Origin of the sequence: Actinoplanes flavus, from assembly GCF_017592555.1 — a bacterium.
Classification (GTDB): Bacteria; Actinomycetota; Actinomycetes; order Mycobacteriales; family Micromonosporaceae; genus Actinoplanes; species Actinoplanes flavus.
Window position 1 is genome coordinate 1 of the sequence record NZ_JAGFNS010000011.1, and the last position, 57671, is coordinate 57671.

At 70.5% G+C, this 57671-nt stretch carries 49 protein-coding genes and 2 pseudogenes (1 of these 51 running past the window's edge); 19 read left to right on the top strand and 32 right to left on the bottom strand.

Going from position 1 to position 57671, the window contains the following annotated elements; all coding sequences use genetic code 11:
- The 9 genes and pseudogenes from J5X75_RS17765 to J5X75_RS17805 all read right to left on the bottom strand — a co-directional run.
- Positions 1 to 198, bottom strand: a pseudogene (locus tag J5X75_RS17765) (hypothetical protein); the annotation flags it as partial.
- Between the two features lie 75 nt (positions 199 to 273).
- Positions 274 to 1425, bottom strand: coding sequence for an N-acetylmuramoyl-L-alanine amidase (locus J5X75_RS17770; protein ID WP_208468528.1), 1152 nt, complete (start codon positions 1423 to 1425; stop codon positions 274 to 276).
- 86 nt (positions 1426 to 1511) lie between these two features.
- Positions 1512 to 1835, bottom strand: coding sequence for a thioredoxin (trxA, locus tag J5X75_RS17775; RefSeq protein ID WP_183226537.1), 324 nt, complete (start codon positions 1833 to 1835; stop codon positions 1512 to 1514).
- Between the two features lie 16 nt (positions 1836 to 1851).
- On the bottom strand, positions 1852 to 2811 hold the full coding sequence (gene trxB / locus J5X75_RS17780; protein WP_208468529.1) for a thioredoxin-disulfide reductase: 960 nt from the start codon (positions 2809 to 2811) through the stop codon (positions 1852 to 1854).
- A gap of 127 nt (positions 2812 to 2938) precedes the next feature.
- Positions 2939 to 3781 (bottom strand): RsmA family anti-sigma factor, encoded by an 843-nt coding sequence (locus J5X75_RS17785; protein WP_208468530.1) that lies wholly within the window; start codon positions 3779 to 3781, stop codon positions 2939 to 2941.
- Positions 3778 to 4437 (bottom strand): RNA polymerase sigma factor SigM, encoded by a 660-nt coding sequence (gene sigM / locus J5X75_RS17790; protein ID WP_307798133.1) that lies wholly within the window; start codon positions 4435 to 4437, stop codon positions 3778 to 3780. Before sigM ends, J5X75_RS17785 begins: the two co-directional genes overlap by 4 nt.
- Positions 4438 to 4474: 37 nt before the next feature.
- The gene (locus tag J5X75_RS17795) at positions 4475 to 6031 is read right to left on the bottom strand and encodes a protein kinase family protein (protein WP_307798134.1); all 1557 of its coding nucleotides are present in this window, start codon (positions 6029 to 6031) and stop codon (positions 4475 to 4477) included.
- 229 nt (positions 6032 to 6260) lie between these two features.
- Positions 6261 to 7997: a murein biosynthesis integral membrane protein MurJ gene (gene murJ, locus J5X75_RS17800; RefSeq protein WP_307798135.1), complete on the bottom strand. Its 1737-nt coding sequence runs from the start codon at positions 7995 to 7997 to the stop codon at positions 6261 to 6263.
- Positions 7998 to 8046: 49 nt separating this feature from the next.
- Positions 8047 to 8940: a hypothetical protein gene (locus J5X75_RS17805; protein ID WP_208468533.1), complete on the bottom strand. Its 894-nt coding sequence runs from the start codon at positions 8938 to 8940 to the stop codon at positions 8047 to 8049.
- Between the two features lie 57 nt (positions 8941 to 8997).
- On the opposite strand from J5X75_RS17805, the gene J5X75_RS17810 reads away from it, so the two are divergent.
- Positions 8998 to 10428, top strand: a complete 1431-nt coding sequence (locus tag J5X75_RS17810) for a CCA tRNA nucleotidyltransferase (RefSeq protein WP_208468534.1) — start codon at positions 8998 to 9000, stop codon at positions 10426 to 10428.
- 9 nt (positions 10429 to 10437) lie between these two features.
- Here the strand turns inward: J5X75_RS17810 and J5X75_RS17815 are convergent, their stop codons facing one another.
- Both J5X75_RS17815 and J5X75_RS17820 read right to left on the bottom strand, forming a co-directional pair.
- A complete protein-coding gene (locus tag J5X75_RS17815) occupies positions 10438 to 11520 on the bottom strand; it encodes a WD40 repeat domain-containing protein (RefSeq protein WP_208468535.1) in 1083 nt (360 codons plus the stop codon).
- The gene (locus J5X75_RS17820; RefSeq protein ID WP_208468536.1) at positions 11517 to 12029 is read right to left on the bottom strand and encodes a SigE family RNA polymerase sigma factor; all 513 of its coding nucleotides are present in this window, start codon (positions 12027 to 12029) and stop codon (positions 11517 to 11519) included. Before J5X75_RS17820 ends, J5X75_RS17815 begins: the two co-directional genes overlap by 4 nt.
- A 141-nt stretch (positions 12030 to 12170) precedes the next feature.
- On the opposite strand from J5X75_RS17820, the gene J5X75_RS17825 reads away from it, so the two are divergent.
- Together J5X75_RS17825 and J5X75_RS17830 are read left to right on the top strand one after the other, a co-directional pair.
- Complete coding sequence (locus tag J5X75_RS17825) at positions 12171 to 12908, top strand: hypothetical protein (RefSeq protein ID WP_208468537.1); 738 nt, start codon at positions 12171 to 12173, stop codon at positions 12906 to 12908.
- A 30-nt stretch (positions 12909 to 12938) separates the two neighbouring features.
- Complete coding sequence (locus J5X75_RS17830; RefSeq protein ID WP_208468538.1) at positions 12939 to 13394, top strand: methylated-DNA--[protein]-cysteine S-methyltransferase; 456 nt, start codon at positions 12939 to 12941, stop codon at positions 13392 to 13394.
- A gap of 90 nt (positions 13395 to 13484) precedes the next feature.
- On the opposite strand, the gene J5X75_RS17835 is transcribed toward J5X75_RS17830, so the two are convergent.
- Together J5X75_RS17835 and J5X75_RS17840 are read right to left on the bottom strand one after the other, a co-directional pair.
- A complete protein-coding gene (locus tag J5X75_RS17835) occupies positions 13485 to 14564 on the bottom strand; it encodes an inositol-3-phosphate synthase (protein ID WP_208468539.1) in 1080 nt (359 codons plus the stop codon).
- Between the two features lie 23 nt (positions 14565 to 14587).
- A complete protein-coding gene (locus J5X75_RS17840; RefSeq protein WP_183226527.1) occupies positions 14588 to 15214 on the bottom strand; it encodes a PadR family transcriptional regulator in 627 nt (208 codons plus the stop codon).
- Between the two features lie 159 nt (positions 15215 to 15373).
- On the opposite strand from J5X75_RS17840, the gene J5X75_RS17845 reads away from it, so the two are divergent.
- The 3 genes from J5X75_RS17845 (at position 15374) to J5X75_RS17855 (ending at position 20306) form a co-directional block, all read left to right on the top strand.
- Positions 15374 to 15841, top strand: a complete 468-nt coding sequence (locus J5X75_RS17845) for a DUF5318 domain-containing protein (RefSeq protein ID WP_208468540.1) — start codon at positions 15374 to 15376, stop codon at positions 15839 to 15841.
- Between the two features lie 343 nt (positions 15842 to 16184).
- Positions 16185 to 18659 (top strand): transglycosylase domain-containing protein, encoded by a 2475-nt coding sequence (locus tag J5X75_RS17850; RefSeq protein ID WP_307798136.1) that lies wholly within the window; start codon positions 16185 to 16187, stop codon positions 18657 to 18659.
- Between the two features lie 132 nt (positions 18660 to 18791).
- Positions 18792 to 20306, top strand: a complete 1515-nt coding sequence (locus tag J5X75_RS17855) for a glycosyltransferase family 87 protein (RefSeq protein WP_208468542.1) — start codon at positions 18792 to 18794, stop codon at positions 20304 to 20306.
- Here the strand turns inward: J5X75_RS17855 and J5X75_RS46405 are convergent.
- Entirely contained in the window at positions 20294 to 23017 is a 2724-nt protein-coding gene (locus J5X75_RS46405; protein ID WP_372450897.1) for a hypothetical protein, read from the bottom strand. The genes J5X75_RS17855 and J5X75_RS46405 overlap by 13 nt on opposite strands.
- A gap of 21 nt (positions 23018 to 23038) precedes the next feature.
- Positions 23039 to 23815: a deoxyribonuclease IV gene (locus J5X75_RS17865; protein WP_208468543.1), complete on the bottom strand. Its 777-nt coding sequence runs from the start codon at positions 23813 to 23815 to the stop codon at positions 23039 to 23041.
- 127 nt (positions 23816 to 23942) lie between these two features.
- On the opposite strand from J5X75_RS17865, the gene J5X75_RS17870 reads away from it, so the two are divergent.
- From J5X75_RS17870 to rplI, 5 genes are all read left to right on the top strand, one after another.
- Positions 23943 to 24968, top strand: coding sequence for a hypothetical protein (locus J5X75_RS17870; protein WP_208468544.1), 1026 nt, complete (start codon positions 23943 to 23945; stop codon positions 24966 to 24968).
- 294 nt (positions 24969 to 25262) lie between these two features.
- Positions 25263 to 25553, top strand: coding sequence for a 30S ribosomal protein S6 (gene rpsF / locus J5X75_RS17875; RefSeq protein ID WP_183226522.1), 291 nt, complete (start codon positions 25263 to 25265; stop codon positions 25551 to 25553).
- A gap of 65 nt (positions 25554 to 25618) precedes the next feature.
- A complete protein-coding gene (locus J5X75_RS17880; protein ID WP_208468545.1) occupies positions 25619 to 26176 on the top strand; it encodes a single-stranded DNA-binding protein in 558 nt (185 codons plus the stop codon).
- A 40-nt stretch (positions 26177 to 26216) separates the two neighbouring features.
- Positions 26217 to 26456 carry a 30S ribosomal protein S18 gene (gene rpsR, locus J5X75_RS17885; RefSeq protein ID WP_007073789.1) on the top strand — a complete coding sequence of 80 codons (240 nt, stop codon included), beginning with the start codon at positions 26217 to 26219 and terminating at the stop codon, positions 26454 to 26456.
- 14 nt (positions 26457 to 26470) lie between these two features.
- Positions 26471 to 26920: a 50S ribosomal protein L9 gene (gene rplI / locus J5X75_RS17890; RefSeq protein WP_043529634.1), complete on the top strand. Its 450-nt coding sequence runs from the start codon at positions 26471 to 26473 to the stop codon at positions 26918 to 26920.
- A gap of 71 nt (positions 26921 to 26991) precedes the next feature.
- On the opposite strand, the gene J5X75_RS17895 is transcribed toward rplI, so the two are convergent.
- Positions 26992 to 30474 carry a hypothetical protein gene (locus J5X75_RS17895; RefSeq protein ID WP_208468546.1) on the bottom strand — a complete coding sequence of 1161 codons (3483 nt, stop codon included), beginning with the start codon at positions 30472 to 30474 and terminating at the stop codon, positions 26992 to 26994.
- A 524-nt stretch (positions 30475 to 30998) separates the two neighbouring features.
- On the opposite strand from J5X75_RS17895, the gene dnaB reads away from it, so the two are divergent.
- Entirely contained in the window at positions 30999 to 32444 is a 1446-nt protein-coding gene (gene dnaB, locus J5X75_RS17900) for a replicative DNA helicase (protein ID WP_208468547.1), read from the top strand.
- A gap of 117 nt (positions 32445 to 32561) precedes the next feature.
- Here the strand turns inward: dnaB and J5X75_RS17905 are convergent, their stop codons facing one another.
- The 5 genes from J5X75_RS17905 to J5X75_RS17925 all read right to left on the bottom strand — a co-directional run bounded on the left by J5X75_RS17905 (position 32562) and on the right by J5X75_RS17925 (position 38861).
- The gene (locus J5X75_RS17905) at positions 32562 to 32891 is read right to left on the bottom strand and encodes a YbaB/EbfC family nucleoid-associated protein (RefSeq protein ID WP_307798137.1); all 330 of its coding nucleotides are present in this window, start codon (positions 32889 to 32891) and stop codon (positions 32562 to 32564) included.
- Positions 32892 to 33151: 260 nt separating this feature from the next.
- Positions 33152 to 33886 (bottom strand): nucleotidyltransferase domain-containing protein, encoded by a 735-nt coding sequence (locus J5X75_RS17910; RefSeq protein WP_208468548.1) that lies wholly within the window; start codon positions 33884 to 33886, stop codon positions 33152 to 33154.
- A gap of 894 nt (positions 33887 to 34780) precedes the next feature.
- The gene (locus J5X75_RS17915; RefSeq protein ID WP_204296542.1) at positions 34781 to 35149 is read right to left on the bottom strand and encodes a TFIIB-type zinc ribbon-containing protein; all 369 of its coding nucleotides are present in this window, start codon (positions 35147 to 35149) and stop codon (positions 34781 to 34783) included.
- Positions 35150 to 35172: 23 nt separating this feature from the next.
- Positions 35173 to 36369 (bottom strand): glycosyltransferase 87 family protein, encoded by a 1197-nt coding sequence (locus J5X75_RS17920; RefSeq protein WP_208468549.1) that lies wholly within the window; start codon positions 36367 to 36369, stop codon positions 35173 to 35175.
- Positions 36366 to 38861: a putative bifunctional diguanylate cyclase/phosphodiesterase gene (locus tag J5X75_RS17925; protein ID WP_208468550.1), complete on the bottom strand. Its 2496-nt coding sequence runs from the start codon at positions 38859 to 38861 to the stop codon at positions 36366 to 36368. The genes J5X75_RS17920 and J5X75_RS17925 overlap by 4 nt, the downstream gene beginning before the upstream one ends.
- A 373-nt stretch (positions 38862 to 39234) precedes the next feature.
- Between J5X75_RS17925 and moaC the strand changes: the two genes are divergently transcribed.
- From moaC to J5X75_RS17945, 4 genes are read left to right on the top strand one after another with little or no spacing between them, the layout of a single operon-like run.
- Positions 39235 to 39726, top strand: coding sequence for a cyclic pyranopterin monophosphate synthase MoaC (moaC, locus tag J5X75_RS17930; protein WP_183226515.1), 492 nt, complete (start codon positions 39235 to 39237; stop codon positions 39724 to 39726).
- On the top strand, positions 39699 to 40196 hold the full coding sequence (locus J5X75_RS17935) for a MogA/MoaB family molybdenum cofactor biosynthesis protein (RefSeq protein ID WP_208468551.1): 498 nt from the start codon (positions 39699 to 39701) through the stop codon (positions 40194 to 40196). Before moaC ends, J5X75_RS17935 begins: the two co-directional genes overlap by 28 nt.
- A gap of 16 nt (positions 40197 to 40212) precedes the next feature.
- Complete coding sequence (locus J5X75_RS17940; RefSeq protein ID WP_208468552.1) at positions 40213 to 41433, top strand: molybdopterin molybdotransferase MoeA; 1221 nt, start codon at positions 40213 to 40215, stop codon at positions 41431 to 41433.
- Positions 41434 to 41471: 38 nt separating this feature from the next.
- Complete coding sequence (locus J5X75_RS17945) at positions 41472 to 41882, top strand: molybdenum cofactor biosynthesis protein MoaE (protein WP_372450906.1); 411 nt, start codon at positions 41472 to 41474, stop codon at positions 41880 to 41882.
- A gap of 203 nt (positions 41883 to 42085) precedes the next feature.
- Here the strand turns inward: J5X75_RS17945 and J5X75_RS17950 are convergent, their stop codons facing one another.
- From J5X75_RS17950 to J5X75_RS17965, 4 genes are all read right to left on the bottom strand, one after another.
- On the bottom strand, positions 42086 to 43396 hold the full coding sequence (locus tag J5X75_RS17950) for a glycosyltransferase 87 family protein (RefSeq protein ID WP_238488408.1): 1311 nt from the start codon (positions 43394 to 43396) through the stop codon (positions 42086 to 42088).
- A gap of 219 nt (positions 43397 to 43615) precedes the next feature.
- Positions 43616 to 44125, bottom strand: a complete 510-nt coding sequence (locus tag J5X75_RS17955; protein ID WP_208468555.1) for a DoxX family protein — start codon at positions 44123 to 44125, stop codon at positions 43616 to 43618.
- 28 nt (positions 44126 to 44153) lie between these two features.
- Positions 44154 to 45359, bottom strand: coding sequence for an ATP-binding protein (locus tag J5X75_RS17960; RefSeq protein ID WP_188120440.1), 1206 nt, complete (start codon positions 45357 to 45359; stop codon positions 44154 to 44156).
- Between the two features lie 80 nt (positions 45360 to 45439).
- The gene (locus J5X75_RS17965; protein ID WP_208468556.1) at positions 45440 to 46045 is read right to left on the bottom strand and encodes an LppU/SCO3897 family protein; all 606 of its coding nucleotides are present in this window, start codon (positions 46043 to 46045) and stop codon (positions 45440 to 45442) included.
- Positions 46046 to 46121: 76 nt separating this feature from the next.
- Here J5X75_RS17965 and J5X75_RS17970 point away from each other — a divergent pair, with 76 nt between their 5' ends.
- Positions 46122 to 46805, top strand: coding sequence for an A24 family peptidase (locus tag J5X75_RS17970; protein WP_238488410.1), 684 nt, complete (start codon positions 46122 to 46124; stop codon positions 46803 to 46805).
- Here the strand turns inward: J5X75_RS17970 and J5X75_RS17975 are convergent.
- From J5X75_RS17975 to J5X75_RS18000, 6 genes and pseudogenes are all read right to left on the bottom strand, one after another.
- On the bottom strand, positions 46792 to 49905 hold the full coding sequence (locus J5X75_RS17975; RefSeq protein WP_372450898.1) for a UvrD-helicase domain-containing protein: 3114 nt from the start codon (positions 49903 to 49905) through the stop codon (positions 46792 to 46794). The genes J5X75_RS17970 and J5X75_RS17975 overlap by 14 nt on opposite strands.
- Before the next feature lie 74 nt (positions 49906 to 49979).
- Positions 49980 to 50852 (bottom strand): annotated as a pseudogene (locus tag J5X75_RS17980) (metallophosphoesterase); the annotation flags it as partial.
- Positions 50853 to 51898: 1046 nt separating this feature from the next.
- Complete coding sequence (locus J5X75_RS17985; protein ID WP_372450899.1) at positions 51899 to 52489, bottom strand: DUF6939 family protein; 591 nt, start codon at positions 52487 to 52489, stop codon at positions 51899 to 51901.
- A gap of 582 nt (positions 52490 to 53071) precedes the next feature.
- A complete protein-coding gene (locus J5X75_RS17990; protein ID WP_208468559.1) occupies positions 53072 to 53314 on the bottom strand; it encodes a MoaD/ThiS family protein in 243 nt (80 codons plus the stop codon).
- Between the two features lie 4 nt (positions 53315 to 53318).
- Positions 53319 to 54326 carry a GTP 3',8-cyclase MoaA gene (gene moaA, locus J5X75_RS17995; protein ID WP_372450900.1) on the bottom strand — a complete coding sequence of 336 codons (1008 nt, stop codon included), beginning with the start codon at positions 54324 to 54326 and terminating at the stop codon, positions 53319 to 53321.
- A 155-nt stretch (positions 54327 to 54481) separates the two neighbouring features.
- Positions 54482 to 55351: a fructosamine kinase family protein gene (locus tag J5X75_RS18000; protein ID WP_208468561.1), complete on the bottom strand. Its 870-nt coding sequence runs from the start codon at positions 55349 to 55351 to the stop codon at positions 54482 to 54484.
- 56 nt (positions 55352 to 55407) lie between these two features.
- Between J5X75_RS18000 and J5X75_RS18005 the strand changes: the two genes are divergently transcribed.
- Positions 55408 to 55911 carry a GNAT family N-acetyltransferase gene (locus J5X75_RS18005; protein ID WP_183226503.1) on the top strand — a complete coding sequence of 168 codons (504 nt, stop codon included), beginning with the start codon at positions 55408 to 55410 and terminating at the stop codon, positions 55909 to 55911.
- Between the two features lie 90 nt (positions 55912 to 56001).
- A complete protein-coding gene (locus J5X75_RS18010) occupies positions 56002 to 56961 on the top strand; it encodes a DUF4192 domain-containing protein (protein ID WP_208468562.1) in 960 nt (319 codons plus the stop codon).
- Between the two features lie 9 nt (positions 56962 to 56970).
- Here the strand turns inward: J5X75_RS18010 and fdhD are convergent, their stop codons facing one another.
- Positions 56971 to 57671, bottom strand: the 3' portion of a protein-coding gene (fdhD, locus tag J5X75_RS18015) for a formate dehydrogenase accessory sulfurtransferase FdhD (RefSeq protein ID WP_208468563.1). It continues 127 nt past the right edge of the window; only the last 701 of its 828 coding nucleotides appear in the window; the start codon falls outside the window, past its right edge; it ends in the stop codon at positions 56971 to 56973.

The following is a 57671-nucleotide window of genomic DNA, read 5'->3' on the forward strand; positions in this document are numbered from 1 at the left end:
CACCGTCGCGACCAATGACGGCGGCACGGACCGGCGTCCTACCAGCGCGAACAGGTCGCTGAACAAATCATCGGGGAACAGTCTGTCCCGGTGCTGATCGAGGAACACATAGATCGAGTTCGGGGGGAGAGCCGCCCCGCAGAACCGCCTGACCGGATCCGCGGAGTCCGACTCCTGCAACGCCCTACCCAACGTCATCCCAGCAAACTAACCAAAATCGAAACAAAGCTATATTCATCGCACGGGTGACAGGCGCCGTTTAACACCAGTCACCTAGCTCTTGTCGGCCAGGGCGAGACGAAGCTGGCGTACGTCGATCGACCCGGTCGGCACGTCCCGTTCGACCGGGAAGTACATCCGCTGGACCGCGGCGAGCAGCGCCTCGACGATCTGCTCCCGGAACATCGGGTCGATCAGCCGTTCCCGGTCCTTCGGTGAGGTCAGGTAACCGAGGTCGACCCGGACCGTCGGCATCCGGGTGAGGCGCAGCAGGTCCCAGGTCTTCGCGTGGGTCCGGCAGTCGTGCATCCCGGTGCGCACCACGATCTCCCGCTGCACCAGGGCCGCGAGCCGCTCGCCGACGGTCGAGCTGAGCCCGTTTCCGGTGCCGTAGTGGTAGGTCGCCACACCTTCGGCCGCGTCGGACGGGTGCCCGTCCAGATGCAGTGAGATCAGCAGGTCGGCGCCGAGGCTGTTGGCCAGGGCGGCCCGTTCGGCGCCGCTCATCGGGGCGGCCGGCGACGGACCGCGGGTCAGGTGCACGCGCATGCCGGCCGCGGAGAGCCGGCCCTCCAGGCGGGAGGCCAGGTCGAACACCAGGTCGGCCTCGTTCCACCGGAGCGGTCCGTCCGGCACCAGGACGCCGGTGTCGTCACCGCCGCCGTGGCCCGGGTCGATGACGATGGTCTTACCGACCAGGTTGGGGCCGGACTGCCGGAACGCCTCGGCCTCGCGCAGCCACTGCGGGCGGCCGCCGACCACCTTGCGGCCCAGCCGGCGCAGCGCCTTCATGGTCTGCGGGCCGCACGAGCCGTCCGGGACGAGGCCGACCTCACGCTGGAACTGGGCTACCGCGCGGGCTGTCCGGGCGCCGTAGACGGCGTCGGGGCGACCGGTGTCGTATCCCATTTCGAGCAGCCGCTCCTGGAGCGCCCGCACGTCCTCGCCGACGAGCGCGTCGGGCACCGAGTGGAACAGGGTGCGGGAGCCGAGCCGCCAGCGGGCCGCGTCGAGGGCGCCCCACGTCTCGTCGCCGACCATGCCGTCCACGCCGAGGCCACGGTTCTGCTGGAAGGCGCGGACCGCGGTCTCCAGCGCCTCGTCGAAGACGTCGGGTTCAGCCTCGTCGAGCAATTCCAGGCCGACCAGGATCGACCGAATCTCGGAAACAGCTGGGCCGGTGTCTCCGCGTCGGATGGACCGCACTCACGACTCCCTAGGACGAGAAAGGACGACCCTCCGGAGAGTACGCCCCGCGGCCCGGACGGGCGCGGGGCGTTGTGCTCGAAACGTCAGAGAGCCGACTCGATGAAATTGACCAGGAAGCTCTTGGGCTTGGCGCCGGCCACCGAGTTGATCCGCTCGCCGTCCTTGAAGATGGTCAGCGTCGGCACCGACATGACCTGGTACGCCATGGCGGTCTGCGGATTCTCGTCGATGTTCACCTTGACGATCTCCACCTTGTCGCCCATCTCGGCAGCGATCTCGGCGAGCAGCGGGTCGACCTTCTTGCAGGGCACGCACCACTCGGCCCAGAAGTCCACAAGCACCGGCTTGTCGGAACGCAGCACATCATCGGCGAAGGTGGCGTCGGTGACCACCTTGGTTGCTCCCACGAGGACCTCCCGGGTCTTACAGCTCTACGAATGAAGCGATGAAGCGCTCGGCGTCGAGCGCCGCGGCACAGCCGGTGCCGGAGGCGGTGATGGCCTGCCGGTAGGTGTGGTCGACCAGGTCACCGGCGGCGAACACGCCCGGGACGTTGGTCCGGGTGCTGGGCGACTGCACCTTCACGTAGCCCTCGTCGTCCAGCTCGATCTGGCCCTTGAAGAGCTCGCTGCGCGGGTCGTGGCCGATCGCCACGAAGACACCGGTGACGTCGAGGACCTTGGTCTCGCCGGACTGCACGTTCTTCAGGCGCACGCCGGTGACCTTGCCGTCCTCGCCGAGGATCTCCTCGACCACCGAGTTCCACTCGATCTTGATCTTCGGGTTGTCCAGCGCACGCTTCTGCATGACCTTGCTGGCCCGGAACGTGTCACGGCGGTGCACGATGGTCACCGTCTCGGCGAACCGGGTGAGGAAGGTGGCCTCCTCCATGGCGGAGTCGCCGCCGCCGACCACCACGATGTCGTGGCCGCGGAAGAAGAAGCCGTCACAGGTGGCACACGAGGAGACGCCGTGGCCGAGCAGCTCCTGCTCGCCGGGGACGCCGATCGGCCGCCACGCGGAGCCGGTCGCCAGGATCACGGCGCGGGCGAAGAACTGCTGGTCACCGACCCAGACGGTCTTGAGGCCCTCGGTGCCGGCCTCGGTCGGCTTGTCGGTCAGCTCGACCCGGGTGACGTCGTCGGTCAGGAACTCGGCGCCGAACTTCTCCGCCTGGGCGCGCATGTTGTCCATCAGCGCCGGGCCCATGATCCCGTCCCGGTGACCCGGGAAGTTCTCCACCTCGGTGGTGGTCATCAGGGCGCCGCCGGAGTTCACACCCTCGATCACCAGGGGGTTCAGGTTGGCTCGGGCCGCGTACAACGCCGCGGTGTAGCCCGACGGTCCGGAACCGATGATGATCAGATTGCGGACCTCGTCCACTGCCGACTCCTCAGTCTGTTTTCGTCGCACGCGTTTCAGTCGGCGACACTGCACGCTAAAACGTCATGCTAGGCATTCGCCATTCCCCGGCCGGGCCCGTGTCGGACCTCACGCGAGGGGGGTTCGGTCAGCGTACCGGGAGTTGCTCGACCGTGTCCGCGCCAGCACCGGGTGCGCCACACTCCGGACCGACCGCCCACACCCAGACGCCGTTGGCCGCGCTGAACCGGACGATCATCGCCGGATCGCCGTCGAACCTGGCGTAGTCCACCAGGTCCACCGAGATCTGGCCACCGCCGTTGTTCCGGGTGATCGCATCAAGGCAGCTGATCAGCCCGGACGGGTCGATCAGCCGGGCGAGCGGGCTGACACCGGTGTCCTGCGCGGCCGTCGCCTCGGAGGTCTCCGACAGGACGCCGACCTGGGACCGTTTCGCGCTCGCCGCCGCCAGCGTGCCGCTGGTGTAGTCGGTGTCGCTGAAGACGACGTTGTCGGCCGGGATGCGGGCCATCGCCGGGGCGTCGGCGGCTCCGCCCGCGGCGCTCTCCGCGCTGCCGTCGGACATGCTCGTCCCGGAGAGCTGGCTCACGCCGAATCCGGCGAACGCGAGCAGGGCGGCCGCCACTCCGACCGGCGCGGCCCACCGTCGTGCCCGCGCACGCCGCACCCCTTCAAAATCAACGACCTTGGCGGGTACGGCGTCCGCAGCGCCCGACGTCTCCTCCGGAACCCGGAACATCGCGTCCAGCCGCGCCGCCAGATCGTCGGGCATCGGCTCGGGCTCGAACTCCCGCAGCGCCGCCTCGACCGCGATCATGCCGGGCTCCAGCATCTCGAAAGCCCTGCGCCAGGCCGGGTCCGCGGACACCAGGCCGGCCACGCGCTCCTGGTCCGGGGTGCCGTCCAGGGCGCCACCGACATAGTCGGCGAGAAGGTCGAGGTCGACCCCGTCGAACTCGGCGCCCGTCACCGTGGTTCCCTCCGTTCCGGTCCGGTCGGCAGCGGTCTCGCCGCCTCCGACCTGGATGGGACGGTTCCGCCGTCGTTCCGGTTCCCCCGGAGGTACCCCAGGGTCACCGCCATCCTGGCCCGGCCGCGGGCGCACCGGCTCTTCACCGTGCCCTCCGCCACGCCGAGCATCGCGGCCGCCTCGGCCACGCCGTACCCCTGGACGTCGACCAGCACGATCGCGGCCCGCTGCTCGGCCGGCAGGGCGGCCAGCGCCTCCCGCACCACGAGAACCGTGTCCTGATCGGGCGTGGGTGCGGCCGGCTCCGGAGCGGACGGGCGGTCGTCGTCACGGTTGCCCTCCGGCAGCGGCACGGTCGGGTGTGCCTGCCGCCGGCGGATCCGGTCGAGGCAGGCGTTCACCACGATCCGGTGTAGCCAGGTCGTGACGGCCGCCTCGCCGCGGAACCGGGCCGCGTTGCGATGCGCGTTGAGCAGGGCGTCCTGCACCGCGTCGGCGGCCTCCTCGCGGTCGCCGACGGTCCGCAGGGCCACCGCCCAGAGCCGGTCCCGATGGCGGCGGACCAGCTCGGCGAACGCCTCCCGGTCGCCGGCCACGTGGGCACGGATCAGCTCGGCGTCGCTCGGCGTCGCGTCGGATCCGTCCCGGAAAGTCACGTCAGCAATCTAGTGCAGCGGGACACGCCGTGAGGTCTCAGTATCCGTACAGCTCGATCTCGTTGACGTTGACCTGGTAGCCCGGGGTCTCCTCGTTACGCGGCAGCTCGCTCAGGAAGACCATGACGTACTGGTACTTCTGGGTCGGGTCGGCGACGGAGAGCACATGCTTGGTGCCGGTGCTCTTGGCCGGGCCGCCCTCGGCGTCGCTGAGCGACTTGAACTGCTCGAGCACCTTCTTGTCGCCGTTGGAGCTGTCACCGAAGTCGCTGGTGCCGACCCGCAGGTCCATCACCACACCCGGCGCCGAGGTGGTGACCTGCACCTCGGACAGCGACCGCGCCTCGCCCAGGTTGATCAGCAGACCCATGCCCTTCTTGGTGTTACCGAACTTGGGCTGCGAATACCAGGCCAGCTTCCACGCCGTCTCCTGGTTGCCGTCGACGGTCAGCTTGGCCTCGTCGGCGTCGTCACGGTCACCGGGCGGCGGGTCGACGATGCGCACCATGTCGGCGGTCAGCTTGATCGGCTTCGGATCGGGCGCCTGGGTCTGCGTCGCGTCGGGGGTGTCGTCCTGCCCCGCGGCGCCGTCGGCCGTCGTCGACTGACCGCTGTCGGCGTTGGAGCTGGTGTCGTTGATCGCGTTGATGCCGAAGATCAGGCCGATGATCGCGATGACCACCAGGGCGCCGACCCCGAGCAGGATCTTCGGCGCGCTGCGGACCGGCTCGCTGGAACCCGAGGAGCCGCCCTGCACGAACCGCAGGGGACCGACGTCCTCGAACTCGTCCTCCTCGGAGGCGGCGTCCAGGCGGCCCAGCTCCGCGGTGAGCGCGTCGGACGCCGGGGCGGCGACGCGACGGTCCAGCAGGTCCATGGTCAGATCGTCGAGGTACGCCGGGACACCGGCCCGGATCTGACGCGGAGCCGCCGGATTGCCGGAGCTGTCGCGATTCGCGTCCGGCAGGCCGGAGCGGCCCACCTCGGTGTGCGGCCAGTGACCGGTGAGAGCGAAGTAGAGGATGCCGCCGACCGCACGGACGTCCGACTCGGTGCTGTCGGCCGCGTCGGCCCGCGCGTCGGCCAGCACGACCCGGCCGTCGTCGGCGATCAGGGTGCTGCCGGGATGCACGTTGCCGTGCACCATGCCGGTGGCATGCACCGCGGTGAGCGCGTCGGCCACCGAGTGCGCGATGGCGATCGCCCGGGCCGGATCCAGCGGGCCCTCGGCGCCGATCAGATCGCGCAGCGACTCGCCGTCCACCCACTCCCGGACCACGTAGGCCCGCTCCTGCTCGTCGATCGCGTCGTAGACGCCGACCAGGTTGGGGTGGATCACCCGGCTCGCCGCGACGGCGGCCTGGAGCATCTCGGTGGCGGAGTCGCCGCCCGGATGCCGGAGAACGACCGCGACCGCCCGGCGCAGGATGACGTCGATGCCCCGCCAGACCTGCCGGCCCGCACTGTCGTTGTTGACGTGCTGTTCCAGCTGGTAGCGCTCGGCCAGGATCTCACCGACGGCGGGGGCACCGAAGGTCATGACCGGCCCGGCTCCGTCGGCCGCGGTCTCGTGGCCTTCGCCGACCTGGGTCACCAGTCCTCCCTCGGTGGTGCATTCCTCGGTGTGCTTCTCGGGGTGCTGCAGTCTCGGGCACTGAACGACACGAGGCTCCGGCGCACATGCCGACACCGACCATACCCGTACTCGGCCATGGTCTGGCAGGTCGTCCCCCCGGCGCGGCATCGGCGCCGGGCTACACGAATCGGCCGATTCAGTGTCTGATCAGTCGCGAATCACCTGTTCAGGACGTTTATCTCCGGAATCAGCGACCGATCTTCCGGCGGACCATCCCGACCACCTGGCTCACCTCGTGAACACGCAGCAGCAGAGCCGTGCCCAGGTAGGTGATCATGATGACCGCACCGCCGACGGCGATCTGCACGATCGCCTCGACCCGGCCGTCCGGCTCACCCGAGCCGGGCAGCAGCTGCACCACGAGCAGCGCCAGCCCGGCCGCCACACCGGCGGCCACCGCGACCTTGAGCAGGGCTACGAGCACCGAGCCCAGGTTCAGCCGACCGATCCGGCGCCGCAGGACGGCCAGCGAGATCAGGGCGGACAGCAGGTAGGAGATGCCGTTGGCGGCGGTCATCCCGGCCGCGGTCAGGGACGCGTCGAGAATCGCCGCGAGCACGAAATACCCGGTGATCCGGGCCGCGACCACCGGCAGGTTGATCAGCGCGGCGGTCTTGTTGCCCTGCAGCGCGTAGAAGACGTTGGTGCAGAGGAAGCTGATCGACAGCGGCAGCACGGCGAACGCCGCGACGGTCAGGACCGTGCCCATGTCCAGCGCATCCGCGTTGGTGATGCGCCCGCCCTGAAAGAGGAAGACGGCGATCGGCCCGCTCAGCACGGCGTAGGCCACCACGATCGGGGCCAGGGCCGCGGACACCAGCCTGATGCCGCGGCTCAGGTCGTCGACGACCTCGTTGAGCCGGCCCTCGGCGGCGGCCGCGCTCATTTTCGGCAGCAGGGCGGTGATCACCGAGACGCCGATGATCCCGTGCGCCATCATCATCAGCAGGAAGACGTTGTTGAACGCCAGGGCGCCGGGGTTGTCCTCGCCGCCGGCGCTGTTCAGGGCCCGGACCAGCGCGAAGACCGCGATCTGGTTGGCGGCGACGTAGCAGAGCATCCAGCCGGCCAGGTGGCCGATCTCGCGCAGCCCGAGCTCGCGCGGCGCCCAGCGCCACTTCCAGCGGAAACCGACCTTGCGCAGGGCCGGCAGCAGGCCGACCGCCTGCACGACCATGCCGAGCAGGGTGCCGGCTCCGATCAGAACCAGCTCGGCCGTGCTGATGTTCTCCGCGGTCAGTTCCTTGTCCGTCCCGAAGGCCAGCAGGAACACCCCACACACCGCGATCACCACGATGTTGTTGAGGATCGGTGCCCACATCGGGGCCGCGAAATGACCGCGTACGTTCAGTACGGCGCCGATCAGCGCCGACAGGCCGGTGAAGAAGATGATCGGCAGGATCAGGTAGGAGAAGTTCGTGACCAGCTCACGGAAGGCCTGGTCGGTGTTGTCGCCGCTCGTCTGGATCGCTGTGATCAGTGGCGCCGCGAGCACCACCAGGACGGTTGCGATCCCGAGCATGACCACCGCGAAGGACAGCAGCCGCTGGGTGAACTCCTGGCCGCCGTCCGGTTCGGCCTTGCGCCGCCGCACCAGCAGCGGGATCAGCACGCTGGAGAGGATGCCGCCGAGCAGCAGCTCGTAGATCTGACCGGGCAGGAACTGGGCACCGGTGTAGGCGTTACCGACCGCCTGGCCGAGAACCATGCCGATCAGCGCGTTGCGGACGAACCCGATCACCCGGCTCACCAGGCTGCCGATCGCCATGATCGCGCTCTGACCGGCGGTGCTTCCACCCGCGGGCGCGGACTGCCGCTGCGGCTCCGAAGCCGGGGCGTCCACCGAGACCACGGTGACGCCCTCCTGCGCCGACGGTCGTCCGTCCGGTGTCGCATGCGTGCTGCGGTACAGGCCGCCGTTCACCCGAGCCTCCCGAGCCCTACCGATGATGGAGCCACCATAAAGGCAGACATCACACGTGGTGACGGAGGAGGGTGCCGGGCTCGGCCCCGGCCAGCGTCTCCACCATCCAGCACGCCTCCAGCGGAACGAGAGGCTCACTGAGCGCATCGAGCACGGTCGGGTGGTCGCAGCCCGCCCCGGTCAGCGCCGCCAGCAGGGCCGGCACCGCCGCCAGGTCACCCGAGCCGACGATCCGCCCGGCCAGCGAGCGCGTCGCGGCGTACCCATCCTGATGCGGCATCTCGGTCAGCAGAGCGCTCGCGTGGCGTACCAGATCGGAAAGGTCCTCGTGCGGGAAGCGATGCCCGGCACGGACCTGGAGCCGCGCCTGAGCCGGGGTGCTCAGGGACGCGATCGCGGCCTCGTCCAGAAGCTGCGGCGACGGAACCGGGCGCGCCGGCCACCAGCGCTCGCTCGTGAACAGCGGCAGCGGGGCCTGCTCCGGACCGCTCGTCAGGGCCGCCAGCTGCTCGTCGAAGGGGATCTCCCGGTGCAGCGACCGGTACGCGGCCTCGCGCACCGCCGCGATCTCCGCCGGATCGTCGTCGGCGGCGGCCGGCGCGAACGGCGACAGCAACGCCACCACCAGGCCGGGATGCGGCAGCAGCGGGTCGGACAGGGCGATCACCCGGGCGAAGCGTTCCAGCTCCCACCAGCGCAGAGCCGCCGGGTACGGCCCCGAGGCGGCCGCCCAGCCCAGTTGCACCGGCTCGCTGGCCGACGGCCGGCGCAGGCCGAGGGCGCGGTCGCCGGAGGGCAGCTCGATGTCGAGCACCAGCGCATAGCCGCCCACCACCGGAAGCGAGAGGTGCACCTCGGCGGGCAGGCCCTCGGTGTCGAACGGCTCACCCGTCCAGAAAGCGGGGGTCTCGGCCAGGCGTCGCAGCGCCTCGGAAACGGGCATCCTGTCATCCTGCCCGGCGACACTCCGCACTGCCACGACGGATACCCTGGTACCCCCATGTCTGTTCTGAATTCCGCCCAGCAGAAAGCGGTAGCCGAGCTGCTCCGCGTGTCCCCCGTCGCCGACGAGCTCGGCCGGCGGTTCGCCGCCGCAGGTCACGAGCTGCATCTGGTCGGCGGTTCGGTCCGCGACGCGCTGCTCGGCAGCCTCGGCGACGACCTCGACTTCTGCACCGACGCCCATCCGGAGCAGACCCTCACCCTGGTGAACGGGTGGGCCGACGCGATCTGGGAGACCGGGCGCGAGTTCGGCACGATCGGCATCCAGAAGAACGGCCTGCGGATCGAGATCACCACGTTCCGGGCCGAGGCCTATGACGGGGTGACGCGCAATCCGGTGGTGTCCTACGGGACGTCGCTGCTGGACGACCTGTCCCGGCGTGACTTCACGATCAACGCGATGGCCGTCTCGGTGCCGGGGCACGAGTTCACCGACCCGTTCGGCGGGCTGCGGGACCTCGCGGCGAAGGTGATCCGGACGCCGGCGGCGCCGCAGGTCTCCTTCGGCGACGATCCACTGCGGATGCTGCGGGCGGCGCGGTTCGCGGCGAAGCTGCGGTTCACCGTGGACCCGGCGGTGGTGACCGCCATGTCGGACATGTCCGCTGATCTCGACCGCATCACCGCGGAGCGGATCCGGGACGAGTTCACCAAGCTGATGTCCGGCGCCGACCCGATCGCCGGCCTGCGGCTGCTCGTCGACACCGGGCTGGCCGACCGCTTCCTGCCCGAGATCTCCGGCCTGAAACTGGAGATCGACGAGCACGCCCAGCACAAGGACGTCTACGAGCACACGCTGATCGTGGTGAGCAACGCGATGCGGCTCGAGGGCGACGAGGGCCCGGACTTCGTGCTCCGGATGGCCGCCCTCATGCACGACATCGGCAAGCCCGCCACCAAGGCGGTCGGGCGGGACGGCCGGGTCAGCTTCCACCACCACGAGGTGGTCGGCGCGCGGCTCACCAAACAGCGGATGAAAGCCCTGAAATACCCCAAGGACGTGACCGGCGAGGTGGTCGGCCTGGTCGCCCTCCACCTTCGTTTCTACGGGTACGGGCGGGGCGAGTGGACCGATTCGGCCGTCCGGCGGTACGTGACCGACGCCGGCCCGCTGCTGTCCCGGCTGCACAAGCTGACCCGTTCCGACGTCACCACCCGCAACCGGCGCAAGGCCGCCCAGCTGGCCGCGGACTACGACGCCCTGGAGGAGCGGATCGACCGGATCGCCGCCGAGGAGGACCTCGCCAAGGTCCGCCCCGACCTGGACGGCAACGCGATCATGGAGCTGCTCGGGGTGCCGCCGGGCCCGATCGTCGGCCAGGCGTGGCGCTTCCTGAAAGAGCTCCGTCTCGACCGGGGGCCGCTCGACCGGGACGAAGCCGAGGCGGAGCTCTTCAAGTGGGCCCGGGAGCAGGGCCACATCTCCTGACCTTCCGGGTTACGGAACGCCGATGCTCAGGTTCCGGCCGGCGAAGTCGGCGGGGAGCTTCCGGCTTTCGAGCCGGTTGCCCCTGATGTCGTAGAGAGCCGCCTTGTTGTCGTCGACGGAGAGCAGCCGGCCGTCCGGCAGGAAACGCGGTCCCCGGCCGCGCACCGTGGCGACGGTCGCTCCGGTGCGAACGTCGACCACCCGCACCGGGTTGCCCCAGTACTGCGAGTCCAGGACGAGCGCGTACCGGCCGTCCGGGGACCAGCCGTTCGGGACCCCGGTGATCGGAAGGACTCGCAGCTCGATGCCGGTCTCCGCGGAGTAGACGACCACGTCTTCGACGTCGCTGTCGAGCTCGCGCGGCTGGTCCATGCGGGGTAGCGCGATCTCCTGGCCGTTCGGCAGCCAGGTGTAGAAGCAGGTACTCGAGCAGGACGACATGCCCGCATGGGCCGGATGTTCGGTCAGCTCGGCGGTCGTGGCGTCCCAGATCGCATAGCCGCCGGCCCGGGTCGTGATCAGCAGGCGTGTGCCGTCCGGGGACCATTCCGGATCGAGCAGATAGCCACCTGTGAAGATCTTCTTTCCGCTCGCCACCGAGGTCAGGCTCTCGTGGTCGTCCGAGACGACGGCGTGCGGGCCGACCGGAGCGCCATAGACGGTGAAGTGCTGACCGGGCACCACCCGATACCGGCCGGTGGTCCGGTCCAGCACCACGTCGCCGTCCTTCAGCGTCTTCCCGTAGGGCTTGTCGCCGCCCACATCCTTGTGGCTGAGCGCCGTGACGATGGCGCCGCCCGGCAGCCGATAGGGCTGCTCCGACCAGTGACCGGTCCGTGGCGGCTGGGACACCGTCGCCGAGGGCGCGGGCGTCGGCGTCGCCGGAAGGGCCGTGCGTTCCGGCCGGATCAGCACGAACGGCACGGCCGCGACAACGGCCAGCGCGAGCGTGGCCGCGCCGATCGTGACCCGGCGACGACGGCGCAGGCGACGGCCACGGGCGCGGGCCACCGCGACCAGATCGTGCGGCGCGGGCGCGTTGCCGGCCAGATCCCGGACGGTCTCTCCCACGATGTCCTCCAGCCTCGTCATCGGGCCCCTCCCATCGACAGCGGCTGGTCGCCGACCAGGCCCCGTAGTCTGCTCAGCGCCCGCGACGCCTGACTGGCCACCGTGCCCGGGCGGCAGCCCAGCACTTCGGCGGTCTCCTCCAGCGAGCGGTCCTCGAGGTAGCGCATCACCAGGACGGCCCGCTGCCGGGCGGGCAGCGACAGCAGCGCCTCGCGGACCATGACCTGATCGGTGACGTCCTGGTCGTGGCGGGAATCGGCGGCCCGGTCCGGCACGTCGGCGACGGTCACCTCGTTACGGCGTGCGGGACGCCGCCAGGCGGACACCCGGTCGTTGTAAATGATCTTTCGTACGTACGCCTCGGCGTCGCCGTGGATGCGCGGCCATCGGGCGTACGCCTTGGCCAGCGCGCCCTGGACCAGGTCCTGGGCGGCGTGCTGATCACCGGTCATCGCGTGCGCGATCCGGAGCAGCGCCTGCCCCCGCGCCGCGACGAACGCGGTGAACTCGTCTTCCAGTGACTGCTTCACCGGTCACCTCCACCGGGACAGACGCCGGGAGCATCGGATTCTTTGCATGTCCTGTGAAAACGAGGTTGCGTCGATACGGTAGCGTCCTGAACCGCAGTGATCATCCCCCTGAACGGCCCCTCCAACCCCCAGGGACAAACCATGACCTCCGTACGCTCCCGCGTCTTCGCCGCCCTGCTGGCCGTCGTCCCCGCCGCGGGTCTGGTGGCCGTCGCGTCGCCCGCGCAGGCCGCCACCCTCGACATCACCGTCAAGTCGGTCTCGATCAGCAAGAGCGTCTTCGTGCTGGGCTCCGGCGCCGGCTGCCAGAAGTTCACCATCACCGCCGTCACCAGCGCGCCGATCCCGACCGCCGGCTACGAGATCGCCGGTGTGGGCGCCGACATCCAGGCCCCGAGCGGCAAGACCGTCAACGGTGGCCAGTTCGCTCAGGTCGGCTCGACGGCCACCTACAAGGGCACGTTCAAGATGTGCGGCAAGGACGCGGCCGGCCGCTACACCGTCGACGTCTACGGCGCCCAGATGAAGGCGGGCAGCGAGCCCGAGCTCACCAACGTCGTGAGCAAGAAGATCTACCTGAAGCGGCCCTCCAAGCTGACCCTGAACGCCGCGCCCGAGCCGGTCGTCAAGGGCAGGAAGCTGACCGCCAAGGGCACCCTCAAGGTCAACGGCAAGGTGCTCGCCGGCGCCCAGGTCAAGGTCTACTTCAAGCCGGCCGGCGCGACCACCTTCACCTACAAGGGCACCGCCACCACCAACGGTAAGGGCGTCTACAGCAAGAAGTTCACCGCCACCAAGAGCGGTGTGTGGCAGGCCGTCTACTCCGGTAGCGCCGCCCGCAACGCCGCGACGGCCGTCGACGGCGTCAAGGTCAAGTAGCCTGTCGTACCCCCGGGGCAGACTGGGGGCATGTTCGTCATCGAGACGCCGATCGGGCCGCTCGGGGTGACCGTCGACGGCCCGGCCGTGGTGGGTGTGCGTTTCGCCGCCCGGCCGGGGCCGTCCACGGAGCATCCGGCGGTCGAGCAGCTGCGGGACTATTTCTCCGGCGCGCTGACCGACTTCACCGTGCCGTTCGAGCTGCGCGGTGGGTCGGAGTTCGAGCGGGCCGTCTGGGGGGAGATCGCGAAGATCCCCTACGGCGAGATGATCACCTACGGGGCGATCGCCACGGCGCTGGGTGATCCGGGTGCGGCCCGCGCGGTCGGCACGGCCTGCAACCACAATCCGATCCCGGTGATCGTCCCCTGCCACCGGGTGGTCGGAGCCGGCGGCAAGATGGTCGGCTTCGGCGGCGGCCTCGACCGCAAACGGATCCTGCTCGAGATCGAGGCCCGGGTCGCGCTGCAGAAGGCCTGGAGCTGACGCCGTACCGAATCCGGGTGTGCGAAAGGCCGGCCCACGACGTGGGCCGGCCTTTGCCGCTCAGCTTGCGCTTCGCTCGGGTGACGCGCGTCAGCGCTCGATGTCGCCCTTGATGAAGGCCTCGACGGCCGCGTGGGCGTCGTGGTCGCTGTACTGCACCGGCGGGGACTTCATGAAGTAGGAGGACGCCGAGAGGATCGGGCCACCGATGCCACGGTCCTTGGCGATCTTCGCCGCGCGGACCGCGTCGATGATCACGCCGGCCGAGTTCGGCGAGTCCCACACCTCGAGCTTGAGCTCGGCGTTCAGCGGGGTGTCACCGAAGGAGCGGCCCTCCAGGCGGATGTAGGCCCACTTCCGGTCGTCGAGCCACGGCACGTGGTCGGACGGGCCGATGTGCACGTCGCTCTTGACCATCTCGTGCGGGATCTGGGAGGTCACCGACTGGGTCTTCGAGATCTTCTTCGAGACCAGGCGGTTGCGCTCCAGCATGTTCATGAAGTCCATGTTGCCGCCGAAGTTGAGCTGGTACGTGCGCAGCAGCTCGACACCGCGGTCCTCGAACAGCTTCGCCAGCGCGCGGTGCACGATGGTGGCGCCGACCTGGCTCTTGATGTCGTCACCGACGATCGGCAGGCCCGCGTCCTCGAACTTCTTCGCCCAGACCGGGTCGGAGGCGATGAAGACCGGCAGAGCGTTCACGAAGGCGCAACCGGCGTCGATCGCGGCCTGCGCGTAGAACTTGTCGGCCTCCTCGGAGCCCACCGGCAGGTAGGAGACGACGACGTCGACCTCGGCGTCCCGCAGAGCCTGCGCGACGTCGACCGGCTCGGCCGAGGACTCCTCGATGATCTCGCGGTAGTAGGTGCCGAGACCGTCGAAGGTCGGACCACGCTGAACGGTCACGCCGCTCGGCGGCACGTCGGTCAGCTTGATGGTGTTGTTCTCACTGGCGACGATCGCCTCGCTGAGGTCCATGCCGACCTTCTTGGCGTCCACATCGAACGCCGCGACGAACTTCACGTCCGATACGTGATAGTCGCCGAAGGTCACGTGCATGAGACCCGGGACGCGGTCGTTGGGGTCGGCGTTCTTGTAGTACTCCACGCCCTGCACGAGGGACGAGGCGCAGTTACCCACACCGACGATGGCGACGCGGACGGAACCCATCGCGTTTGCCTCCTTGTTGTTCATCACGGCCGGTCCGGTTGCGGACTCGGTGTTTCCGGGGGATCGGGGTTCAGAGCGCCGGCGAGACCGGCACGATTTCGAAAAGCGGGGGTACGGCCGGAGCGCTCGTTGGTGATCAGCTCCTCCAGCCAGCGGACCTCGCGCTCGCACGCGTCCAGGCCGTGCCGCTGCAACTCGAGCGTGTACGCGTCGAGGCGGTCGGCGGCGCGGGCGAGCACCTCGCGCAGCCCCTCGCGGCGCTCCTCGATGCGGCGCCGGCGGCCCTCCAGGATGCGCAACCGGGTGGCGCGATCGGTCCGGGAGAAGAAGGTGAAGTGGACCCCGAAACCCGCGTCGTCGTACGTCTCCGGGCCGGCCTGGGTGAGGAGATCGGCGAAATGCTCCTTGCCCTCGGCCGTGATCTTGTAGACAACCCGCCCCCGCTTGCTGGTCATCGGGGGGATGATGTCGTTGTTGGCCTCCGCCTCACCGATCCAGCCGGCAAGCTTCAGCCGCTTCAAGGTGGGGTAAAGAGTGCCGTAACTGATCGCGGCGCGGAGCGTGCCGAGTTTGGTGGCGAGTTCCTTGCGGAGCTCGTACCCATGCATCGGCGCCTCCTGCAGGAGGCCGAGGATCGCCATTTCCAGCATTGGCCCCTCCCCACAAGTGCGTCCCGATGTATCGGCCCGATACATCGTCACCGTAGATCGGGACGGGCGACGGCGCAACTCGGGCATCCTGTGCAGTCGCCGTGCCACGCTGCGTGATGACGTTCGCCGGAAAAGCGCCGACCGCGTACTCTCTTCGCCATGCGCACGCAGCGGCAGGTTGTCGACTACTCGCTACAGAAGCGGGCGGTCCTGCGTGACGTTCGGAGCGGCCGTGTCGGCACGCTCGAAGTCTGCGACGCGTCTCCTTACTTGAGAAACGCGGCTACGTACCATGGTGAGCCCATCGACGAGCGTTGCCCGATCTGCCGCCGGGAAAACCTGACGCTCGTGCACTACGTCTATGGCGACGAGCTCAAGCAGTCCGCCGGGCAGGCCCGCAAACTGGCTGAACTGCCCGTCCTCGCGATGACGCTGCGTGAGTTTCAGGTCTTCGTCGTGGAGGTGTGCCGCGCCTGTGCGTGGAATCACCTGGTGGAACGGTTCGTCCTCGGTCGCGACGGGCTCGCCGTCGAGGAGACGTTGCATTCCGGCGCTATGGTCTCGTCCGGTGGTGGGGGATCCCGCCGGACAGGTGACTCGTCACACAACGGGGAGGTCCAGAGATGAACCGGGCCGATCTGGCTAACGTGTACGGGTTTGGGACCGGCGTACGGTCCTCGCAGACACAAGACAAGGGGGCTGCCGGGACCGCAGCCCATGACGCCCGCTCGTGGCGCAGTGTGGGGACGGCTCGTCCGGGCCTCCCGACCGCGCCCCCGCGACCGGTAGGTGTGAGGGAATGAACGCGTACGGCGATCCGCAGTCCGCACGAGCCCGGGTCAGAGTGCCCGGGCCGTCCGCTGCTTCCACGCCTGACGACCAGCCAGCCGACGAGGCTCGGCCCGGCCCGGACGCTTACCGGCGTCCATCCGGTGCCGCCTCGGTAGGCGGTCAGCCGGGGCGGGCGTCGGTGGGCGGCGCCTCCGCCGGCCGGGCGTCCGTCGGCTCCGCCGCCCCCGGCCGTGCCGCGGTCGGTGGCCGCGCCTCGGTGGGCGCCGCTTCGGTCGGTGGCCGTGCCTCGGTGGGCTCCGCGTCCATCGGTGGCCGTGCCTCCGTGCCGCCGGGTGGCGGTGGGCCTCCCGGCGGTGGTGGCGGTGGATCCGGCGGCTCCGGTGGGTCCGGTGGCAAGCGGCCCCGTAGCAAGTCCGACAAGAAGTACCGGCGCGCCAACATTCTGACGGCGGCCGCTGCCGTGCTGGTCATCATGCTGGGCGTCGGCATCGTCGGCGGCACCTACTTCTTCGACGACGTGAAGCTCAAAACGCCGGAGGCGGAGGCGCAGATGAACATCATCTACGACGCCACCGGCAAGAACGTCCTCGCCAAGGAGGGCGAACCCCGGATCAACGTGCCGTACCACCAGATCAGCCAAGTCATGATGGACGCTGTCGCGGCCGCCGAGGACAAGAACTTCTGGACGCACAACGGCATCGACATGAAGGGCATCGCCCGCGCCGCGTGGAACAACTTCACCGGCGGCGACCGGCAGGGTGCCTCGACCATCACCCAGCAGTACGCGCGGCACGTCGCTGACGAGAATGAGATCAGTTACAGCCGCAAGCTGCGCGAGGCGGTGCTCGCCCGGAAGCTCGAGTCGGAGTACGACAAAAAAGAGATCATGGGCATGTACCTGAACTTCATCGACCTCGGTGAGGGACGGTACGGCGTCGAGGCGGCGGCTCAGGGCTACTTCGGCAAGTCGGTCAAGCAAGGCGCCAAGAACGCGATCAACGCGTACGAGGCGGCGGTGCTCGCTTCGATCATCAAGCAGCCCTACCCGACCGACACGCACGCGGGCTACGACCCGAACTACAACCTAAAAGACGCCAAGGACCGGTGGGAGTACACCCTCGCGAACATGTACGAGATGAAGGCGATCTCGAAGGAGGTGTTCGACGCCCGGAAGTACCCGACGGTCAAGCCGATCGCCAAGGCCAGCAACAAGAAGAGCGCCGACCAGAAGCCGGTCGGCATGGTGCTGCGGCACGTGCAGTACGAGCTGAAGCAGCTCGGCATCAAGGAAGAGGCCCTGAACAAGGGCGGCTTCACGATCACCACCACGATCAACCCGAAGGTGCAGAAGGCTGCGGAGGCGGCCGGCTCGAAGGCGAGCAAGTCCTCGCCGATGTACCCCCTCCGTTCCCGGAAGTACCAGGCCGCCGTGATCGGTATCGACCCGACCAACGGTGAGGTCCTCGGGTACTACGGCGGTGACGACCCGAACGGCATCGACTACGCCGGCTACATGTCCGGTGACGGCAGTGGCGTTCCGGCGAACGGTGGGCAGTCCCCGGGCTCGACCTTCAAGATCTACACCCTGGCGGCCGGTCTGAAGGAGGACATCTCCTTCAAGACGATCTGGAACGGCAAGAAGGAGAAGGTCGGCGGTGGCAAGATCAGCAACGCCGGAGCGGATGACAACTCCGTCTGTGGCGGCAAGATCGAGTACTGCGACCTGGAGACGGCGACCGTCAAGTCGTACAACTTCCCGTTCTACTGGATCGCGGAAGGCATCGGCCAGGACAAGGTGATCGCGGCCGCCAACGCCGCCGGTGTCGGGACCATGTGGAACGACGACGGCAAGAAGATCGACCTGAACAGCACCAAGCCGGCCACGTGGAAGAACAACTTCGACAACGAGGTCGCGTTCGGTCAGTACCGGGTGATTCCGCTCGAGCACGCCGAGGGTGTCGCCACCATCGTGAACGAGGGTGTGCACCACAAGGCGCACTTCATCAAGACGATCAAGCAGCGCGACCCGAAGACCGGCACCGAGAAGATCATTCACAGCGCGGACAAGGGCGGCAACCGGGTCTTCGCCGCGGACAAGATGTCCGACCTGCTCGGCGTCATGTCCAAGATCCCGGAGCACGCCGGCAACACGATCAGCGGTCGTGAGTCGGTCGCCAAGAGTGGCACCTGGGAGGTCGAGGTCAACGGCAAGAGCCTCAACGGTGACACCTGGTTCGTCGGCGGCATTCCGCAGCTGGCCGCGACCGTATGGGTCGGAGGCTCCGGTGACCGCGTCTCGCTGAAAGAGGCCGACGGCGGCCCGATGTTCGGCTCCGGCACCCCGGCCGCGATCTGGGAAGAGTTCATCGAGACCACGGCGGAGGCGATGAAGTGGGAGAAGAAGGACTTCCCCGAGCGCATCCCGACCGGTAACCCGGACAGCGAGTACGCCAACGGTACCGCCCCGGTCGAGGTTCCGACGACCGACCAGAACAGCCAGTTCTGCCAGACCTTCCCGGACAACCCGTTGTGCCAGATCACCGGTGGCCCCGCCGGCCCCGGCGGCCCCACCGGCCCGGGCGGCAACAACACCGGGAACAACGACGGCAACAACAACGGCAACAACGGGAACGGCAACGACGACGGCGACTGACGCCCCGGATCGTTGACGACGGCGCCCACCTCGACGAGGTGGGCGCCGTTTCCTATGGGGCGCCTGGGAAGATCGGGACGCCACCGTGGCCTGTCACCCCTCGCCGCCGCTGATGCGGCATGATGCCAAGACATGAGCGCCCAACCGCCCACCGATCGGCCTGACGTCGCGAGTGCCACCTCGGACGGTTTCGTACGGGGACTCTCCCAAGCCATCGGCGGCCCACTCGGCGCACACGCCGTGCCACCGGACTCCCGGCCCGGCCGGTTCTGGACCGCGCGGCGCATCGTGATGGCGCTGGCCTGCCTGGTTCTGGCGCTCTCCTGGGTGCAGAAATCGCCCTGCATGGACGGCAACTGGCAGAACAACGTCCAGTACACCCGGTACTGCTACACCGACGTGCTGGCGCTCTACTACGCCGAGGGCCTGAACGAGGGCAAGGTGCCCTACGTCGACCATCCGGTCGAATACCCGGTGGTCACCGGCTACTTCATGGGCCTGCTCGGGTTGCCGGTGCACGAGTACGGCGTGAACCACCCGAACATCAACCAGGGCAGCTGGTTCTACAACGTCAACGCGCTGGTGCTCTGCCTGTTCGCGGTGATCAGCGTCGCCGTGGTCCTCGCGTTGCGCCGGCGCCGGCCATGGGACGCGGCGATCCTCGCGGTCTCCCCGATCGTGTTGCTCACCGCCACGATCAACTGGGACTTCCTGGCCATCGGACTGTTCGCGCTCGGTCTGTACCTCTGGGCGCGACGACGCCCGGGCCTGGCCGGGGTGCTCTTCGGGTTGGGCGCGGCGGCCAAACTGTGGCCGCTGTTCATTCTCGGGCCGATCCTCATCGTGGCACTGCGTACCGGGCGGTTGCGGCCGTTCGTCCAGGCGTTCCTCACCACCGGTCTGACCTGGCTGCTGGTCAACCTGCCGGTCATGGTCTTCTGGCACGAGAGCTGGCTGCGGTTCTTCCGGCTCAACTCGGAGCGGCCGGTCGACTGGGGCACGTTCTGGTACATCGGGCGTTACCTGGACGGGAAATGGAACGCGGGCACGGTGGGTGACCAGGGCCTGTTCCAGTGGCTCAGCGACCACATCCCGACCCTCAACTACCTCTCGTACGCGCTCTTCGGTCTCTCCTGTTTGGGCATTCTCCTGCTGGGCCTGCTCGCCCCGCGCCGTCCGCGGATCAGCCAGCTCGCGTTCCTCGTGGTCGCCGCCTTCCTGATCTTCAGCAAGGTGTGGTCCCAGCAGTACGTGCTCTGGCTGCTCCCGCTGATCGCCCTGGCCCGTCCCAAGTGGGGCGCGGTCCTCGCATGGACCCTCGCCGAGATCGGTTACCTGGCCGCCTTCTACGCCGAGCTGATCGGCGCCGGCGGCAAGACCGTCATCCCGGAGGGCACCTTCGTTCTGGCCTCCACCTTCCGCCTGGTCACCGTGGCGGTGCTGTTCTTCCTGGTGGCCCGCGAGATCTGGCGGCCGGAACTGGACGACGTCCGGCGCTCCTACGGCGGCGCCGACCCGGACGCCGGCCGACTCGACGGTCCGGAGGCCTCCTGGCTCACCGGGTTCCGCGGCTACTTCCGGGTGGGTCCGTCCCAGGAGGCGCCGGTCCTCCCGGACGAGCCCAGCCCCGTCGGTCAGTTGAGGTAGAAGACGACGGCGTCCGGGAGATCCTCCCGGCGGATCTGCAACGCGTCCACCGGCAGGTCGACGGCGTCCTCCCAGGAGGTGCCAGCCACCTGGTCACGCAGCAGCAGAACCTTCCGGACGCCGATCGACTCCAGGTACTCGATGCTTGTCGCGTCCGGGAAGCCGGCCGCCTTGGCGCGCAACTCGTTCTGCTGAGCCGTGTCGAAACCGCCGCCACCGTTGGCGATCTGCTGGAACCGCGAGGTGGTCCACAGCTGCACGGTCTGATCGGTCAGGTCGGCGGTGGGCAGGACCAGCATCGGGCCGGTGACGGTACGCAGAGCGTCCGGTTGCGCGGCCACCTGCGGGTGTGCCGTGGTGTTCCAGCCCTCCAGCGCCACCAGGATCAGCGGGATCAGGCTGGCCAGGCGCAGCCACGGCCCGGGCCACGGTGGGATCCGCTGGGCGGCCCAGTGCTCGATCCGGCGGACGAAATCGTCCACCGCGCCCGCCGCCAGGATCGCCAGCAGCAGGGTCACCCAGAGCATCAGGCGGCCCGGGATGCGCAGGTCGAACGAGGCCGGGAAGTGGCCGAACAGCGGAAGGTACGTCCAGCGGCCGCCGAAGAAGCTGGTCCCCAGGGTGAGGATCACCGTGACCACGAGACCGGCGATCAGCAGCGCGCGGTGCCGCAGCCGCCACACCGAGAGGAACAGACCGGCCAGGGCGAGGGCGTACAGCGCGAAGCCGGGAAGCAGGGACATCTCGGCGGCCCACCCGAGCGAGGCCCGTGGGGTCGCGTGCGCGGCGCCCCAGACGCGGGACTCGGCCGGGCCGATCAGCAGGCTCCGCAGCGGTGGCGAGAAGAAGGTGATCTCCTCGATCCGTGAGCCGGTGTCCTTGAGCCGGATGTACGGCACGGCCATCAGAACGCCGATGGACAGGAAGATCGTCGCGCCCAGGATGTTGATGTTGGTGAGCAGCCAGCCGATGACCGGTTTCCGCTCCGGCCTGGGCGGACCCGCCAGGTAACGACCGAGACTGATCCATCGGCGCCGGGGTGGGCTCGCCAGCACATCGGTACGCGGTCCCGGTGACACCTCCATCGAAGCGGCCAGCTGAACCTCGGACTTCGGTCGGCTGGGCGCCGGCGGATCGGTCACCGGTCGCGTCTCCGGCCCGGTCTGGTCCGGCCGCAGCGGAGCCGCCACCGGCCGCACCTCCGGCTCGGGCCCGTCGGCCTTCGATGCCGCTTCCACGGATGCGTCGGCCGGGGTCGCCGGTATGGCCGACGTGCCTGCCGCCTCGCTAACCTTGCTCGCCGCTTCGCCCGCTTTGCCCGACGCCTTGCTTGCCTTGCTCGCCGCCTCCGAAGCCGTCTTGGTCGCTTCCGGGTTCGGTTTGCCGGCTTCCGGGGTTGTCCTGTCTGCTCCCAGGCCTGCCTTGTCTGCTCCCAGGCCTGCCTTGTCTGCCTTAGGGTCGGCCGCGTCCGCCTCCAGGCCTGCCTTGTCCGTCCCCGAGCCGGTCGTCTTGCCGGGAGCCGTGGACGCCTTGGCGGCCGGGCCGGGCAACGCCGTGCGCCTGCCACGCCGCAGACCCCAGCGCCGTCCGGGCACTGCCACGGCACGCTTCTCCCGCCGGGACTGACGGAAGCTGCTCATCGACCCGGTGACGACCAGCGTGATCAGGATCAGGCCCAGCACGTACGCGAAGGGAATGCCCAGGGAGAAGCCGAGGGTGAGTTGCCAGATCGCGACCAGCCACCCACCGACGGCCCAGGCGGCGCTCCGGCGCCCGGGCCGGAAACCGTACCGGAGTGAATAGCCGTGTCCGCGCGCCAGCATGGCCAGCGCCAGCGGGATGGCGCCCGCCGAGATGATGTTGAGATGGCCTTCCTGCGCCAGCCGCCACGGCGCGTAGGCGAACGCGACCGCCGCCACCGCCGCCCCGGTGGGCCGGGCGCCGAGCTGGCGGACCAGTGCGTAGGCGCCGATCAGCAGCAGCGCGTGGGCGACCACGAAGAGGATGTTGTACCGCAGGATCGCGGCACCCGGGCCGTCGCCGATCATCCCGGCGAACGCGTACCCGAACAGGCTGTCACCGAAGGCGAAGCTGTCCTTCTGCGGGTAGTAGGCGTTCGACTGCCACAGCCGGGCCGGGTCGTCGATCACCGCGTGCCCGGCCCAGGCGACGCGCCACGCCTGCCGGGTCGGGTCGCCGAGGTCCTGCGGCAGCGTGTGCATCGGGTAGCGCAGGGTGGGCCAGGTCATCATCACGGCGAGCAGGCAGGCGGCGTAGACGACGAGCGCGTACTCGTGGATGACGGATCGGCTCAGCGCCCGCAGTGCCCGCCGGAGGATGCCGGGTGGCTGCTCCGGGATCGCGGCGAAGGCGCTCCACGGATCCGGTGGCGCACCGGGTGGGCGGGCGTCCTTCGCCGTCGGCGACGTCACGGCCGCCGGGCCGTCCGCCTTCTTCTCCGGAGTCCCGGACTTCGCGTCGGGCGCGGTCTTCTCCAGAACCCCGGTCTTCGCCGGAGTCCCGGACTTCGCGTCGGGGGCGGTCTTCTCCGGACGGGGCGACGTCGGCGTACCGTTGTGAGGTTTGTCCTTTTTGCTCGCCGGTGTGGCCGCGCGCCGTGGCGGCAGGAGCCCGAGCAACCGCCGCGGCCCACGGCGCGCGGAAGTCTCCGCGGCGGCCACGGACGACTTCGGTTGCGGCTGCTCGGTCATGACCCTCCCGGTGGCCCTACGTCAGCTGCCCGCCCGCTCGCGCAGAAGGGCGATGTCGGCGGTCTGCCCCTCCACCCCGCCCGGCGTCTCCACAATGGCGGGAGCGCCGGAGGCCCGGATCGCGGCCACCACCAACTCGGGGTCGATCTTCCCATTGCCGATGTTGTCGTGCCGGTCCTGGCCGGAGTCGAATCCACCCTTCGAATCGTTGGCGTGGATCAGGTCGATCCGCCCGGTGATCGACTTGATCCGGTCGACGATGCCGGTCAGGTCCTCCCCGCCCGCGAACGCATGGCAGGTGTCCAGGCAGAACCCGGCCCCGAAGCGGCCGACCTCGTCCCACAGGCGGGCCAGATCGTCGAAGCGGCGGGCGCACGCGTTGTCCCCGCCCGCGGTGTTCTCGATCAGCACCGGGAGCGGAAGGCCGCCTTCGCTCTCCGCATACTCGAAGGCCTTCCGCCAGTTCGCGAAGCCGGCGGCGAGATCGGCGCCGGCGCCGACGTGCCCGCCGTGCACGATCAGACCCTTCGCGCCCAGCTCGGCCGCGGCGCGGGCGTGCGCCATCAGCAGTTTGCGGCTGGGGATGCGGATGCGGTTGTTCGGTGAGGCGACGTTCACGATGTACGGCGCATGCACGAACACCTCCACCTCGGAGGCCCGGATCCGCTCCGCGTCCTCGCGTGGTTTGGGCGAGTTGTACTTCTGCGGGTCGGTCAGGAAGAACTGCACGGCGTCGGCCCCGCGGGCGGCGGCCTCGGCCAGCGGGTCGGCGGAATCGACATGGGCTCCGATGCGCATGGAACGAGCCTACGACGCGGGTACGACGCTCTCCCTCCGCGTCACCGGGCTCCGCCGCCCCTCGTTAGCTCATTGATCACGCTTGACGAATGCCGGGAACGCCCGGCGGTGGACTGGGGGATGGTGCATGTCGCGGCAGTTCCGATACCGGATGGCGGCGCTGGGATTGAGTGCGTTGATCTTCGGCGTGCCGCTGCTCACGAACGGGACGGCGAGCGCCGAACAGGTCGAGGGGAACGATCGTCAGGTCAGCTTCGCCGGCGGTGGGGTGCTCGGCCTGTCCTGCGGGTCGAAGCCGAGCGTCGAGTCGATGACGGTGCCGGCCAGCAGTGTCGTCCGGGTGGTCAACCAGACCGGGCACGACGCGCAGCTCAAGCTGGCCGGCTCGCCGAAGGGCACCATCCCGGCGGACGGTGTGGCCGAGGTCGTGTTCCGGCGCGGCACCACCGCGGTGCTGCTCACGCCGGACTGCGACCTCGATGAGAATCCGGTTCCGATGCTGGTCACGGCGACCACGCCGGCGGATTCCACGGACCAGTCCAACCCGGTTCCGGTCCCGTCCGACGGGAACGGCGCCGCGGTGACGATGGCGAAACCGGCCGGACCGGGATCAGCCGCGGGCTCCCGTACCTCCGGTTCGACCCTGCCGGACGCGCTGGCGCCCCATTCGCGCCCCGACCGGACCTCGCCGAAGTCCGCGCACGCGGGGATCCGACACCCGTCCGGCGCGAGGCCGGTCACCGCGATGCGGGACGTGCCCGTCGCGGCACAGGCCCTGCCGCAGGGCGGCGGCGTCGCGCCACGGATCAAAGACAAGATCATCAACGGTACGGGGATCGGCACGCCCGCGTTCGCCGGCATGCCGCCTGGAGACCGCCGGACGCTCCTGCCCGGCGCCGCCACCGCGCCGCTGCCCACGGCCGGGGAGGACGTCGCCCCGCCCACGATGGCCGAGGCGGGGGTGCCGGTCACCGAGACGACCGGGGCGGGCAGTTTCGCGGCCGCCGAGCCGGTCGCCGCGGTGGGCCGGATCGACGAGGGGCACCCGATCGGCCTGCTGGGGCTGACCGCCCTGGTCTGCGTTCTGGGCGTGGCGACCGCTGCGATTCGGGCAATCGCGTCACAACGTGCATCTCGTACAAATATGGTCTAAGCTCGTCCTTGCAAGCTCCGCGGGGCGTGCGCGCCCAACCTCATCGGTGTGGTCGTTCCTCCCCAGGTCCCACCCAACGAATCGGGACGGGCGCCCCGCGGCTCCCGTCGACGGCCCCGTCCACCCGGACGGGGCCGTCGTTTTTGGCGTGGCGGCCCGCGTGGGTATGCTGGCTCGGTTCGCAGTGTGTCCGCCGTGGGCGCTTCTCTCCCACGGCTTTCCTTCTGCGTTCGACACAAGACCTCCTGCCACGGAAATACCGTGGCCGCATAGCCCACAGGAGGTGAGAAAGTCTTGCGTCATTACGAACTCATGGTGATCCTCGACCCTTCGCTCGAGGAGCGCACCGTCGCCCCGTCGCTCGACCAGTACCTGAACGTGATCAGGACCGCGGGTGGCTCGGTGGAGAAGCTCGACATCTGGGGCCGTCGCCGGCTCTCGTTCGAGATCAACAAGAAGGCTGAAGGCATCTACGCGGTCGTCGACCTGCAGGCGACGCCCGAGGCCGTGGCCGAGCTGGACCGTCAGCTGCGGCTGAACGAGTCCATCCTGCGTACCAAGGTCATCCGTCCCGAGACCCGCTGAGGCGTTTTTGTCAGAGGGTCCTGAGACCCTTTGCGGCAACGACTGAAAGCGGCGAGGAGAAGTTCATGGCAGGAGAAACCACCATCACGGTCGTCGGCAACCTGACCGACGACCCTGAGCTCCGCTTCACCCCTTCGGGTGCGGCGGTCGCCAAGTTCCGCATCGCTTCGACGCCGCGGACCTTGGATCGGCAAACGGGCGAATGGAAAGACGGCGAGCCACTCTTCCTCGCGTGCAACATCTGGCGTGACGCCGCCGAGCACGTCGCCGAGTCGCTGACACGTGGCGCTCGGGTGATCGTGCAGGGCCGGCTGCGCCAGCGGTCTTACGAGACCAAAGAGGGCGAGAAGCGCACCGTCTACGAGCTCGAGGTCGACGAGATCGGCCCGTCCCTGCGCTACGCCACGGCGAAGGTGCAGAAGGCGAGCAGGTCCGGCGGCGGAGGGGGCGGTTTCGGTTCCTCCGGCGGTGGTGGCAACCGGCAGTTCGGCGGCAACAGCGGCGGCGGTCGTGGCAACAGCAACGACTTCGACGACCCCTGGGCCACGGCTGCTCCGGCCGGCGGCAACCGCTCCGGCGGTGGCGGCGGCAACTCCTCGTTCGACGACGAGCCTCCCTTCTGAGCCTCCGGGCTTTCCAGGATCACTAACAGGAGTTTGAGCAATGGCTAAGGCTGCGGCGCTTCGCAAGCCGAAGAAGAAGGTGAACCCGCTCGACAAGGACGGGATCACCTACATCGACTACAAGGACACCGCGCTCCTGCGGAAGTTCATCTCCGACCGCGGCAAGATCCGTGCCCGCCGCGTCACCGGTGTGACCTCCCAGCAGCAGCGGCAGATCGCCCGCGCGGTCAAGAACGCCCGTGAGATGGCGCTCCTGCCGTACACGGCCACGGCGCGCTGAGAGGGGGCACCGAGATGAAGATCATCCTCACTCAGGAAGTGTCCGGCCTCGGCACCCCCGGCGACATCGTCGAGGTGAAGAACGGTTACGGCCGCAACTACCTGCTCCCGCAGGGGTTCGCGATCCAGTGGACCAAGGGCGCCGAGAAGCAGGTCGTCGTGATCAAGCGGGCCCGCGAGGCTCGTGAGATCCGTGACCTGGGCCAGGCCAACGAGGTCAAGGGCCAGCTCGCCGGCCTCAAGGTCACGCTGAAGGCGCGCTCCGGCAACGGTGGCCGCCTCTTCGGCTCGATCACCCCGGCCGAGATCGTCGACGCGGTCAAGGCCGCCGGCGGTCCGGCTCTCGACCGGCGTCGTCTCGAGCTCCCGGGTCACATCAAGACCACCGGCTCGTACAACGTGCAGGTCAAGCTGCACCCCGAGGTGACCGCGACGTTCCCGGTGAACGTGGTGGCCGCCAAGTAGTCGCTGTAATACGCCGAAGGCGCTCCGGGCTCGCCCGGGGCGCCTTTCGCGTTTCCCGGCCGTCCCGCCGGTCAGCTGAGACTGTTGCCGGTGATGGCTGAACTCAGCACGGTGGCCAGACCGCCACCCACCACGGCCGCCGCCAGGCCGATACTCGGCGACTTCCAGGCCGTCGTCGCCGACCGCAGGCCGAAGGCCACCAGCATGCTCAGCACGAGCGCGATCCCGAACTCGGGCGCGGCGCCGGCCAGCGTGTCCAGCGCGGTCGAACGCTGCCCGCTGTTCAGCAGGAACATCGCCAGGACGAAGAGCACGACCGGTACGCCGTACCACACGACGGTGTAACCGACCGCGGCCAGCGGGCTGCTGACCTTCTCCTCTTCCTCGTCGTCATCCGGGTTCAGCAAGTCGGGCGACGGGCCGGCGAGGAGATCGCCACTCATCGGGCGCCGCTCGTACGATCCGGTGCCCTGGAAAGCGCCCGTGGAACGCCGTGGCGGCCACGAAGTGTCCTCCCCGGTAGGGGCGGCACCCCCTGGGGCCGTCGAGATCACTGACGTGGCGCTCAGGGCCAGATTCGACGCTCCGGCAACCGTGGCCGAACCGCTTGGCCGAAAGGGAGGAAAGTCCGACGTGTCGTAACGGCGAGACTCGCCCTCGGCGAGATCATTTTGGCGGGACAGCTCCTGGCGCCAGTCGGTCTCACCGTCCTGCCCGGCGCTCCCTCGATAGTCTGCCCCGCGCCGGTTGGCGCGTTCGGCGGCGAGCCAGTCCGCCATGGGCGGGCGCTCACCGAAACCACCACCGGCGCCCTGGTCGCCGTAGCCACCCCGGCCGGACTGGTCCGCCAGCGGGTCCGGCCAGCGACCGGACAGGTCGCCACCGCCGTACGCCGGCTTCTGCTGCTCCGACCAGGACGGCGTGCCGCCGCCGGCCGGCAGCGCCCGCGGGCCGCCGCTAGCCGCGGGATCGGTCCAGCGCGGCCCGGCATCACTGCCGGCCGGCAGGGCGCGGGCGCTGCCGTAGGCCGGGCCCTGCTGCGGCGCCGGCCGCTGCCGCTCCTGCTCCAGCCAGGCGGGGCCGCTGGAGGTCGGGGCGCTGGCCGATCGCTGTCGTTCCTGCTCCAGCCAGGCCGGCCCGCTGGAGGTCGGGGCGCTGGCCGATCGCTGGCGCTCCTGGTCCAGCCAGGCGGGGCCGCTGGAGGTCGGGGCGCTTGCTGACCGCTGCCGCTCCTGCTCCAGCCAGGACGTGCCGCCGCCGTACGCCGGTCCCTGGGGTTCCTGGAGCCGCTGCCGTTCCTGTTCCAGCCAGGACAGCCCGCTCGACGTCGGCGCGGAGGCGGGGCTGCCGTAACCGGACCGGCCGGGCGGCAGCTCGCGAGGCGCACCCCCGTAGGTGGGTTGCTCCGGGGCGGACGGTCCGGCCGGAAGCGCACCCGCCGGGGTGCCGTAGGCGGGCCGTTGCTGCGGTGCTCCGCCGCGCGGGGGAAGGCCACGCTGCGGCTGTTCCTGCACCGACCACGACGGATCGGACCAGGACGGCGGCTCTGGGCGCGACGGCTCGGACCAGGACGGCGGTTCGGGGCGCGAGGGCTCCGGGCGCGAGGGCTCGGACCAGGACGGCCCGGACTGCTGCGGGTACGAAGGCTCGGAGCGCTGTGGATAACCCGGCCCCGGCGCCGGGTAGGACGGACCCGAGCTGCCGGCCGGAAGCTCACGCCGGCCACCATAGGGCTCGTCCCGGTACGCGGACCGGCGCGGCGCCTGCCCACCGGGATCCGACCACTGCGGCGGCCGTGGGCCCGGCCGGCCACCGGGCGGTGGATAGTCGTCGGGTTCGCGCCGGGGATCCTGCGGGGCCCGCCGTGCCTCCGGGCCGATCGGCTCGTCCACGGGCGGCTCAGCAGCCCGTCGCCGGCCCGTGCTGCCGGTGGGGTACGGCGGCTCCTCGACACGCCGTCGCCGGCCCGCCTGAGTGTCGTCGACCGGGCTCATCGGCCCGGGCAGGGCGCTGCGTGGACGGCTGCCGGGCATGGCGCTCGTCGGCCAGGTCGCACCGGCCTCCGAGGGATCCGGGACGGAGCTGCTCGGCAGCGGCCCGCCGGGCACCCCACCGGCCGGCTCGGCACGCCGCGGGCGGCGCCCGCCGTCACCGGCTGGCTCGTCCTTCTTCATCGCCTCGCGACGAGCCGCCTCGGCCCGCCAGGCGAGGACCCGTGGGTCCTCCTCACCACGGCTCCACTGGCCGGTGTCCGGATCCCGGGTCCAGTTGCTGGTGTCCTGCTCCGCGTCCCAGGATGCGGTGTCCTCGCGCCAGTTCGTCGCGTTGGCGTTGTAGCGCGGCTTGCCCGGCCGGGGCTCCGGCTGGGAGCGCGGGGCCGGCGGCTGCTCCGGCGGAGGCGGTGGGGGTTCGGCATACCGGCCGCGCTCACGGCGCGACGGCGGCGCGGACCGGGTGCCCCAGGTGGTCGCGTCCGGGGAGAGTGCCTGGTCGGAGACGACCGGGATGCTGCCGGTGTCGGTGTGGCCGGCCCAGTTGTCGGTGTCGGCGCCGTTCGTCCAGCCGGTGCCACCGGCCGGGGCGGCGCCGGTCTCGGCGGCCCGGCGGCGGCCGACCCGGGTGGGCCGCTCGGTGGGGCCGGACTCCCGGCGCCAGGCCGCCCGGTCGTCCTCACGGACCAGGTGACGGGCGTCCTCGGCGGCCGACCGCTGCCAGCCGGGCGCCTCGGTCCGCTCCCAGCGGGGCACGCCGGTGGTGTTCTCTCCCGGCGGCGGGTTGTCGGAACGGGTCCACGAGGGGGCGCCGGTCTCCGCGCCGCGCCGGCGGGACGGCAACTGAGTGGAGGGCTGCTGCCAGGACGGGGTCTGCTGGGGTTCCTGCCAGGAGGGCGTCTGCGTGGACGGCTGCTGCCAGGACGGGGTCTGCTGCTGGGGCTGCTGCCACGACGGCGCCGGGGCGGAGGGCTGCTGCCAGCTCGGCGTCTGCGGCTGTTGCGGCTGCTGCCAGCTCGGTGTCTGCGCCGACGGCTGCTGCCACGAGGGGGTGCTCTTCGACCAGGTCTGCTCCACCGGGCTGGTCACGGCGGGGGCGTCGGTGCGCCGCCAGGACGACGAGGTGTCCGGATCGCTCTGGCGCCAGGACGAGGACGTGTCGGGGTCGCTCCGGCGCCAGGACGGCGTCTCGGCCTCCGGCTCGGGGGTGGGCCACGCCGTACCGGGTATGGAGGGTTTCTCGCGCTCCGCGGCGGCTCGCCGCTCCTCCTCGTCCTGCCAGGTCTCGGTGGTGGAGCGCCAGACGTGCGATCCGGTGGCCGACCGCCACTCGGTGGTCTGCCGCCAGCGCGCCCCGGTGGCCCGCCACTCGGCGGTCTCGGTGCGCCAGCCGACGCCGTCGGCGGGGAAGGTCGGCCGCCCGGTGGGGGTCACCTCGGAGGACCAGCGGTTGGCCGGCTCCACGGCATGGCCGCCGCCACCCTGGTAGGGCTCGATCTCGGCCTGCTGTGCCCAGTCGTCGGCGCGCCGCTGCCAGGTCAGCGCCTCGTCGCTGGGAGCCATGCTGCCGGTGTCGGTCAGAGAGGCCCAACGGGGCTCCGGCTCCGCGATCTCCGGTTCCCGGGTGGGCCAAGACCCCGCAGCGCGCCGACTGCGCGACATGCGGGTGCCGTAGTCCCACTCCCGTTGGTCCACCTGGAAAGGGTGACGTGCGCGAGACGGAACCGCAACGCCTCAGTGCGACGGCTTGCTCACCCGAGCCGGTATTTCCGCAGATCCAGAACCTTTTTTGCCCTCCACAGGTCAGAACTGCAAATCCCCTGCTCGGGTCCGTCGCGCCCGCGAGTTGTCCACATGGTGTGCACAGGGCTACCCACAGGAGTCACCGGTGCTGTCCACAGGTTGTCCAGAGACTCGTCCACCGGCGCAGTTGGGTGGGTGGCTGGGTGATTCGTACAGTGGTCCAGCCTCACGTGGGACTTTGATCGGAGCGAACCACTGAATCCGGTGACGGATCAGTCGAAAGAGAAGGACCGAGGCGGTTCGATCGTGAGAGCGGCCATGGCCGAGTGGAGGGGGAGTCCGGGGTGTCGATCACCGACGACGCGAGACCGGAGTCACGGCCGCCCTCCCAAGGCGGTGGCGGCTCCTTCAACGGGGGCGGCGGCGGGAACGGCAAGGGGCCACAGGACGGTGGCGGCAACAGCTACGACAAGGCCCCACCCCAGGACGTGGCCGCTGAGCAGGGTGTCCTCGGCGGCATGCTGCTCTCCAAGGACGCGATCGCGGACGTCGTGGAGATCCTCAAGGTCACCGACTTCTACCGCCCGGTCCACGCCACGATCTACGACGTCATCCTCGATCTGTACGGGCGTGGTGAGCCCGCCGACGCCCTGACCGTCGCCGCTGCCCTCGCCGACTCCGGTGACCTCCAGCGCATCGGCGGTGTGCCGTACCTGCACACCCTGATCGAGAGCGTCCCCACCGCGGCGAACGCGGCCTATTACGCCCGGATCGTCTCCGAGCGGGCCATCCTTCGCCGCCTCGTCGAGGCTGGCACCAAGATCGTCCAGCTGGGCTACGGCGCGAACGGCCACGGCGGGCGTGATGTGGACGACATCGTCGACCTGGCCCAGCAGGCCATCTACGACGTGACCGAGAAACGGGTCAGCGAGGACTTCGCGGCCCTCGGCGACATGCTCCAGCCCACCCTCGACGAGATCGAGGCGGTCGGCGCCGCCGGTGGCGTGATGACCGGTGTGCCCACCGGCTTCCAGGACCTGGACCGCCTGCTCAACGGCCTGCATGCCGGTCAGCTGATCATCGTGGCCGGCCGTCCCGGTCTCGGTAAGTCGACCGTGAGCATGGACTTCGCCCGGAACGCGGCGATTCAGAGCGGCTGTGCGAGCGCCATCTTCTCGCTCGAAATGAGCAAGATTGAGATGGTGATGCGCCTGCTCTCCGCCGAGGCGCGGGTGCCGCTGCACACGCTGCGTTCCGGCCAGCTCTCCGACGACGACTGGACCAAGCTGGCCCGCCGGATGGGCGAGATCAGTCAGGCGCCGATCTTCGTGGACGACACGCCGAACATGAACCTCATGGAGATCCGGGCCAAGGCGCGCCGCCTCAAGCAGCGCCACAACCTGCGGCTCCTGGTGATCGACTATCTCCAGCTGATGTCCTCGCCGAAGAAGACCGAGAGCCGTCAGCAGGAGGTCTCGGAGCTGTCCCGTGGCCTGAAGCTGCTGGCCAAGGAGATCGAGTGCCCGGTGATCGCGGTCAGCCAGCTGAACCGTGGCCCCGAGCAGCGCACCGACAAGCGGCCCCAGCTGTCCGACCTGCGTGAGTCCGGCTCCATCGAGCAGGACGCCGACGTGGTCATCCTGCTGCACCGCGACGACTACTACGACAAGGAGTCGCCCCGCGCGGGCGAGGCCGACTTCATCGTGGCCAAGCACCGTAACGGCCCCACCGACACCGTGACGGTGGCCGCTCAGCTGCACCTGTCGCGCTTCGTCGACATGGCGATCTAAAAACGCCACCTTCATCGGTACGGCGTCGTGCCGCCCGAAGAGGAAAGTGACCGGGCGCGGCGCGTAATTCGTCCGGGGTGGAGACGTGCGCCGCGCTTCTGACGGTCGGGGTTCTGATTAGTCCTCGCTGTCCGGGCTGCGGTGATTGGTCACCAGAGTTTCGATCTCGCGGGATTTGCCAGTAGAGGCGTGCTGGACCGTTTCCACGATGACGCGGGCCAGAGTTTCCACGTTCCATTCCCGGCAGGCCTGCTGGTCGAGACGGAGGTCGACGAGCCGGCCGTCAGCGTCGACGGTGGCCTGGACGGTGCCGTCCTCGGACTCGGCACTCACCTGCATGGTGGCCAGGCTGCGCTGGAGCTCGTCCACTCCGGAACGCATCTCCTCATACCGGCCGTAGACGTCTTCCAGGTCGTTCCGCAGGGAGTGATCGGTGGTTCCAGTCACGGTTCTTCCTCCGTTCGCCGCGACAGTGTGGGGCGAGGAGACAATACCCAAGATCCGCGACGTTGCGTATTCCAGTAACTTCGTAACGCACACGAAAAGAGAAGCTTATCGAAATAGTTCACTCTTAAGTAGTGGTACGACTTCGCCTTGTAATTACTAAGAGTGATCAACGCCACCGTGGTGACAATTCGGCGAGCGAAAATTGGGCGACTTGTGGCCGGGCAAAACGCGCATTATGGAGCCGTGGCGCTTCGGAGCCGTCACTCTGCGTTCCGGCCGGGATCTTTGCCGGACAGCACGAAACCCTCTTGAAGAGGTCCGCCCGCGAAGTCGAGGACAGCCAGTACGGCGGCGATGAGCGGCTCCCGGTCGCCGTCCACGGCCACCGCCCGCTGGCCGGCCGCCAGCCTCCCGGGGAGGTCCGGATCCACCTCGCCGATGCGCCGGGGCAGCCACTTGCCGCGTGCCGACCACCGATTCTCGGCCAGGAGAAGGAAGTCGGAGGCCGCCAGCATCAGGGTCGCCGCCAGATAGGCGAGTTCCACCGGCTCGGTACAGCCGCGCAGGTCGTCCACCAGATCGGTCAACAGGTACCGCTGGTAGTCGATCGTCGCGGCGTCCGGCGCCACCGGGCCGGCCGCCAGCAGTGCGGCCGCCCGCTCCTGAAAAGCCGTCGCCGCGCCGTCACCACCGGCCAGGATCACGCCGTCGGCCACCATCCGCAGCAGCGGAGTCCGCCGCCGCTCGGCATCGGAACCCCAGTAGTACTCGATCGAAGTCTCCGTCTGGACGAACAGCTCGACCACCCAGCCCTCGAACCGCAGCGTCTCCCGAAACGGGGCCGGTGGCCCGTCCAGAACCACGACGATGTCCAGATCCGACCACGGCGTTCGTCGCCCGGTCACCGAACTGCCGCCGAGAAAGGCCGCAAGCACCCCCGGAAACCGCTCCCGCACGAGCCGCGCCGCCACATCCACCGGTCGATCCCCAGACATGGCCCACACCGTGACACAACCCCCGCGCCAACACATCCCCAATACCCCGGCACCCTCCGACCACGGAGCAGCACACCCCCACGACGCACGCCGGCCCCCAGAAGATCCAGCCGGCCCGGGGAGCCGTCTCAACACCCTCAAAGAGCCCCACCAGCCAGCCGGAAAGATCCACACTCACGCGACGCGTCCTGGCCGGAGAGCGGTCACCGCGAGCAGGACGGCGGTGCCCTCAGCTGGCTCTGAGAGCCGTTCCAACGCCCGTGACAGCCCTGACCAGCCAGCCAGAAAGAGCCACACCTACGTGCTGTCGTTGCTGGGAAGCGATCGCCCTGGGCCGGGGGCGGTGCACTCGGCTGGCTCCGGGGGCTGTTCCAACGGCCTTGGGGCTGCGCTGAGAGCCAGCCGGAAAGATCCGTACCCGCGCAACTTGTCGTTGTTGGGGAACGGTCGCCCTGGGCGGGGCGGCGGTGCACTCGGCTGGCCTTGGAGGCTGTTTCAACGGCCTTGAGGCAGCGCTGAAGCCAGCCGGAAAGATCCACCCTTACGCGACGCGTCCTGACCGGGGAGCGGTCACCTTGAGCAGGACGGCGATGTGCTCGGCTGGCTCTGGGGATTGTTTCGCCGGCCTCGAGGCAGCGCTGAGAGCCGGCAGGGGAGATCCGTATCCGCGTGACTTGTCATCGTTGGGGAGCGGTCACGTTGAGCAGGGTGGTGGTGTGACGGGCACCCCCGCAAAACGCCGCCGGTGACGAGGCAAGTGATTTGCCGACGCCAGCGGGGTGTGCTGGCGGCGGGAAATCACCTGCCTCGTCACCGGTTACAAGGCGTTTTGCCGCGGAGCGAAGCCGAGCAATCAGGCCCAGCTTGCCGCGGAGCGAAGCGGAGCAATCAAACTCAGTCGAACAGGTCGTGCAGGAAGCCGCGCCGACGGTAGTGGCCGTGGTGGCCGCGCCGGTAGTGACCGCGGTGCCCGTACATCGGCGCGGCGGGCGGGTAGTGGGCGGCCGGCGCGCCGTAGGCGGGCTGCGGCGGGGGCGGCGGGGGCGCGTAACCCGGCTGGTGGTGGGCCGGCGGCGCGGGCGGCGGGGGAACCGGCGCTCCGGTGCCCGGCCGGTTGTTGTAGGTGGCTTCGGCCGCGAAGAGCTTTTCGAGCTCGCCACGGTCGAGGAAGATTCCGCGGCACTCGGTGCACTGGTCGATCGTGACGCCGCTGCGCTCGTAGACCCGCATCTCGCCGTGACACTTGGGACAGGTCATATGCATTTCAATGACGGTACAAGGCTGTGTCATGCCGTGGGGCCGAAGAAGCTGTGTGCTTGCTGAGTACGACGGGAGAACACCCGCAGGGTGGGCGCCCAGAGCAGTAGGGCGACCGGGTACAGCAGGTAGCCGAACCGTGTGGTCGGCATCAACAGGATCGCGGCGAGAAGTCCGTATCCGCAGAAGAGGGCGGCGGTGGCGGCGGTGCGCGGCGGGCGGCGCACCAGGAGCACCCCGATGACGGCGGCCGCGGCCACGAGCAGTCCGGCGGCGACGTAGCGGCCTCCGGGCAGCGCCTGGGAGATCAGGTAGCCGGGGAACGGGGACTGTGCGGGGCTCGTCACGAGGCCGTGCCCGAGGGTGAAGCGGAAGACGTTCTCGATGAGGGCGTCGGGGTCGACCAGGAGCGGCGGGAGCACGGCGAGCACCGGGATGCCGAGGGCGCCGGGCAGCAGGCGCCGCCAGGTGCCGGTGGCGATGGACAGCACCGCGAGGACGGCCACCACCGGGAGCGCGAAGAGTTTGAGGCCGGCGGCCGCACCGACGGCGACTCCGGCCCATCCGGGGCGGCCGCTGGCGAACAGGGCGAGGGCCAGCAGGCACAGCGCCAGTACGGGGATGTCGTCACCACCGGTGGCGAGGGTCAGCGCCGTCACGGGGAGGACGGTGGCCGCCTGCATCGCTCGTACCATCGATGGGTTTGACGGACGCAGAAGGGTGACGGCGGCAACCAGCGCGGCCACCGTGACGATCGCGAACCAGACGCGGGCGTCGGTCCACCAGTGTTCACCGGCGATGGCGCGCGGCAGACCGAAAAGGGACATGCCGGGCTGGTAGGGGCGGTAGCCGAGCAGGCGTTCGTCGAGCGGGATGGCGGCGATCTCGGCGCGGCTCAGGTAGGGCGTGCCGGTGTGCAGCAGCGATGCGCCCATGTGCTCGACGACGGCCACCTCTTCCTGGGCCCGGTCGGTACGCCCACCGGCCCGCTGCACCGCCTGCACGACGAGCGGGAGCATCGCCACCGCCGCCCAGGTGGCCCAGGTCAGGATGTCGCGGCGGCCCACCACGTACACGAGCAGGGCCGCGGCCAGATAGCCGCAGGCGGCGATCGCGCCCCACGCCCGGTGTGGCAGGAGCGTCGACGTGAAGGCGGTGACCAGCGCGAAGACCGCGGAGATCGTGTACAGGAGCAGATCGACGGCCCGATCGGACGGCTTGGTCACGCGGGCAAGTTTGGCAGACGGCGCACAGGCAGCCGGACCACCGATCCCGCGTCGTGCAGGGCCACCGCCAGCACGCCCGGCCGCCCGCCCGATCCGCGGCGCAGCACGCTGAGGAAGCGGACCGCCGAGTACGGCCGGGCGAACAGGTGTCCCTGCCCGGCGGTGCAGCCGAGCTGCCAGAGGGCGTGCCGCTGCGGTTCGCTCTCGACACCCTCGGCGACGACCGTGAGGTGCAGGTTGCGGGCCAGGTCGACGGTGGTACGGATGACCGCGGCCGCCTCCGCCGAGGTTTCCACCCCGGCCACGAACTCCCGGTCGATCTTGAGTTGGTGCACGGGGATCCGGGAGAGCACGGAGAGCGACGAGACACCGGTGCCGAAGTCGTCGATGGCCAGCTTGACGCCGGCGTTGCGCAGCTCGGCGAGGGTCCGTTCGACCACGTCGAGCTGACTCACGGTGAGGGTTTCGGTGAGTTCGAGGATCAGCCGGTTCGCCGGGACGTCGTGCCGGGACAGCCGGGCCAGCACGGCCGCCGGGAATCGCGGGTCGAGCAGGCTGCGCGGCGACACGTTCACGGCGACCGGCAGGTCGAAGCCCGCTTCCCGCCAGGTCTGGACGGCGAGCAGCGACTGCTCCAGCACCGCGTCGGCGAACGCCGGCAGCTGCCCGGACCGCTCGACCGTCTCGAGGAACTGCACCGGGGTGAGGTTGCCCTGCTGGGGGTGCCGCCACCGGGCCAGCGCCTCGGCCGCGACCACCTCGCCGCTGCCCAGGTCGACGATCGGCTGGAAGTCGACGGTGAACTCGTGTTCGGCCACCGCGCGCCGCAACTCGCCGGTGAGCACCAGCCGGTCCAGGTCGGCGGTGTCCCGGGCGTGCGCGTAGACGACGGTCGGCTCGCCGGCGCGTTTCGCCTGGTACATGGCGATGTCGGCGCGGCGCATCAACTCCTCGACGCTGCCGGTGCCGGCGGCCAGGGCGATGCCGCCGGCCGCCTCGACGGTCAGCTGCATGCCCTCGACCTCGATGCCGGCGTCCAGGGCGGCGAGCATGCCGGTGGCCCGGTGCCCGGCCAGTGCGGGCGTCGGCAGAGCGGTGAGCAGCACCGCGAACTCGTCACCGCCGAGCCGGGCGACCAGGTCGTCGGGAGCGGCCGCGTCCCGCAGCCGGGCGGCCACCTGGCGCAGCACCTCGTCACCGGCGGCGTGCCCGAGCGTGTCGTTGACCTCCTTGAAGTGGTTGAGGTCGATCAGCAGCAGGGCGAAGAGGCCGGTGTGGGCGGTGGACCGGAAGAGGCGGTCGGCGTGTTCGTACAGGCGGCGGCGGTTGGCCAGGCCGGTGAGCGGGTCGTGTGCGGCGGCGTGCGCGTTCTCCGCGGCGATGCGGGCGAGTTCGGCGTACGCCTGGGCGTTCCGGATGGCGGTGCACACCGCCGACGCGAAGGTCCGCAGCTTGTACTGCTCGACCTCGGTGAGCCGGACCCGCCCGCCGAACCGCAGGCGCAGCACCCCGACCCGGACACTGCCGTCGTGCGCCACCAGGTCGACGGTGGTCTCGTCGGGTGGCGAAGGCGTGGTGACCAGCAGCGGGCCGTCGGCGAGGACGTGTGTCTCGGTGGCCCGCACGGTCCGTGCGGCCAGGTCGATGGCCGCCTCCACGGCCGAGAAGATCTGCGCGGCCCGGGTCGTCGCCGAGTGCAGCACCTGGGTGAGGTCCACCGCGTTGAGTTCGTCGGTCGCCTTGGCCAGGCGCTGCCAGGACTCCCGTTCCTCCCGGGTTCGGACGCTGCGGGACTGCCACAGGTGCATGCACACCACAACGAGCGGAACGACCAGCAGGAGCAGCGGGTTCGTGCCGGTGGCCAGCACACCGACGACGATCAGGGTGGCCGCCAGCTCACCGAGATGCAGGATGAGCTTGGTGGTCCAGTCGTGCAGCGCGACCTGCCAGAGGCTGCCGCCGGTCGCGAACGACAGCGCCGGCACGAAGGCGAGGTGGTCGACCACGATGAAGGCGATCAGCGCCGCCACGATCGGCAGCACCGGGAAGTGTGGCTGGACCAGATTCGGCTGCACGTCGAAGGCCAGGAAGACGGCCGCCGCCGCGCCGGTGGTGAGGGCGCCCTTGGCGATGCCGAACGCCGTCTTCTGCGGGCCGAGCCAGCTCAGGCAGCGGATCACGGTGATCGCGGCGATGGTGCAGAACACCACCCAGGGCGCCGGGATCAACGTCAGTCCGATCAGGACCGGGACCTCGCCCCAGGTGTTGCTGTCGACGCTGGACTTGACGCGGACGTGCACCCGGACCCGGTTGGCGATGATCAGGCCGGCGCCGAAGACGGCCAGGACCAGGGGGTGCGGTGGTGGACCGGGGAGGCTCAGCGCGTACGCCAGGAAGCCCGCGGTGGCGCAGACCCCCAGAACGACGACGAGACCGATGAGCAGCCGAAGCCGCTGATCGGTCACGTGTTCGTCGCCTCGTGTGCGAGTCATGAAGTCCTTGTCGTAGCCGAGCGCGACCGGATCGTCGCTCCAGGCTCAACCTAATTGATAACCGTCTGTCCGCGCATCAGGCGCTTTTCAGCCCCACTCTTTTTCGCCGTACATGGCGTTTCCTCCACTTTGTCCGCTGTCGTCCTGACAGGGGATAAGTTAGGCGCGTCTAGCGTTGATTTCCAGTAGATCGTGTCGGTATGCGCAGTATGCGATAATCGGCTGCCACGCCATCACGGACAGTTTCTGAATGGAAACTCTTTGCGATGAGAATCGCGTCGTCCGATCGTGATGAATTCTATTTCGTTAACGGCCGGATGCCGCCTGAGCAGTGTGGACAAGATGTGAAGTGCAAACGAACTAGGCTTCCGGTATGCCCCAGGAAAGCCAACTCACCCACGTCGACGAGACCGGCGCCGCCCGGATGGTCGACGTTTCCGGCAAAACCGTGAGCGACCGCCGTGCCGTCGCGGCCGGCCGGGTCCGTACCACCGCTGAGGTCATCGACCTGCTGCGCCGCGACGGTCTGCCCAAGGGGGATGCGCTCGCGGTGGCCCGGCTGGCCGGAATCATGGGTGCGAAACGGACACCCGATCTGATTCCGCTCTGCCACCCGATCGGGTTGCACGGTGTGAAGGTCGAACTGGAGCCCACCGACACCACGGTCGAGATCACCGCGATCACCAAGACCGCCGACCGGACCGGCGTCGAGATGGAGGCGCTCACCGCCGTCGCGACGGCCGGTCTCGCGCTCATCGACATGATCAAGGCGGTGGATCCGGCGGCCAGCATCGAATCGGTCCGGGTGCTGCGCAAAGAGGGCGGCAAGACCGGCGAGTGGATCCGCCCGGAGGACCGGCCGTGACCATCCGGGCCCGCGTGATCGTCGCCTCCAACCGGGCCGCGGCCGGGGTCTACGCCGACACCAGCGGCCCCCGGCTCGTCACCGGGCTGCGCGAGCTCGGCTGTGAGGTGGGCGAGCCGGTCGTCGTACCGGATGGTGACCCGGTCGCCGAAGCGCTCCGCGCCGCCGTCGCCGACGGCGTCGACGTGGTCCTGACCAGCGGCGGCACCGGCGTCACACCGACCGACCGGACGCCCGAGGCCACCCGCGGGCTGCTCGACTTCGAGATTCCCGGCATCGCCGAGGCGATCCGCGCCCACAGCCGCGACCGGGTCCCCGCGGCCGCCCTCTCCCGCGGGCTCGCCGGGGTGGCCGGCCGCACCCTGATCATCAATCTCCCCGGCTCGACCGGTGGCGCCAAGGACGGGCTGGCCGTGCTCGGGCCGCTGCTCGCGCACACCGTGGACCAGATCCGGGGAGGCGACCACTGAGCGATAGGCTTCGCCGGTGACCGAGTCGACCCCTGTGGACTGGGAACTGGCCCGAGCCCTCGCCTTCGCGGCGGGGCAGGCGGCGGTGGGCGGCAGCGCCGAGGAGATTCCGCTGAGCGAGGCCGACGGCCGGACCCTGGCCGAGCCGCTGCGCGCCCTCACCGACCTGCCGGCCTTCCCCACCTCGAGCATCGACGGCTGGGCGGTGCGCGGCCCGGCGCCCTGGCGGCCGGTCGGCCGGGTCCTGGCCGGCGGCGCCCCGCCCCCGCTCACCACGGACGGCGACACCGTCGAGATCGCCACCGGCGCCATGGTGCCGGAGGGCGCCACCGCCCTGATCCGGATCGAGGACTCGGCGACCGGCCCGGACGGCCTGGTCACCGGCGAACCGCGGGCCGTCCCCGACTGGCGCCTGCCCGGCGAGGAGGCACACCGCGGCGAGGAGCTGCTGCCGGCCGGCACGGCGATCGACCCGGCGGTCATCGGTGTCGCCGCCACCTGCGGCTACGAGACCCTCCGGGTCCGGCCGATCCCGCGTGCCGCGCTCCTGGTCTTCGGCGACGAACTACTCACCGCGGGCCCGCCCGGCAGCGGCCGGGTGCGCGACTCGCTCGGCCCGCAGGTGCCGTCCTGGCTGCGCCGCTACGGCGCCGGCGTGGACACGGTCACCGGCCCGGTCAAGGACACGCTCGACGCCCACCTCGACGCCATCCGGTCCGCCCTCGACACCGCCGACCTGGTCTGCACCACCGGCGGCACCATGCACGGCCCGGTCGACCACCTGCACCCCGCTCTCGCCGAGCTGGGCGCCGAGTACATCGTCAACACCGTCGCGGTGCGCCCCGGCTTCCCGATGCTGCTGGCCCGGGTGCCCGGCCCGGACGGCCGCCCGCGCTTCCTCGCCGGCCTCCCCGGAAACCCGCAATCCGCGATCATCGCCCTGGTCACCCTGGTCGCGCCGCTGCTGGCCGGCCTGCGCGGCCGCGCTCTGCCCCCGCTGCCGCAGGTCACCGCGGGCACGCGGATCGCCGGCCGCGGCGACTTCACCCACCTGGCCCTCGCCGCGCTCGACGTCACCGGCCGGACCGCCACCCCGGTCGGCCACGTCGGCTCGGCCATGCTGCGCGGCCTCGCCAACGCCCACGGCTTCGCCGTCGTCCGCCCCGGCACCCAGGCCGCCGCCGGCGACACCATCGGATTCCTGCCCCTTCCGCTGACGCCCGGGGAGCGCCCGTGACCACCGAGAACCCCACTCCCACCGGTTCAGGCGGCGTCATCCGGGCCGAGGTGATCGACGCGCCGCTCGACCTGGCCGCGCACGAGGCCGACGTCGCCGACCCACGGGCCGGTGCGGTGGTCTCCTTCCAGGGCGTGGTTCGCGATCATGACCACGGCCGCGGCGTCACCCTCCTGGAGTACGAGGGTCACCCCACCGCCGCCGCCATCCTCCGCGAGGTGGCGTCAGAGATCGCCGCTGACCCGGCGGTCTACGCGGTCGCCGTCTCACACCGCATCGGAACTCTCCAGATCGGCGACGTCGCCCTGGTCGCCTCGGTCAGCACCGCACATCGCGCGGCCGCCTTCGCCGCGTGCGCCCGCCTGGTCGACGAGGCCAAGGCCCGCCTCCCGATCTGGAAACGCCAGGTCTTCCACGACGGCACCGAAGAATGGGTCAACTGCCCCTAAAACCCATGATTTCGTACGGGAGTGCCAGCCCTCGACGAACCATGGCAGTCCCGGAGCGCACCGCGAGCCGGGTGCCACGCGAGCCTGTGCCGCGCCCGCCGGGCTGAGATCGCGGCTCAGGCTCGCAAACCGTGGCCCGGCTGGTAGTGAGGGCTGCCTCGATGACCTTGCGGCAGCCCCGGGAGCCGGCCGGCTTGATGCGGTCAGCCGCCGCGTGGCAGGGGGATGGCCGCGGGGCGGGAGGCCCGGCCCGGGCGCGGGGTCGGCAGGGACGGGGCGCCATGCCGCCACGGCAGGGTGTTGACCAGCAGGATCAGGGCGAAGGCCGGGACGTTCCAGGTCAGCGACCAGGACGGGGGCGCCAGCAGGGCCAGGTAGACGAGCAGGGCCCCGGCCAGGAAGGCGACACCGGCGAGGCGGCTGGAACGGGGCAGCCGGCCACCCATGCGGCGGCGCATGCCGGTGTCGGCGAGCACCAGGACGGCCGGGAGCAGCCAGAGCGTCTCGGCCGAGGTGGACACCGGGCCGGTGATGGCGCCGGTCAGGCCGACCAGGGTGAAGGCCGCCACCTCGTCACCGTCGGTGTGGGCCGAGCGGGCCCGGATGAGGCCTACGGCGAGCAGCAGCATCCCGAAGGCGAACCAGACCAGCACCGGTGGCGCCGGGAACCCGTAGAGGCGGGCCATCACACCGGCCAGTGACTGATTGTCCGGGGCGCTGACCGGGGCGGGGCGGTCCAACTCCCACATGACCGTGCCGTACCAGGAAAGGGTCTCGTCGGGAGCCACCGCCAGCGCGGCCAGGGTGACCACCGCGGCGGTGAACAGGGCTGTTACGGCGGCCCGGCGCTGCTTGGTGAGCAGCAGGAAGACGATGAAGAGCAGCGGTACGGCGCAGAGCGCGGCGGCCAGACCGCTGCCCACGCCCGCCCACGAGCCGGTGGTCCAGACTCGGTGCAGACGGCGGAACCTGTCCGGGAACCAGTGCGGTCCGCGGTCGAGGGAGCGGCGGCGGCGCGGGCCGGGCAGGTCGGCCAGGATGCGGTGCCGGGCGCGGTCGGCGCGGCGCAGGGCGATCAGGTCGGCGGCCAGGAGGGCGAGGATCAGCAACTCCGGGCGGCCGAGGCCGATGGTGGCCCGGACCGGCTCGGCGAGCAGCGCCAGGGCGGCCACGGCCAGGACGAACGGGGTGCGGCGGCGACCGTGGCGGCGGGCCACCGGGCCGGCGACGACCAGCGTGGTCAGCAGGAGAGCCGCCACCCCGGCCACGGCCAGCAGCCAGCCGGCGACACGCAGCGGCAGCAGGGTCAGCGGCGCGAGCAGCATGGCCAGTGCGGGTGGCAGCGCGGCGCCGGCCTGGTTGGGGGCGCGGTAGGCGTACAGGTCCGCGCCGTCGAGCCACCCCCGGATGGCGGCGTGTTCCACGGCGAGAGTGCTCAGCGCGTACCGCTGAAGGTAGAAAGAGATGACCGCGAGCGTGAGCAGGCCGCCGAGAACGACCAGCCCGGACCCCATGCGCGCAGCGTTGTGCGCCCCTCTTCGCTTCGCCGGCATGGCGCGACCCCCGTCTCGTTACCGGGCACGGCATGGCCTGCCGGTCGACCCGCCGCTCGCACGAAGGGCGAAGCGGTCGGGATCGGCGGCACGTCGTAGCCGAGCGGAAGCGAGCTTAGAAGGCGCAGACCGACCGCGCGGTCCCTTGTCCGCTTTAACGCAAACGCCGCGAGAAGGTTGTTATCCGGGCAATCTGCGCGCTGTGGCGGCGGCCGCCGCGGCGATCCTCGCCTCCCGTTTCGCGGTGCGCACGGCCCGGCGCACCGACCGCTGGCTGCGGTCCACCGCGTGAGTGGTGCGGTAGCGCAGACCCGGCCGGCCCTCGGTGTCGGCGGCGGCGAGCAGCAGCCCGCCGAGCAGACCGAGATTGCGCAGCAGGTGATCGCGGTCGCCCTTGTCGGTCGCGGTGTGCGGGATCAGGCCGACCGCCAGCACGGCGGCGGAGAGCCGGGTGAACCGCCCGGTGGCCAGGGCGAGGCCGGCCAGCACGTCGGCGGCCGCCTTGGCCCGCACCAGGGTGACCGGATCGGTGGGCAGGCGCGGATCCGTGCGCTCCAGCATCGGCGTCACCCGGTCGGTGAACGGGCGGACCGCCTCGGCCCGTTCCTCCGGTCGGGCCAGGGCACGGATGCCGTCGAACACGAAGATCGATGCCAGCATGGCTCGGGCTGCGGTGCGTACGGGCCTCATGTCCCCGGTTATACCCGTAACCGGGCGACTACACCGGCTGTGTCCTGAGGTAGCGGCCGAAGTGCGGGACGGTGAACGCCACCGTCCCCCGTTCGCCGGAGTAGATGAGTCCCTTTTTGATCAGTGCGTCGCGGGCCGGCGAGAGGCTGGCCGGCTTACGGCCCAGGGAGGTGGCGATGTCCGACGTCGGCACCGCGGCGTCCATGTCGTTGCCGGGGTCGTCGGAGAGCGCCGCCATGGCCCGCATGTACTCCCGCTCGGCCGGGGTGGCCCGCTCGAACCGGGAGCCGAAGAAGCCGACCGCCAGCTCGCCCTCGGCCTCGGGCGCGGCCACCCGGACGTCGTCGGCGGTGATCGGCGACTGCGGCGCGTGATCCCAGGTCGCCTTCCCGTACGCCTGGACGAAGTACGGATACCCGCCGGACTTCTCGTAGAGCAGGTCCAGCGCCTCCTGGTCGTAGTCCACGCCCTCCCGCTCGGCCGGAACTCCCAGCGCCAGATCGGCGGCGTCGCGGTCCAGCCGGTCGATGCGTGCGTACCGGAACAGCCGCTCGGAGTAGGACTTGGCGGCGGACAGCACGGCCGGCAGGTGCGGCAGCCCGGCGCCCACCACGATCAGCGGCGCGCCCAGCTGGGACAGCTCGTGGCAGGCCGCGCAGAGCGCCGACACGTCGGTGGCGCTGAGGTCCTGCATCTCGTCGATGAACAGGGCGATCCCGGTGCCGACATCGGTGGCCAGCGAGGCGGCGTCGGTGAACAGCTCGACCAGGTCGATCTCGATGTCGCCGGAGTCGGCACGGCCGCGGGCCGGCGGCACGTCGATGCCGGGCGCCCAGCGGTCCCGGATCTTCGCGTTGGTCTCGTTGGCCCGCAGCGCGAACGCCTTGAGCACGCCGAGCACCTCGTCCACCCGGTCCGGGTCGCGGTGGTGCGGGGCCAGCTCGCGGATCGCCATGTGCAGCGCGCCGGAGACCGGGCGGCGCAACGACTGGTCCGGCCGGGCCTCGATCTTGCCGGTGCCCCAGAGGCGGCCGATCGCGGCCGAGCGCAGCGTGTTGAGCAGCACCGTCTTGCCCACGCCGCGCAGGCCGGTCAGGACCAGGCTGCGCTCGGGACGGCCGCGGGCCACCCGCTCCAGGACGACGTCGAAGGCGTCCAGCTCGCGGCCGCGGCCCGCGAGCTCGGGTGGGCGCTGACCGGCGCCCGGAGCGTACGGATTTCGCACCGGATCCACGCGTAGCACCGTATCGGGCCGTCTAGCGCGAACGCTAGAGTCGGCTCGATATCACCATCTAGAGCTTTCTAGCCTTTTCCCTAGACCGTGGAATACTCCTTGAGGCAGAGCACGAAGTCGACGTCGTCGTATTCGGTGTCGTAGTAGTACCACTTCGTGTAGCCGGTCACCTTGGAGCATTTGCCGACCGCGTCCTTCTCGCCCGTGGTCTTGCCGTCGATCCGCTTCAGCACCTGATAGGTGTTCGCGGTGCAGACCACCACACGCAGCTCCGGCTCGTTGTCGGTGCCCTCGTTGCGGACGCACTGGCCCTTCGCCGCGAACCGGGCGTCCTCACTGGTCTGCGGTCGCGCCCCGTGCCCGGCCGGCGCGGTCGTGGTCGCCGCCACCGGCGTCTTCGCCTTGTCGTCGCGGCCCAGCAGGAACCAGGCGCCGGTGGCCAGCCCACCACCGATCAGGACACTCAGCACGGCGACCAGCGCACCCATCGCGAAACCGCGCCGGGCCGGTGGCGGCTTCCACTCGGCCGGCGGTTTCCAGCCGGACTGCGGCGGCTGCTGTTGCGGGATCTGCGGCTGGCTCCACGGCTGCTCGCTCGCGCTCCACGGGTCGGCGGGTTCCGAGTACGGCTCCTCGGGGCTCCCACCCAGCCATGGCTGACCAGGGTACGGCCCGTTCTGCGACATCGGGGGTCCCTCCAGAAGCGGTCTACGCTGCCTGCCACCGTAGCGTGCGGCGGACAATCGGCTACCTTTCACGTTCGTGTCATCACAGTTGGTGATCTTGTCGATGCTGTTCGGGGCGGCGGCGGGGGCGTTCCTGCCGCGCGTCGCGTACCGGCTGACCGTCCCCTTCGGAGAACCGGCACGGCCGGCGTGCGCCCGCTGTGACCGGCCGTTCCCACCCGGGGCGGCCGGCTGGGTCCACGCCGGACCGGCCTGCTGTGCGAGCGGAATCGGCCCGGCCGTGACGCTGTCGGTGGTCGGCGGCCTGCTGGCGGTCCTGCTCGGACCGGTGCCCCAACTGCCGGTCCACCTGCTCGCCGCGATCCCCGGTGTGCTGCTCGCGGCGATCGACCTGGGCTGCCTGCGCCTGCCCGACCGGCTGGTCGGCACACTCGCCCTCGGCGCCGGGACACCGCTCGCCCTGCTGGCGCCCGGCCGGATCGGTCCGGCCCTGGCCGCCGGCACGCTGGTCGGCGCCGGATACCTGGCGATCGCGATGCTGCCCGGGCGCGGACTCGGCCTCGGCGACGTGAAACTGGGCGCGGCACTGGCGTTCCTGCTCGGGTTCGCGGGCTGGCCGGCGGTGGCCGTCGGTCTCGGCACCGCCCACCTGCTCAACGGCGCGGTCGCCACCTGGTTGCTGGTGCGCGGGCGAGCACGGCCGATCCCGTTCGGGCCGGCCCTGCTCGCCGGAGCGCTCGCCGGGCTTACAGCAGTCTGAGCTGACGATCCTTCGGACGGGCCGGGGTCGCCTCACCCAGCTTCTCGAAAAGTCCGGAATCGATCACATCGAGGAACGGGGTGGGACTCTGCTCCCGCTCACTGCCGTGCCGTGACCGTTTCGCCGCATGACTCACATACAGCCGGTCCTGGGCGCGGGTCAGGCCCACGAAGAACAGCCGGCGCTCCTCGGCCGTCTCCTCCTCCGACGGCGTCGAACCCGGCCAGCGCAGCGGCAGCAGACCGTCCTCACAGCCGACCAGGAAGACCACCGGGAACTCCAGGCCCTTCGCCGCGTGCAGGGTCAGCAGGTTCACCGCCTCCGCCCGCGGGTCCAGCGCGTCCACCTCGGCGCCCGTCGCCAGCTGCTGCAGGAACAGCGGCAGATCCTCACCCACCCGGTGGGCCAGCGGCATCAGCAGCTCGGTGGCCGTCCAGACGTCCTCGGGAGCCGGCTGTCCACCGTCCAGCGTCGGGGCGGCGAACCGCTGCGCCAGCATCTGGCCGGCCAGCTTCACCCGGGTCGCGAGCGAACCACCGGACCCACCGGCGTGCCGTAGCTCCCGGGCGATCTCGGCCACCCCGGCCCGGTCCCGCAGCCGGTTGTGCGACCGCTTCTGCACCGGGATGCCGGCCCGGGACAGAGCCTCCATGATCGGGCCGGACTGGGCGTCGGTGCGGTACAGCACCGCGATGTCGGAGAACGACAGATTCCCGGCCGCGGCGGCACGGGAATCCACCCGGCCCGAGTCCAGCGAGCGGTGCGAGAGACCACCGACGAGCTCATCGATCGTACGGACGACGAAGTCGGCCTCGTCCGCGACACCGCGGGCGGCATAGCGGCCCACCAGCGCGGCCTCCGGGTCGAGCCGGGCCGGGTCCAGCCGGCGGCCGCGGACCAGCGTCGTCGGGGCGATGGCCTGCACCGCGGCGGCCAGGATCGGCGCCGACGACCGGTAGTTGCGGGTCAACCGGACCAGGCGGGCGTCCACGAAGTCGGCGTTGAACCGCAGGAAGTACTGAACGTCGGCACCCCGGAACGAGTAGATCGCCTGGTCCGGGTCGCCGATCGCGCACAGGTTGCCGTTCGCCGGGCTGAGCAGGCGCAGCAGCTCGTACTGGAGCTCGTCGACGTCCTGATACTCGTCCACGAAGATCCACTGCCAGCGCTTGCGGTACTTCTCGACCAGCGCCTGGTCCTCCCGCAGCAGCGCCACCGGCACGCTGATCAGATCGTCCAGGTCGACCAGGTCCTGCTGGCGCAGCAGCTTCCGGTACGCCGCGTCGTCCTCGCCGGCCTGCTCCCGGGCCCGCGCCTGCTCGTGGTCGTCGGCGATGCGCCAGCCCGAGCCCAGCCCGGCCGCCTTCGCGTTCTCCTTCAGCACGGTCAGGCCCAGCGAGTGGAACGTGCCCACCGTGATGTCCTCGGCCACGTCACCGAGCAGCGCCTCGAGCCGCTCCCTCAACTCGGCCGCGGCCCGCCGGGTGAACGTGATGGCCAGGCAGCGCTCCGGGAAGACGCCCAGTTCGGCACAGAGGTACGCGATGCGGTGCGTCAGGGTGCGCGTCTTGCCGGTGCCCGGGCCGGCCACGATCAGCAGCGGACCACCCGGAGCCGACGCGGCCACCCGCTGCATCGCGTCCAGCCGGTCCAGCAGGCCGGTGCCGACCTCCTCCATCCCGGCCAGCATCGGCTCGAACGGCTCGTGCGGGCTGGGCGGCGGGGCCAACGGCGGCGGGGCCGGCTTCTCCTTGACCGGTTTGGCCTTCGGTTTCGCCGGGGCCGGCTCGGGCCGCGCCTTCGGCGTCTCCACCGGGACGTCGAACAGCGTCTCCACCTGCGGGGCGCTGTTGCGGTTGCGCAGCTCACCGGAGTCGAAGAGGGTGATCACGCCGTACTCGCCGTCGTAGCCCGGCACCCGCCGCACGTCACCGCTCCGAAGCCGGGTGATCGCCTCGCGCAGCTCGTCGCCGCCCGCCTTGCCGATCTCGTCCACCGGCACCTTGCGCAGGATGTCGAGCTCCGCCCCGAGCGTGGCCACCAGATGGTTGAGCTGGGACTCCACCGTCTTCGACTTCGGGCCGACACCGTGGATCTCGCCGAGGATCTCGTGCAGCTGGATCAGGTGCTCGACGTGGTCGTCCTTCCGGAAGCCCAGCGGACGGTCGGCCAGGTCCTCGATCCGGCTCAGCACGCCGACGGTCAGCTGGCGCCCGCACTCCGGGCAGCGGCCGCCGGCCTGCCGGGTCCGCTCCGGTTCCCAGTTCACCCCGCAGGCCCGGTGGCCGTCGGCGTGGTACTTGCCCTCCTCCGGGAAGAACTCGAGCGTCCCGGCCTGGCCGACGCCGTCCCTCACCGCGAAGTAGTCGGGGGTGCCGGAGAACAGGGTGGCCTCACGGGCCAGGGCGGCCGGTGAGTGCGCGTCCGAGTTCGAGACCAGGCGGTAGCGGTCCAGGCTGGAGACCCGCCAGTTCATCTCCGGGTCCGAGGAGAGGCCGGTCTCCACCGCGGTGACGTGGTCGGCCAGGTCGGCGTAGCAGTCCGCGATCGCGTCGAAACCGGACTTCGACCCCAGGGCGGAGAACCACGGCGTCCAGATGTGTGCCGGGACCAGATAGCCGCCGGCCTCCAGGGTGATCTCCAGAAGGTTCCGCGAGTCCAGGCCCAGAATCGGGCGGCCGTCCGCGGTCAGGTTACCGATCCGGGCCAGCGCCGTGTTGATCTTCGCGACCGATGCGAAGTCGGGAGCGTAGAGCAGATGGTGGACCTTGCGGGTCTTGTCGTCCCGCTTGTAGATCGTGGAGATCTCGACGCTCAGCATGAACCGGGCCGGATCGGTGCCGCGCAGCGAACCCGGCAGCCGCTTCGTCACCGGCTTCTCATCGGCCAGCCGGAACAGGCCCGGCTCGGCCGGCTCCAGGCTCTCCCGCAGATGCTCGAACCAGGCCGGGTGGGTGAAGTCGCCGGTGCCGAGCAGGGCGATGCCCTTGCGCCGGGCCCACCAGGCCAGGTTGGGCAGGGTCAGATCACGGCTGCAGGCCCGCGAGTAGCGGGAGTGAATGTGCAGGTCCGCCACATATGTATCCGTGCTGACCGCCACGTTCCGCATCCTGTCACGGCCCTCGGTTCCGCCAAGCTTCGCCACGCTCAAACACACTTACCGATCTTGATGGGTTACGCCACACGCAATTCGATGACCGTGACCTGCGGGGGCGCGCCGACCCGCACCGGAGGACCCCAGAAGCCCGCGCCGTTGGTCACATACACCGGCACGCCGTCCACCTTCCCGAAGCCGGAGACTACCGGCTGCTGCAATCTCACGAGCATGTTGAACGGGGCCATCTGGCCGCCGTGCGTGTGCCCGGAGACCTGGAGGTCCACCCCGTAGGGTGCCGCCTTCTTCGCGGCCACCGGCTGGTGGGCCATCAACACCACCGGCCGGGTGGTGTCCCGGTCGCCCAGCGCGCGGGCGAAGTCCGGGCCGTCGCCCTGCTCCTCACCGGTGAGATCGTTCACACCGGCCAGATCCAGTCCGTTGATCTCGACCCGTTCGTTGCGCAGCGGCCGGATACCGAGGCGGGCCACCTCCTCGACCCACTCCTCGGCGCCCGAGTAGTACTCGTGGTTCCCGGTCACGAAGAACGCCCCGTGCCGCGACTCGATCCCACCCAGCGGCGCCGCGAACCGGCCCAACTCGGCCACACTGCCGTCGACCAGGTCGCCCACCACGCACACCAGGTCCGCGTTCACCGAATTGATCACCCGGGTGATGCGCCGTGCGTGCTCCACCCCGGTGAGCGGCCCGATGTGGATGTCGGAGACCACGGCCAACCGTGTCCCGTCCATGGACCGTGGCAACTTGGCGATCGGCAGCTGGACACGGTCGATCCGCGGTCCCCCGGTCGCGGTCTTCACGCCGTAACCGGTGATGCTCGCCGCGGTGAGCCCGGCGAAGATCGCCGTCCCCCGGGCCAGCAGCAACCGCCGGTCCATTCCAGGCCCCTGGCCCGCGCCCCCGTCCGCCGCCTCCCCGTTCCCGCCACCACCGAGACCGGTCCGCGCGTCGGTGGCACCGTTCTCACCGAGAGCGCCGTTGTCACCGGTGCCACCGCTCTCTGCGACGGCACCGCTCTCTGCGGCGGCACCGCTCTCTGCGACGGCACCGTTCGCTGCGACGGTGCCGCTCTCTGCGACGGTGCTGCTCTCGGGGACGGCGCCGGCCGCGTCGACCGTGTCAAAGGCCGCCGCCCCGCCGCCGTTCAGCGCCGGCTCACCGCCGCCGTGCCCGCTTGCCCGGCCACTCAGCGCGGGTTCGCCGCGATGTTCGCTTGCCGTCGGCGCGCTGGCGTGACCGCTTGTTGCGCCGCTTAGTGCGGGTTCACCGTGGTGTTCGCCGGGCGTTTGCGTGTTGGCGTGTCCGTTCGTTGCGCCGCTCAGGGCTGGCTCGCCGCGGTGTTCGCCGGTTGTCGGCGTGCTCCCGTTTCCTCTGGTCGCGCTACTGAGGGCTGGCTCGCCGGTGGGACGGGGTCCGGCTGTCGAACTGCCTGAAGGGGCCGCGGCGGTGGTCCGAGCGAAGTGGGACGCACGGTCGCTGCCATCTGCGGAGGGACGCGCCCACAACCGCAGCGCCACCAACCGTGGGATCTCCAGCACGAGCAACGTGATGAGCAGGTAGAACATCACGGCGATCCACAGATAGCCGGGCCAGGCCAACCACTTGAGGTAGCCGGCCCGCACCCCGCCCATCGTCACCGGGAACAGCACGAAGAGCGCCACCGCCAGAACCGTCCCCACCCGCCGGGCCGGGCCGGGCCGCAGTGGATCACGGACCAGCCTCTTCCACAGGTAGAAGTGGATCAAACCGACGATCAGCAGGACCATCGCGATGAACAGCACCAACTCGAACCCTCCCCAGCCGGCCCGCACCCGCGACCGTGCCCTCCAGCTTGCCCGACCCAGTTTCCCCGACTAGCCCGAGCCCCTGGAGCCGCGAACGATCGAGGTTTTCACCGGCGCCTCAGCGGTCGCCGGCCGGGCCGAACCGTCCCACCTCCCGAACACCGCGACAGCGGCCGATGCGAAGCGCATCACCCTCATGCCGGCTCCGAACCTGGCCACCGGCCGGTCAGGTAGCGGGCCAGCAGGGCGGCATGCGACAGCGGGCTGCTGGTGTCGGACGGGTCGCCGTTGGTCGTGTAGTCGAGCAGCACGATGCCGCCCACGGCCAGACCACGCAGCCGGTCGACGAGATCCGGGACCCGGTGCTCGAGCACCCACCGATAGGTCGGCAGGTAGATCCGTTGCCGGGCGGTCGGATAGTCCAGCAACTCCTGACCGGTCAGCCCGGCACGATGGCCACGAACCGGCCCGTAGCGGCGCACGGTCCATTTGATCCCGGTCATCGAGGTGACGGCCAGCTTCCCCGGATCGACATCCGCGCTGTCGAACACCTTCAGCGCCTGCCAGATCCCCTCGACCGAGGCCCCGACCACCCCCGATGTGAGCGGCACCGGAATCCCGCCGTGTGGGTAGAACGGGCTCAGCCGCACCCACGGCTCCGGCCCGCGCGATGTCACGTCGACAACGGTGGCCCCGGGGAAAGCAGCCCGCACCGACTCCAGCCGCCGTCGTCGACTAGCGACCTCAACCCGCATCTCAGCCTCCCCGTCAGCCACACCCAACATGCTGCCCCAGGGGTACGACAAAACCCGCCGACCAGCGCAGTCACCGACCTGACCCGCAGCGACCTTGAACGTTCGACCACCGAAGACGGTGGCAAAACGTCCAAGATCGCCCCAAAAGGCGCGTCGGTCGCCCGGCGGGAGGCGGTGAGAAGGCGCGTCAGCCGCTTGCGGGCGGTGGCGAGCAAGTGCGCGTCAAGGCTTGCGGAAGGTGGTGGCAAGGCACGTCGGTCGTCCGCGAACGGCCGCGAGAAGGTGCGTCGGTCGCCTGCGGGCGGTGGCGAGGAGTGGCGTCGGCCGCTTGTGGGAGGCGCCGGCCAGGGGAGTCGCTTGCGGCGGTGGCGAGAAGGTGCGTCAGTGGACTGCGGAAGGTGGAGGCCGCGGCCCGTCAGCAGTTGCGAGCAAGTGCGTCAGCGGACCGCGGGAGGTGGGGCGAGGCCCGTCAGCGGCTGCGAGCAAGTGCGTCAGTGGACTGCGGAAGGTGGAGGCCGCGGCCCGTCAGCGGCTGCGAGCAAGTGCGTCAGCGGACCGCGGGAGGTGGGGCGAGACCCGTCGGGAGTTGGCGAACGGTCGCGAGAAGGTGCGTCAGCCGCCCGCGAATGGCGGGAGGATGTCGACGGTGACGCCCTCGGGCAGCGCGGCCGAGCGGTCGTGACAGCTGAGGCCGTCCACCAGGAAGCTGGCCGCCTTCAGGACCAGGGCCAGCCTCTCACCATGCCGGTCGACCAGAAGCTGGATCAGTTCATCCAGATCTGCGGCCGAGACCGACTCGCTGGACGTGCCGTTGGCGGCCGCGCGGGCGCCGGCGAAGTAGCGGACCGTGAGCACCGGTTCAGCCTCCGATCGCGGACATGGGACGGGCGGGCTGGAGGAAGGACGGGTCGTCGATGCCGTGCCCGGCGCGTTTGCCCCACATGGCGGTTCGCCAGGCCGTACCGATCTCCTCGTCGGAGGCCCCGCCCCGCAGAAGGCCGCGCAGGTCGCTCTCCTCGGTGGCGAACAGGCAGTTGCGGACCTGGCCGTCGGCGGTGAGGCGGGTCCGGTCGCAGTCGCCGCAGAACGGGCGGGTCACGCTGGCGATCACGCCGACCCGGGCCGGTTCACCGGCGGCGTCGACGTGGCCGGGGACCAGCCAGGTCTCGGCCGGCGCCGTTCCACGTGAAACATTGTCAGGCTGGAGATCGAAGGGCTCGAGAGCAGCGAGGATCTCCTCGGCGGTGACCATCTCGTGCCGGTCCCACTGATGCTGGGCGTCGAGCGGCATCTGCTCGATGAAGCGCAACTGATAGCCGTGATCGAGGGCGAACCGCAGCAGCGCCGGAGCCTCGTCCTCGTTGACCCCGCGCATCAGCACCGTATTGATCTTCACCGGAGTGAGCCCGGCATCGGCCGCCGCCCGCAGGCCCGCCAGCACGTCGGCGTGCCGGTCGCGCAGGGTGAGCTTGTTGAACCGGGCCGGGTCGAGCGTGTCCAGCGAGACGTTCACCCGATCGAGGCCGGCGTCACGCAGCGCGACGGCGGTCCGGTCCAGGCCGATCCCGTTCGTGGTGACCGAGAGTCGGGGGCGCGGGTCGAGCCGCGCCGTCTCCGCCACGATGTCCACCAGGCCGCGCCGGATCAGCGGCTCGCCGCCGGTGAACCGCACCTCGGTGACGCCGAGGCGCTCGACCGCGATCCGGACGAGCCGCTTCACCTCGTCGTCGGAGAGTTGCTGCTGCTGCGGCATCCAGGCGAGGCCCTCCGCCGGCATGCAATACGTGCAGCGCAGGTTGCACCGGTCGGTCAGCGAGACGCGCAGATCGGTCGCGACGCGGCCGAACCGGTCGACGAGCCCGGTCACGGTCGCCACCGGGCCGGCTCGGCTGATCTCCTGGAGATGCGCACCTGTCGAATTTAGCCGCTCGACACCCATCCTGCCGCTAGCCATATCGCCCTATGGGCAAGGTGCCTCTCCGTTCCGGGTCTTTCGCCCGATGGATCAACGCAGCGAAGCGCTCAGGAGCGCAGTACGGCCGTGGCGGCGGCCCGCACCGCGGATCGGTACCCGCCACCGAAGGCCGCGGTGTGCACCAGCAGCAGGTGCAGTTGATGCAGCGGCACCCGGGCCTGCCAGCCGTCGGCCAGTGGCCACTCCTCCCGGTAGGCGGCCACGATGACGTCCAGGTACGGCACCCCACCGAACAGGGACAGTGTCGCCAGGTCGGTCTCCCGGTGGCCGCCGTGCGCCGCCGGGTCGACGAGCCAGGCACGGCCGTCGGCGGCCCACAGCAGGTTGCCCGGCCACAGGTCACCGTGGATTCGTGCGGGCGGTTCGCTCACCCCGTACCCCTCGAGGGTTTTGATGATCTGCTCGATGAGGGTGACGTCGGTCTCGGAGAGGGCGCCGCGATCGGCCGAGGTCTTGAGGTAGGGAAGCAGGCGCCGGCTCGCGAACCAGGAGGCCCATGTGCCGGTGTCGAGGGTGTTGTCCAGCGGCAGTGGGCCGATCCAGCCGGGCCAGGCGGCGCCGAAGGCGTCGGCGCCGCTGCGATGCAGGCGGGCGAGCGAGCGGCCGAACGTCTCCGCCGCCGGCCGGGTGGGCTCGCCGGGCTGGACCCACTCGGTGGCGAGCAGGTCGGGCAGGGCGACCAGGACCTCCGGCACCGGAACCGTCTCCGAGGAGCGCAGCCAGGCCAGTCCGGCCGCCTCCGCCGCGAACATGCCGTCGGGCGCCGGACCGGACGGCCAGGACTTCGCGAACAGGGACGTTCCGTCGTCGAGGGTGAGACGGGAGACACCTTGAGCGACCGGTGTCTCACGGATCCTCTGGTGGGTCAGAAATGTCGGGAGGTGCTCAGGGTGCGCGCGCAGATACGCCAGGTCCACCCGGCTATCTTGCGCTTCTGGTGACGTAAGTCTCCATTCGGAGGCAAGATGACGTCATGACCCCTGTCGTCGTGCGCTCGTACCGTCCGAGTGACCACTCCACTGGCAGGCGCCTGTGGACCGAGCTCACCAGACAGCACAACGAGATGTACGGCGAACACCGCGACGACGGCGGCGCCGGCTTCGAGGAGTACCTGACCAGGCTCGACCTCTCCGGACTGTGGGTGGCCGACCACGCCGACGACGGGGTGATCGGGATGGTGGGGCTGATCATGCGGGGCCGGGCCGGTGAGGTCGACCCGGTCGTCGTGACGATCACCCACCGGCACAAGGGGGTGGGCCGCCGCCTGCTGCAACACGTCGCGGGCGAGGCCAAGCGCCGCAGCATGACCGCCCTCACCATCTCGCCCGAGTCCCGCAACGTGGAGGCGATCCGCAGTCTGCACGCGGCCGGCTACGACGTGGTCTCGTCGATCGAGTTGACCATGGACCTGGACCGGCACACCCACCCCTGGCAGCAGGAGGGTCTGCAACTGCACGAATTGCCGTTCCGCTCCTAGCTGGGCTTTCACGATCGGCGCCTGTGGACAGGCCGGCGTGTCGTCCACAGGGCATCCCACCGGCCGCCGAATGCGAGCACGCTGCCGGGCATGACACCCGACTGCTCGCTCGTCCTGCGTACCCCCTCCGATCTCCTCGCGGCACTGCCGTTCCTGCTCGGCTACCACCCGCGCGACGACCTCGCCCTGGTCGGCCTGCGCGGCCGTGAGCTCGACTTCGGCGCGTGCCTCGACCTGCCGCCGCCGGATCGGTGCGCGGAGACCGCCCGGCAGGTGGCCGCGGCGGTGTCCCGGCAGCGCCCCGACGCGATGGTGATCGTCGGCTACGGGCCGCCCCGGCGGGTCACCCCGGTCGTGCTGTCCGTCGCCGAGGCGCTGCGGGCCGCCGGCGTCCGGATCGACGACGTGCTCCGGGTCGACGACGGCCGCTGGTGGTCGTACCTGTGCGAGGACCCGGGCTGCTGCCCGCCGCAGGGGTCGCCCTGCCCGCCGCCGGACAGCGTGATCGCGGCCTCGGCCACCTACCTCGGCCAGGTCGCCCTGCCCAGCCGGGAGCACCTGGTGGCCCAGGTCGCGGCGGTGCGCGGGCCGGCCCGCAAGGCCATGGCGGCGGCCACCGAACGGGCCCGGATCCGTTTTCCCGAGCTGCTCGACGACGTCCGGCGGATCCGGCGGGCCGGCCGTCTGGCGGTCCGGGACGCCGAGAAGCGGTACCGGTCCGGCGCCGCCCTGACCGACGACGAGGTCGCCTGGCTGGGGTCGCTGCTGGTGGACCGCGGTGTGGAGGACTACGCGCTCGACCGGACCGGCCCTCAGGAGTGGCGGGTCCGGCTCTGGACCGACGTGGTGCGCCGGGTCGAGACGGCGTTCGTGGCGACTCCGGCCTGCCTGCTCGGGTTCGCCGCCTGGCGGCTGGGCCGGGGCGCGCTGGCCCGGGTGGCGGTGGACCGGGCCCTCAGCGCGGAGCCCGGCCACCAGCTGGCCCGGATGCTGTTCGAGATCCTGACCTGCGGAGTCCCTCCGGTCCTGGTGAACCGTCGTGGCGACTGACCGGTCAGGTCAGAACGTGACGCGATGCGCACCCGTGTAGACGTTCATCCGCGGTTCGCGGAGGAAACCGACAAGTGTCATCCCGGCTTCCTCGGCCAGCTCCGCGGCGAGCGTGCTCGGCGCCGACACCGCGGCCAGCATCGGCAGCCCGGCCGTCCACGCCTTCTGGGTGAGCTCGAAACTGGCCCGCCCGGACACCAGCAGCAGATGCCCGGTCAACGGCAGCCGGCCCTCCCGCAACGCCCACCCGAGCACCTTGTCCACCGCGTTGTGCCTGCCCACGTCCTCACGCAGCACCACCAGATCGCCCGCGGCGGTGAAGAGCCCGGCGGCGTGCAGGCCGCCGGTGCGGTCGAAGGTGCGCTGGGCGGCGCGCAACTTCTCCGGCAGGCCGGCGAGCAACCGGGCCGGGATCCGCATCGGGTCGGCGGCCACGTCGAAGTGCGACCGTACGCGTACCGCGTCGATGCTGGCCTTGCCGCAGACCCCGCAGGAACTGGTCGTGTAGAAGTTGCGGCTCGGATCGGTGACCGGCGGCGGCACGCTCGGATCGAGCACGACGTCCACCACGTTGTAGGTGTTCGGCGTGTCTGTGCCGGCGCACAACTGGGCGGTCGTCACATCCCCGGCCCGGCTGATCACGCCCTCGCTGAGCAGGAAGCCCATCGCCAGGTCGATGTCGTGGCCGGGGGTGCGCATGGTCACCGCGA

Coding starts and splice junctions, on each gene's coding strand:
- J5X75_RS17950 (WP_238488408.1), bottom strand. CDS start 43,396: ATGGGGTCCGGGCTGGTCGTTCTCGGCGGCCTGCTCACGCTCGCGGTC.
- J5X75_RS17895 (WP_208468546.1), bottom strand. CDS start 30,474: ATGGCTCCCAGCGACGAGGCGCTGACCTGGCAGCGGCGCGCCGACGAC.
- J5X75_RS17855 (WP_208468542.1), top strand. CDS start 18,792: ATGAGCGCCCAACCGCCCACCGATCGGCCTGACGTCGCGAGTGCCACC.
- rplI (WP_043529634.1), top strand. CDS start 26,471: ATGAAGATCATCCTCACTCAGGAAGTGTCCGGCCTCGGCACCCCCGGC.
- J5X75_RS17925 (WP_208468550.1), bottom strand. CDS start 38,861: ATGACTCGCACACGAGGCGACGAACACGTGACCGATCAGCGGCTTCGG.
- J5X75_RS17955 (WP_208468555.1), bottom strand. CDS start 44,125: ATGAGGCCCGTACGCACCGCAGCCCGAGCCATGCTGGCATCGATCTTC.
- J5X75_RS17825 (WP_208468537.1), top strand. CDS start 12,171: ATGACCTCCGTACGCTCCCGCGTCTTCGCCGCCCTGCTGGCCGTCGTC.
- J5X75_RS17915 (WP_204296542.1), bottom strand. CDS start 35,149: ATGCATATGACCTGTCCCAAGTGTCACGGCGAGATGCGGGTCTACGAG.
- J5X75_RS17965 (WP_208468556.1), bottom strand. CDS start 46,045: ATGTCGCAGAACGGGCCGTACCCTGGTCAGCCATGGCTGGGTGGGAGC.
- J5X75_RS46405 (WP_372450897.1), bottom strand. CDS start 23,017: ATGACCGAGCAGCCGCAACCGAAGTCGTCCGTGGCCGCCGCGGAGACT.
- J5X75_RS17805 (WP_208468533.1), bottom strand. CDS start 8,940: ATGCCCGTTTCCGAGGCGCTGCGACGCCTGGCCGAGACCCCCGCTTTC.
- moaC (WP_183226515.1), top strand. CDS start 39,235: ATGCCCCAGGAAAGCCAACTCACCCACGTCGACGAGACCGGCGCCGCC.
- J5X75_RS17880 (WP_208468545.1), top strand. CDS start 25,619: ATGGCAGGAGAAACCACCATCACGGTCGTCGGCAACCTGACCGACGAC.
- J5X75_RS17870 (WP_208468544.1), top strand. CDS start 23,943: ATGTCGCGGCAGTTCCGATACCGGATGGCGGCGCTGGGATTGAGTGCG.
- J5X75_RS17865 (WP_208468543.1), bottom strand. CDS start 23,815: ATGCGCATCGGAGCCCATGTCGATTCCGCCGACCCGCTGGCCGAGGCC.
- J5X75_RS17985 (WP_372450899.1), bottom strand. CDS start 52,489: ATGTTGGGTGTGGCTGACGGGGAGGCTGAGATGCGGGTTGAGGTCGCT.
- J5X75_RS17835 (WP_208468539.1), bottom strand. CDS start 14,564: ATGGGTTCCGTCCGCGTCGCCATCGTCGGTGTGGGTAACTGCGCCTCG.
- J5X75_RS17845 (WP_208468540.1), top strand. CDS start 15,374: ATGCGCACGCAGCGGCAGGTTGTCGACTACTCGCTACAGAAGCGGGCG.
- J5X75_RS18010 (WP_208468562.1), top strand. CDS start 56,002: ATGACACCCGACTGCTCGCTCGTCCTGCGTACCCCCTCCGATCTCCTC.
- J5X75_RS18005 (WP_183226503.1), top strand. CDS start 55,408: ATGACCCCTGTCGTCGTGCGCTCGTACCGTCCGAGTGACCACTCCACT.
- J5X75_RS17840 (WP_183226527.1), bottom strand. CDS start 15,214: ATGCTGGAAATGGCGATCCTCGGCCTCCTGCAGGAGGCGCCGATGCAT.
- J5X75_RS17810 (WP_208468534.1), top strand. CDS start 8,998: ATGTCTGTTCTGAATTCCGCCCAGCAGAAAGCGGTAGCCGAGCTGCTC.
- J5X75_RS17830 (WP_208468538.1), top strand. CDS start 12,939: ATGTTCGTCATCGAGACGCCGATCGGGCCGCTCGGGGTGACCGTCGAC.
- J5X75_RS17815 (WP_208468535.1), bottom strand. CDS start 11,520: ATGACGAGGCTGGAGGACATCGTGGGAGAGACCGTCCGGGATCTGGCC.
- rpsR (WP_007073789.1), top strand. CDS start 26,217: ATGGCTAAGGCTGCGGCGCTTCGCAAGCCGAAGAAGAAGGTGAACCCG.
- J5X75_RS17910 (WP_208468548.1), bottom strand. CDS start 33,886: ATGTCTGGGGATCGACCGGTGGATGTGGCGGCGCGGCTCGTGCGGGAG.